The organism is Saccharothrix coeruleofusca (assembly GCF_017876325.1).
Classification (GTDB): domain Bacteria; phylum Actinomycetota; class Actinomycetes; order Mycobacteriales; family Pseudonocardiaceae; genus Actinosynnema; species Actinosynnema coeruleofuscum.
In genome coordinates this window covers 677,612-733,375 of record NZ_JAGINV010000001.1, presented here as the reverse complement: position 1 = coordinate 733,375, position 55,764 = coordinate 677,612, and the positions used below count along the sequence as shown (strand labels likewise).

General features: G+C 73.2%; 55 protein-coding genes (2 of these 55 only partly in view). 27 read left to right on the top strand and 28 right to left on the bottom strand.

Annotated elements, in window-relative coordinates; all coding sequences use genetic code 11:
• The 3 genes from ppgK to JOF41_RS03610 form a co-directional block, all read left to right on the top strand.
• Positions 1-159, top strand: the 3' end of a protein-coding gene (ppgK, locus tag JOF41_RS03620) for a polyphosphate--glucose phosphotransferase (protein WP_276515658.1). Its footprint begins 603 nt before the window's first position; the window shows 159 of its 762 coding nt (coding positions 604-762); the start codon falls outside the window, past its left edge; the stop codon is at positions 157-159.
• A gap of 197 nt (positions 160-356) precedes the next feature.
• The gene (locus JOF41_RS03615; protein WP_189221813.1) at positions 357-1,658 is read left to right on the top strand and encodes an RNA polymerase sigma factor; all 1,302 of its coding nucleotides are present in this window, start codon (positions 357-359) and stop codon (positions 1,656-1,658) included.
• A gap of 429 nt (positions 1,659-2,087) precedes the next feature.
• Positions 2,088-2,267 (top strand): DUF7455 domain-containing protein, encoded by a 180-nt coding sequence (locus tag JOF41_RS03610; protein ID WP_015800348.1) that lies wholly within the window; start codon positions 2,088-2,090, stop codon positions 2,265-2,267.
• An 88-nt stretch (positions 2,268-2,355) separates the two neighbouring features.
• Here JOF41_RS03610 and JOF41_RS03605 read toward each other — a convergent pair whose 3' ends face one another.
• The 5 genes from JOF41_RS03605 to JOF41_RS03585 form a co-directional block, all read right to left on the bottom strand.
• Positions 2,356-3,528, bottom strand: a complete 1,173-nt coding sequence (locus tag JOF41_RS03605; RefSeq protein ID WP_209616103.1) for an ROK family transcriptional regulator — start codon at positions 3,526-3,528, stop codon at positions 2,356-2,358.
• A 1-nt stretch (position 3,529) separates the two neighbouring features.
• Positions 3,530-4,954: a sugar ABC transporter permease gene (locus JOF41_RS03600; RefSeq protein ID WP_189221815.1), complete on the bottom strand. Its 1,425-nt coding sequence runs from the start codon at positions 4,952-4,954 to the stop codon at positions 3,530-3,532.
• Between the two features lie 35 nt (positions 4,955-4,989).
• A complete protein-coding gene (locus tag JOF41_RS03595) occupies positions 4,990-5,763 on the bottom strand; it encodes an ATP-binding cassette domain-containing protein (protein ID WP_189221816.1) in 774 nt (257 codons plus the stop codon).
• A 70-nt stretch (positions 5,764-5,833) separates the two neighbouring features.
• Positions 5,834-6,973 carry a sugar ABC transporter substrate-binding protein gene (locus JOF41_RS03590; RefSeq protein ID WP_189221817.1) on the bottom strand — a complete coding sequence of 380 codons (1,140 nt, stop codon included), beginning with the start codon at positions 6,971-6,973 and terminating at the stop codon, positions 5,834-5,836.
• A gap of 182 nt (positions 6,974-7,155) precedes the next feature.
• Positions 7,156-8,877 carry a DEAD/DEAH box helicase gene (locus JOF41_RS03585; RefSeq protein WP_189221818.1) on the bottom strand — a complete coding sequence of 574 codons (1,722 nt, stop codon included), beginning with the start codon at positions 8,875-8,877 and terminating at the stop codon, positions 7,156-7,158.
• A 169-nt stretch (positions 8,878-9,046) separates the two neighbouring features.
• On the opposite strand from JOF41_RS03585, the gene JOF41_RS03580 reads away from it, so the two are divergent.
• Positions 9,047-10,084 carry a YihY/virulence factor BrkB family protein gene (locus tag JOF41_RS03580; protein WP_244989495.1) on the top strand — a complete coding sequence of 346 codons (1,038 nt, stop codon included), beginning with the start codon at positions 9,047-9,049 and terminating at the stop codon, positions 10,082-10,084.
• Between the two features lie 55 nt (positions 10,085-10,139).
• Here the strand turns inward: JOF41_RS03580 and JOF41_RS03575 are convergent, their stop codons facing one another.
• The gene (locus JOF41_RS03575) at positions 10,140-10,385 is read right to left on the bottom strand and encodes a DUF3039 domain-containing protein (RefSeq protein ID WP_189221820.1); all 246 of its coding nucleotides are present in this window, start codon (positions 10,383-10,385) and stop codon (positions 10,140-10,142) included.
• A gap of 31 nt (positions 10,386-10,416) precedes the next feature.
• Between JOF41_RS03575 and JOF41_RS03570 the strand changes: the two genes are divergently transcribed.
• Positions 10,417-11,334, top strand: a complete 918-nt coding sequence (locus tag JOF41_RS03570) for a pseudouridine-5'-phosphate glycosidase (protein ID WP_189221821.1) — start codon at positions 10,417-10,419, stop codon at positions 11,332-11,334.
• Complete coding sequence (locus tag JOF41_RS03565; protein WP_209616097.1) at positions 11,331-12,203, top strand: carbohydrate kinase family protein; 873 nt, start codon at positions 11,331-11,333, stop codon at positions 12,201-12,203. The genes JOF41_RS03570 and JOF41_RS03565 overlap by 4 nt, the downstream gene beginning before the upstream one ends.
• 142 nt (positions 12,204-12,345) lie before the next feature.
• Here the strand turns inward: JOF41_RS03565 and JOF41_RS03560 are convergent, their stop codons facing one another.
• On the bottom strand, positions 12,346-12,675 hold the full coding sequence (locus tag JOF41_RS03560; RefSeq protein ID WP_189221823.1) for a DUF3099 domain-containing protein: 330 nt from the start codon (positions 12,673-12,675) through the stop codon (positions 12,346-12,348).
• Between the two features lie 83 nt (positions 12,676-12,758).
• Here JOF41_RS03560 and JOF41_RS03555 point away from each other — a divergent pair, with 83 nt between their 5' ends.
• The 4 genes from JOF41_RS03555 to JOF41_RS03540 all read left to right on the top strand — a co-directional run bounded on the left by JOF41_RS03555 (position 12,759) and on the right by JOF41_RS03540 (position 17,560).
• The gene (locus JOF41_RS03555; protein WP_209616093.1) at positions 12,759-14,303 is read left to right on the top strand and encodes a PucR family transcriptional regulator; all 1,545 of its coding nucleotides are present in this window, start codon (positions 12,759-12,761) and stop codon (positions 14,301-14,303) included.
• A 79-nt stretch (positions 14,304-14,382) separates the two neighbouring features.
• Positions 14,383-15,921, top strand: a complete 1,539-nt coding sequence (locus JOF41_RS03550; RefSeq protein WP_209616092.1) for a DUF7782 domain-containing protein — start codon at positions 14,383-14,385, stop codon at positions 15,919-15,921.
• Entirely contained in the window at positions 15,918-16,343 is a 426-nt protein-coding gene (gene dtd, locus JOF41_RS03545) for a D-aminoacyl-tRNA deacylase (protein ID WP_189221825.1), read from the top strand. Before JOF41_RS03550 ends, dtd begins: the two co-directional genes overlap by 4 nt.
• A gap of 224 nt (positions 16,344-16,567) precedes the next feature.
• Positions 16,568-17,560: a sigma-70 family RNA polymerase sigma factor gene (locus tag JOF41_RS03540; RefSeq protein WP_372448467.1), complete on the top strand. Its 993-nt coding sequence runs from the start codon at positions 16,568-16,570 to the stop codon at positions 17,558-17,560.
• Between the two features lie 185 nt (positions 17,561-17,745).
• On the opposite strand, the gene JOF41_RS03535 is transcribed toward JOF41_RS03540, so the two are convergent.
• Positions 17,746-18,669, bottom strand: coding sequence for a phosphotransferase family protein (locus JOF41_RS03535; protein ID WP_209616090.1), 924 nt, complete (start codon positions 18,667-18,669; stop codon positions 17,746-17,748).
• A gap of 89 nt (positions 18,670-18,758) precedes the next feature.
• Here JOF41_RS03535 and JOF41_RS03530 point away from each other — a divergent pair, with 89 nt between their 5' ends.
• Positions 18,759-20,423 carry a fumarate hydratase gene (locus tag JOF41_RS03530; RefSeq protein ID WP_276530096.1) on the top strand — a complete coding sequence of 555 codons (1,665 nt, stop codon included), beginning with the start codon at positions 18,759-18,761 and terminating at the stop codon, positions 20,421-20,423.
• Between the two features lie 94 nt (positions 20,424-20,517).
• On the opposite strand, the gene JOF41_RS03525 is transcribed toward JOF41_RS03530, so the two are convergent.
• From JOF41_RS03525 to JOF41_RS03505, 5 genes are all read right to left on the bottom strand, one after another.
• A complete protein-coding gene (locus JOF41_RS03525) occupies positions 20,518-21,081 on the bottom strand; it encodes a hypothetical protein (protein ID WP_209616088.1) in 564 nt (187 codons plus the stop codon).
• 69 nt (positions 21,082-21,150) lie between these two features.
• A complete protein-coding gene (locus JOF41_RS03520; RefSeq protein WP_209616086.1) occupies positions 21,151-21,630 on the bottom strand; it encodes a hypothetical protein in 480 nt (159 codons plus the stop codon).
• Between the two features lie 53 nt (positions 21,631-21,683).
• Positions 21,684-22,811 carry a hypothetical protein gene (locus JOF41_RS03515; protein WP_229795090.1) on the bottom strand — a complete coding sequence of 376 codons (1,128 nt, stop codon included), beginning with the start codon at positions 22,809-22,811 and terminating at the stop codon, positions 21,684-21,686.
• On the bottom strand, positions 22,808-24,064 hold the full coding sequence (locus tag JOF41_RS03510) for a glucarate dehydratase family protein (RefSeq protein ID WP_209616084.1): 1,257 nt from the start codon (positions 24,062-24,064) through the stop codon (positions 22,808-22,810). Before JOF41_RS03510 ends, JOF41_RS03515 begins: the two co-directional genes overlap by 4 nt.
• Positions 24,061-24,999 (bottom strand): 5-dehydro-4-deoxyglucarate dehydratase, encoded by a 939-nt coding sequence (locus JOF41_RS03505; protein WP_209616082.1) that lies wholly within the window; start codon positions 24,997-24,999, stop codon positions 24,061-24,063. Before JOF41_RS03505 ends, JOF41_RS03510 begins: the two co-directional genes overlap by 4 nt.
• A 390-nt stretch (positions 25,000-25,389) precedes the next feature.
• On the opposite strand from JOF41_RS03505, the gene JOF41_RS38100 reads away from it, so the two are divergent.
• From JOF41_RS38100 to JOF41_RS03490, 3 genes are read left to right on the top strand one after another with little or no spacing between them, the layout of a single operon-like run.
• On the top strand, positions 25,390-26,172 hold the full coding sequence (locus tag JOF41_RS38100) for an IclR family transcriptional regulator (protein WP_189221832.1): 783 nt from the start codon (positions 25,390-25,392) through the stop codon (positions 26,170-26,172).
• Positions 26,173-26,209: 37 nt separating this feature from the next.
• On the top strand, positions 26,210-27,034 hold the full coding sequence (locus JOF41_RS03495; RefSeq protein WP_189221833.1) for an NAD-dependent epimerase/dehydratase family protein: 825 nt from the start codon (positions 26,210-26,212) through the stop codon (positions 27,032-27,034).
• Positions 27,031-28,521 carry an aldehyde dehydrogenase (NADP(+)) gene (locus tag JOF41_RS03490; RefSeq protein ID WP_307867215.1) on the top strand — a complete coding sequence of 497 codons (1,491 nt, stop codon included), beginning with the start codon at positions 27,031-27,033 and terminating at the stop codon, positions 28,519-28,521. The genes JOF41_RS03495 and JOF41_RS03490 overlap by 4 nt, the downstream gene beginning before the upstream one ends.
• 264 nt (positions 28,522-28,785) lie before the next feature.
• Here the strand turns inward: JOF41_RS03490 and JOF41_RS03485 are convergent, their stop codons facing one another.
• Together JOF41_RS03485 and JOF41_RS03480 are read right to left on the bottom strand one after the other, a co-directional pair.
• On the bottom strand, positions 28,786-28,992 hold the full coding sequence (locus tag JOF41_RS03485; protein WP_189221835.1) for a DUF397 domain-containing protein: 207 nt from the start codon (positions 28,990-28,992) through the stop codon (positions 28,786-28,788).
• The gene (locus JOF41_RS03480; protein WP_189221836.1) at positions 28,989-29,843 is read right to left on the bottom strand and encodes a helix-turn-helix domain-containing protein; all 855 of its coding nucleotides are present in this window, start codon (positions 29,841-29,843) and stop codon (positions 28,989-28,991) included. Before JOF41_RS03480 ends, JOF41_RS03485 begins: the two co-directional genes overlap by 4 nt.
• Before the next feature lie 160 nt (positions 29,844-30,003).
• Here JOF41_RS03480 and JOF41_RS03475 point away from each other — a divergent pair, with 160 nt between their 5' ends.
• Entirely contained in the window at positions 30,004-30,399 is a 396-nt protein-coding gene (locus JOF41_RS03475) for a heavy metal-responsive transcriptional regulator (protein WP_189221837.1), read from the top strand.
• A gap of 91 nt (positions 30,400-30,490) precedes the next feature.
• Here the strand turns inward: JOF41_RS03475 and JOF41_RS03470 are convergent, their stop codons facing one another.
• A complete protein-coding gene (locus tag JOF41_RS03470) occupies positions 30,491-30,919 on the bottom strand; it encodes a GNAT family N-acetyltransferase (protein WP_209616080.1) in 429 nt (142 codons plus the stop codon).
• 100 nt (positions 30,920-31,019) lie between these two features.
• Here JOF41_RS03470 and JOF41_RS03465 point away from each other — a divergent pair, with 100 nt between their 5' ends.
• From JOF41_RS03465 to JOF41_RS03450, 4 genes are all read left to right on the top strand, one after another.
• Positions 31,020-31,988 (top strand): ATP-binding cassette domain-containing protein, encoded by a 969-nt coding sequence (locus tag JOF41_RS03465; RefSeq protein ID WP_189221838.1) that lies wholly within the window; start codon positions 31,020-31,022, stop codon positions 31,986-31,988.
• Positions 31,985-32,788, top strand: a complete 804-nt coding sequence (locus tag JOF41_RS03460; protein WP_189221839.1) for an ABC transporter permease — start codon at positions 31,985-31,987, stop codon at positions 32,786-32,788. Before JOF41_RS03465 ends, JOF41_RS03460 begins: the two co-directional genes overlap by 4 nt.
• 128 nt (positions 32,789-32,916) lie before the next feature.
• Positions 32,917-33,465, top strand: coding sequence for a hypothetical protein (locus JOF41_RS03455; RefSeq protein WP_189221840.1), 549 nt, complete (start codon positions 32,917-32,919; stop codon positions 33,463-33,465).
• Positions 33,465-33,914, top strand: a complete 450-nt coding sequence (locus JOF41_RS03450) for a hypothetical protein (protein WP_189221841.1) — start codon at positions 33,465-33,467, stop codon at positions 33,912-33,914. Before JOF41_RS03455 ends, JOF41_RS03450 begins: the two co-directional genes overlap by 1 nt.
• A gap of 88 nt (positions 33,915-34,002) precedes the next feature.
• Here JOF41_RS03450 and JOF41_RS03445 read toward each other — a convergent pair whose 3' ends face one another.
• The 4 genes from JOF41_RS03445 to JOF41_RS03430 all read right to left on the bottom strand — a co-directional run bounded on the left by JOF41_RS03445 (position 34,003) and on the right by JOF41_RS03430 (position 39,353).
• The gene (locus tag JOF41_RS03445) at positions 34,003-34,329 is read right to left on the bottom strand and encodes a hypothetical protein (RefSeq protein WP_189221842.1); all 327 of its coding nucleotides are present in this window, start codon (positions 34,327-34,329) and stop codon (positions 34,003-34,005) included.
• A 292-nt stretch (positions 34,330-34,621) separates the two neighbouring features.
• Positions 34,622-35,410 carry a GntR family transcriptional regulator gene (locus tag JOF41_RS03440; protein WP_229795094.1) on the bottom strand — a complete coding sequence of 263 codons (789 nt, stop codon included), beginning with the start codon at positions 35,408-35,410 and terminating at the stop codon, positions 34,622-34,624.
• 59 nt (positions 35,411-35,469) lie between these two features.
• Positions 35,470-38,139, bottom strand: coding sequence for a bifunctional acetate--CoA ligase family protein/GNAT family N-acetyltransferase (locus tag JOF41_RS03435; RefSeq protein ID WP_189221843.1), 2,670 nt, complete (start codon positions 38,137-38,139; stop codon positions 35,470-35,472).
• A 2-nt stretch (positions 38,140-38,141) separates the two neighbouring features.
• Positions 38,142-39,353, bottom strand: a complete 1,212-nt coding sequence (locus tag JOF41_RS03430; RefSeq protein WP_209616078.1) for an acetoin utilization protein AcuC — start codon at positions 39,351-39,353, stop codon at positions 38,142-38,144.
• A 137-nt stretch (positions 39,354-39,490) separates the two neighbouring features.
• Here JOF41_RS03430 and JOF41_RS03425 point away from each other — a divergent pair, with 137 nt between their 5' ends.
• Complete coding sequence (locus JOF41_RS03425) at positions 39,491-40,126, top strand: hypothetical protein (protein WP_189221844.1); 636 nt, start codon at positions 39,491-39,493, stop codon at positions 40,124-40,126.
• Between the two features lie 29 nt (positions 40,127-40,155).
• Here JOF41_RS03425 and JOF41_RS03420 read toward each other — a convergent pair whose 3' ends face one another.
• A complete protein-coding gene (locus JOF41_RS03420; RefSeq protein ID WP_189221845.1) occupies positions 40,156-41,007 on the bottom strand; it encodes a sulfurtransferase in 852 nt (283 codons plus the stop codon).
• 99 nt (positions 41,008-41,106) lie between these two features.
• Between JOF41_RS03420 and JOF41_RS03415 the strand changes: the two genes are divergently transcribed.
• From JOF41_RS03415 to JOF41_RS03400, 4 genes are read left to right on the top strand one after another with little or no spacing between them, the layout of a single operon-like run.
• Positions 41,107-41,799 (top strand): iron-dependent transcriptional repressor DtxR, encoded by a 693-nt coding sequence (locus JOF41_RS03415; RefSeq protein WP_189221846.1) that lies wholly within the window; start codon positions 41,107-41,109, stop codon positions 41,797-41,799.
• The gene (gene galK / locus JOF41_RS03410) at positions 41,796-42,974 is read left to right on the top strand and encodes a galactokinase (protein ID WP_209616075.1); all 1,179 of its coding nucleotides are present in this window, start codon (positions 41,796-41,798) and stop codon (positions 42,972-42,974) included. The genes JOF41_RS03415 and galK overlap by 4 nt, the downstream gene beginning before the upstream one ends.
• A 28-nt stretch (positions 42,975-43,002) precedes the next feature.
• A complete protein-coding gene (gene galE / locus JOF41_RS03405) occupies positions 43,003-43,965 on the top strand; it encodes a UDP-glucose 4-epimerase GalE (RefSeq protein WP_189221848.1) in 963 nt (320 codons plus the stop codon).
• Positions 43,966-43,969: 4 nt separating this feature from the next.
• Positions 43,970-46,015, top strand: coding sequence for a S9 family peptidase (locus JOF41_RS03400; RefSeq protein WP_209616072.1), 2,046 nt, complete (start codon positions 43,970-43,972; stop codon positions 46,013-46,015).
• 94 nt (positions 46,016-46,109) lie between these two features.
• Here JOF41_RS03400 and JOF41_RS03395 read toward each other — a convergent pair whose 3' ends face one another.
• From JOF41_RS03395 to JOF41_RS03385, 3 genes are all read right to left on the bottom strand, one after another.
• Positions 46,110-47,093 (bottom strand): DUF4192 domain-containing protein, encoded by a 984-nt coding sequence (locus JOF41_RS03395; protein ID WP_209616070.1) that lies wholly within the window; start codon positions 47,091-47,093, stop codon positions 46,110-46,112.
• Between the two features lie 176 nt (positions 47,094-47,269).
• The gene (locus tag JOF41_RS03390) at positions 47,270-48,046 is read right to left on the bottom strand and encodes a M23 family metallopeptidase (protein WP_209616067.1); all 777 of its coding nucleotides are present in this window, start codon (positions 48,044-48,046) and stop codon (positions 47,270-47,272) included.
• Positions 48,047-48,137: 91 nt separating this feature from the next.
• Entirely contained in the window at positions 48,138-49,994 is a 1,857-nt protein-coding gene (locus JOF41_RS03385) for a Xaa-Pro dipeptidyl-peptidase (protein ID WP_209616065.1), read from the bottom strand.
• A 151-nt stretch (positions 49,995-50,145) separates the two neighbouring features.
• On the opposite strand from JOF41_RS03385, the gene add reads away from it, so the two are divergent.
• On the top strand, positions 50,146-51,153 hold the full coding sequence (gene add / locus JOF41_RS03380; RefSeq protein WP_209616063.1) for an adenosine deaminase: 1,008 nt from the start codon (positions 50,146-50,148) through the stop codon (positions 51,151-51,153).
• A gap of 42 nt (positions 51,154-51,195) precedes the next feature.
• A complete protein-coding gene (locus JOF41_RS03375; protein ID WP_209616062.1) occupies positions 51,196-52,425 on the top strand; it encodes a 6-phospho-beta-glucosidase in 1,230 nt (409 codons plus the stop codon).
• A 51-nt stretch (positions 52,426-52,476) separates the two neighbouring features.
• Here the strand turns inward: JOF41_RS03375 and JOF41_RS03370 are convergent, their stop codons facing one another.
• From JOF41_RS03370 to JOF41_RS03360, 3 genes are read right to left on the bottom strand one after another with little or no spacing between them, the layout of a single operon-like run.
• Positions 52,477-53,112, bottom strand: a complete 636-nt coding sequence (locus JOF41_RS03370; RefSeq protein WP_209616060.1) for an endonuclease V — start codon at positions 53,110-53,112, stop codon at positions 52,477-52,479.
• Positions 53,109-54,044, bottom strand: coding sequence for a DUF3500 domain-containing protein (locus tag JOF41_RS03365; protein WP_209616058.1), 936 nt, complete (start codon positions 54,042-54,044; stop codon positions 53,109-53,111). Before JOF41_RS03365 ends, JOF41_RS03370 begins: the two co-directional genes overlap by 4 nt.
• 50 nt (positions 54,045-54,094) lie before the next feature.
• Positions 54,095-54,751, bottom strand: a complete 657-nt coding sequence (locus tag JOF41_RS03360) for a maleylpyruvate isomerase family mycothiol-dependent enzyme (protein ID WP_209616057.1) — start codon at positions 54,749-54,751, stop codon at positions 54,095-54,097.
• A gap of 85 nt (positions 54,752-54,836) precedes the next feature.
• Between JOF41_RS03360 and JOF41_RS03355 the strand changes: the two genes are divergently transcribed.
• Positions 54,837-55,370, top strand: coding sequence for a CGNR zinc finger domain-containing protein (locus JOF41_RS03355; RefSeq protein ID WP_209616055.1), 534 nt, complete (start codon positions 54,837-54,839; stop codon positions 55,368-55,370).
• 168 nt (positions 55,371-55,538) lie between these two features.
• Here JOF41_RS03355 and JOF41_RS03350 read toward each other — a convergent pair whose 3' ends face one another.
• Positions 55,539-55,764: the 3' portion of a CBS domain-containing protein gene (locus JOF41_RS03350; RefSeq protein WP_189221859.1), read on the bottom strand. 203 nt of this gene lie beyond the right edge of the window; the window shows 226 of its 429 coding nt (coding positions 204-429); its start codon lies off the right edge, out of view — the gene reads right to left on this strand; the stop codon is at positions 55,539-55,541.

The window sequence follows — 55,764 nt, the reverse complement described above, 5'->3', positions numbered from 1 at the left end:
TGGCCGGACCTGGTGATCGCGGGCGGCGGTGTCAGCAAGAAGGCGGAGAAGTGGCTGCCGCTGCTGGAGGTGCGCACCGAGGTGGTCGCCGCGGCGCTGAAGAACGACGCGGGCATCGTGGGCGCGGCCGTGGCCGCCGCGCAGGGCCTCCGGCACTGACTTCCCGGCCCTCCCAGCTGCGGAAAAGTCCGCGGTTGCGCCCCGGATGTCAACGGGGCGCAACCGCACCCGGTTCTCGTCGTTACAATGGAACGGTGCCCCGCTGACGCCAAGGCCGGCGGGCTCTCCCCCGTACTCCGGCGACCGAGGATCGCGCGCTTCGGTTTGCCTTGATCGACAGTCGCGAAAGGGCGTACGTGGCAGCCGCGAAGACGACTCAGGCAGCTAAGGCTGACGCCGAGGAGACGCCCAAGGCCACCTCGGCGAGGAAGGCTCCGGCCAAGAAGCCGGCAGCGAAGACCGCCGCGGCGGGCAAGACCGCTCGGGCACCCCGCAAGCAGGGCGCCAAGGCCGCCGCCCCCGCCAAGGCGAAGAAGGCCACCGAGGGCGACGAGCCCGAGGACCTGGAAGGCGCCCCCGGTGACGAGGACCTGGTCGACGACGTCGAACTGATCGACGAGCCGGTCGAGGAGGAGCCGGAGGAAGCCGAGGACGCCAAGCCCGGCGAAGGTGACTTCGTCTGGGACGAGGAGGAGTCCGAGGCCCTGCGGCAGGCCCGCAAGGACGCCGAGCTCACCGCCTCGGCGGACTCGGTGCGCGCCTACCTCAAGCAGATCGGCAAGGTCGCCCTGCTCAACGCGGAGGAGGAGGTCGAACTCGCCAAGCGGATCGAGGCGGGCCTCTACGCCGCCGAGCGGGTGCGCCGCGCCGAGGACGAGAACGAGAAGCTCACCCCGCAGCTGCGCCGCGACCTGCGCTGGATCGTGCGCGACGGCGAGCGGGCCAAGAACCACCTGCTGGAGGCCAACCTCCGCCTGGTGGTGTCGCTGGCCAAGCGCTACACCGGCCGCGGCATGGCGTTCCTGGACCTGATCCAGGAGGGCAACCTCGGTCTGATCCGCGCGGTCGAGAAGTTCGACTACACCAAGGGCTACAAGTTCTCGACCTACGCGACGTGGTGGATCCGCCAGGCGATCACCCGCGCGATGGCCGACCAGGCCCGCACCATCCGCATCCCGGTGCACATGGTGGAGGTCATCAACAAGCTCGGCCGCATCCAGCGCGAGCTGCTCCAGGACCTGGGCCGCGAGCCCACCCCGGAGGAGCTGGCCAAGGAGATGGACATCACCCCGGAGAAGGTGCTGGAGATCCAGCAGTACGCCAGGGAGCCCATCTCGCTGGACCAGACCATCGGCGACGAGGGCGACAGCCAGCTCGGCGACTTCATCGAGGACTCCGAGGCCGTGGTGGCCGTGGACGCGGTGTCGTTCACGCTGCTGCAGGACCAGCTCCAGTCGGTCCTGGCCACGCTGTCCGAGCGCGAGGCGGGCGTGGTGCGGCTGCGGTTCGGCCTCACCGACGGCCAGCCGCGCACGCTGGACGAGATCGGCCAGGTCTACGGGGTGACGCGCGAGCGCATCCGGCAGATCGAGTCGAAGACGATGTCGAAGCTGCGCCACCCGTCGCGGTCCCAGGTCCTGCGGGACTACCTGGACTAGTCGCGAACGCGCGAAGAGCGCCGGCGCCCACTCGGGTGCCGGCGCTCTTCGCGCGTCCGCATGGTGGAATTCGGCGGGCTGTTCGCTCTGGGCTGACGCCTGTGTCGGCGATCACACTAGCGGCCCCGCAACTTCCACCGGACGGAGCAGCGAGAGTGCCTCAGCCGCTGTTCTCGCTGGTCTGAAACCGTTGCCACGACAGCGGAAAGTGATTGCGCGCGTGGCGAACCGGTGGAGTCGGCAGGTTCGAACGGCCGGAGCGGGGGGTAAATGCTGAGTGACGCGGGTCGCCACGGCCCAGGGAACACTGACTTACGCCCGTGCGTCTGCAAGAGTGGAGCCAGCGAACACGACGTGCCAGCCAGGTGTGGGGTGGTCGCAGCTTGAGTAGGGCACCGATCCCCGGTGCCGGGACGGAGGGAGATTTCCATGACCACGACGCTCACCCGCCCCGCGTTGACCGCTGCCGACCGCTGCGACCGCTGCGGGGCTGCTGCCCAGGTTCGCGCCGTACTGCCCTCCGGGGGCGAGCTGCTGTTCTGCGGGCACCACGCCCGCGAGCACAGCACGAAGCTGCGCGAGCTCGCTGCCGAACTGCAGCAGGGCTGATCATCGCGGGCCGTGCCGCCCGCAAGCACCCTAGCCGTCCGGGACGGGAACCCTCACGGGTTCCCGTCCCCCTGCTTTTCGGCGGCGGTCAGACCAGGCCGAGCACGGGCTCGAAGGCCAGTTCGGCGGCGCCGATGAGCTTGGCGTCGCGCCCCAGCGGCGAGCTGACGATGCGGGTGCCGCCCACCGCCCTGGAGACCAGGCTGCGCTGCTGCACGGTGGCCCGCACCCGGTCCACCACCACCTGCGGCAGGGCGGTGAACAGGTCGCCCAGCACGACCAGCTCGGGGCCCAGCATGTTGACCACGGTGACCAGGCCCAGCGCCAGCCACTCGGTGAACTCGCCCAGCCGGTGGGTCACCGACGACGGGTCCGCGGCCAGCGAGCGCAGCTCGGCCACCACCGCCCCGCGCGGGGCGTCCTCGGGCAGGGCCAGCGCCCGGCACAGGGCGGCCTCCCCGATCTCGGTCTCCCAGCACCCCTGGCAGCCGCAGTAGCAGTGCCGCCCGCCGGGCCGCACCACCATGTGCCCCAGTTCGCCCACGTAACCGCCCGCGCCGCGCAGCGGCGTCCCGCTGGAGATGACCCCGCCGCCGATGCCCACGTCGGCGGAGATGTAGACCACGTCGGAGGAGCCTCGGGCGGCCCCGCGCAGGTGCTCTGCCAGCGCGCCGAGCTCCGCGTCGTTGCCGACGTGCACGGGCGCCTGGAGCACGGCGGTCAGCCGGGCGCCCAGCGCCACGTCGGTCCAGTGCAGGTTGGGCGCCTCGTGCACCATGCCGTCGGCGCGGCGGACCACGCCGGGCACCGACACCCCGACGCCGACCGCCGTCACGTCCAGCTCGTCGGCCAGCAGCTTCGCCGAGTCGGCGATGTGGGTGATCACCTCACCGGGCTCGCGGGTGCGGCGGTGCAGGTTCCAGCTGTGCCTGCCCAGGATGTCCCCGCCCAGGCCGACCATCGCCATGGCCACCTGCTCGACGCGGACGTCGATGGCCATGACGACGGCGGCCTGCGGCTGCGGGAGCACCAGCAGGGAGGGCCTGCCCGCGCCGGTGCGCTGCGCGGGCAGGCGCTCGGCCACCACACCGGACTCGGCCAGGCCGTCCACCAGCGCCTTGATCGTGCTGCGGTTGAGCCCCAGCTCAGCCGCCAGCGACGCCCTGGTGGACGGCCCGTCCACGTGCAGCCTGCGCAGCAGCGCGGTGCGGTTGTGCCTGCGGACCTCGTCCGGTCGGGCTCCCGCTGTTGGTGTCGCCACGTCAGCGCGTGGACGCCGCCGCTCGGCGACGGGAGAGCGCGTCGATGCTGGCGGCCAGCAGCAGCACCAGGCCGGTCACGATGTAGACGACCGCGGCGGGCTGCTTGAGCAGGCCCATGCCGTTGGTGATGGTGGCCAGCACCGCGCCGCCGATGACCGCGTCGCGCAGGCGGCCCTTGCCGCCGAACAGCGACGTGCCGCCGATGACCGCCGCGCCGACCGCCATCAGCAGCGTGTTGCCGCCACCGGCGTTCGGGTCGACCGAGCCGACCTTGGACGAGTACACGATCGCACCGATGGCCGCCGCCGTGGAGGCGATCACGAACACGCTCATCCGGATCTGCGGGACGTTGATGCCCGCGCGACGGGCGGCTTCCTTGTTGCCGCCCACGGCGTAGACGTGCCTGCCGTAGCGGGTGCGGTCGAGCACGAAGGTGCCCACCACCAGCAGGAACAGCACGAGCGGCACGACGTACGGGACGCCGGTGATGACGACCACGTTGCTCACCGAGCGGTTGAGGGTCAGCGCGTAGGTGGCGGCGGCGCCGAGCACGAGGACGGCGCCGACCCTGGTCAGCACCATGGGCGTGGGCTGGGCGACCAGGCCCTTGCGCAGCCGGGAGAAGTGCCTGGTCAGCACGACCGCCGCGTAGCCACCCGCGGCGATGACGAACAGGAGCCAGCTGCCCGCGGTGCTCAGGTTGCCGTTGGCGACCTTGAACAGCACGTCGTCGTTGAGGCCCAGGGTGCCGCCCTGGCCGATCAGCTGGAGGATCACGCCGCCCCAGGCCAGGAACAGCGCCAGGGTCACCACGAACGACGGGATGCCGACCTTGGCGACCAGGAAGCCGGTGATGCAGCCGATGGCGGCGCCGACGCAGATCGCCAGCAGCATCTCCACCCACGGGTTCGCGGGCACGCCGACCGCGGCGATGACCAGCGCGACCGCGGCCAGCGCGGCACCCGCCCAGATCCGCATCAGCGCGGCAAGCACCACGGCCAGCACCAGCAGGCCGCAGAAGACGTAGAAGACGGTGTCGCCCATGCCGCCGAGCAGGTTGCCGCCCTTGACCAGGTGCAGCGCCATGACCGACGCGGCGACGCCGGACGCGGTGCCCGCGGACAGGTCGATCTCGCCGAGCAGCAGCACGAACACCAGGCCCATCGCGATGATGGTGGTGCCCGCGCCCTGGGCCAGCAGGTTGGCGATGTTGCCCAGGGTCAGGAAGGAGTCCGACAGGGAGCTGAAGACGATCAGCAGCACCACGAGGCCGAGCAGGGCGGGCAGGGAACCCAGTTCGCCGCCGCGCAGCCGGGCCACGTAGTCGCGCAACGCCTCGCCGGTGGACTTGGAGGTGGTGTCGATGCCGAAGTCGGAGATGGCCGCGCCCTCGGGGGAGGCCTTCTCGCTGGTGGTGTTGGTCATGCGGGAGTCCTCGGTTCTGGCTCGCTGGCGCGGCGTCAGATGGTGGCGGATTCGGGTCGGGCGATGCCCAGCTCGCCGGAGCGGCCCGCGGTGATCAGCTCGACCACCTGGCCGTGGGTGACGTCCTTGGTGGGCACCTCGGCGGCCATGCGGCCCAGGTACAGGCAGGCGATGCGGTCGGCGACCTCGAACACGTCGTTCATGTTGTGGCTGATCAGCACCACGCCCAGGCCCTGCTCGGCGAGCCTGCGGACCAGGTCGAGCACCTGGCGGGTCTGCGCCACGCCCAGCGCGGCGGTCGGCTCGTCCAGCAGCACGACCTTGCTGTTCCACAGCACGGCCTTGGCGATGGCCACGGTCTGCCGCTGACCGCCGGACAACGAGGACACCTGGGTGCGCACCGACTTGACCGTGCGCACCGACAGCGAGGTCAGCGTCTTGCGCGCGGCCTGCTCCATGTCGGTCTCGTCCAGCATCCCCGCCTTGCCGCGCTCGCGGCCCAGGAACATGTTCTGGACGATGTCGAGGTTGTCGCACAGCGCGAGGTCCTGGTAGACGACCTCGATGCCCAGGGCGGCCGCGTCGCGGGGGCCGTTGATGGTGACCGGCTTGCCGTCGAAGACGACCTCGCCGGAGTCGATCGGGTGGATGCCCGCGATGCTCTTGACCAGCGTCGACTTGCCCGCGCCGTTGTCGCCGACCAGGGCCGTCACCTCGCCCGCGCGGACGGTGAAGTCGATGTCGTGCAGCACGTGCACAGGTCCGAAGCTCTTGTTGACGCCGCGCAGTTCGAGAATCGGCTCGCTCACTGCATTCCCTCCGTGGGTGGCACGCCGAAGGCGGGGTGCGGCCAGCGCACCCCGCCGCGGCGAGCGGTGACTACTTGATGCCGAGTTCGCCGCAGGTGGCGGCCAGGTCGGCGACGCAGACCTCGGACGCCTTGACGAAGCCCTCGTCCACGACCACCTTGACGTTGTCCTTGGTGATCAGCTGCGCGGTCAGCAGCACGGACTTGACCTCGCGGTTGCCCTTCGGGTCCTTCTCCACGCCGTTGGCCAGCGCGTCGGCGGCGGCGGTGTCGCCCTTGACCAGCGCGGCGGCCAGCTTGGCGGCGGCGTTGGCCTCCTCGTCGATGGGCTTGAACACGGTCATGTACTGGTCGCCGCGCAGGATGGCCTGCAGGCCCTCCGGGGTGGCGTCCTGACCGGTCACCGGCACCTTGCCGTTGAGGTTGTACTTCTTCAGGACGGTGATCACCGCGCCCGCGAGGCCGTCGTTGGCGGCGACGACGCCGTCGACCTTCTGGCCGTTGCCGGTGAAGATCTGCTCGAAGGTCTGGCCGCCCTTCTGGTTGTCCCACTCCTCGATGGGCTGGGACTGCACCAGCTTCAGGTCGCCCGAGTCGTACTTGGGCTTGAGGACGTTCTGCTGGCCGTTGTAGAACAGGGTGGCGTTGTTGTCCGTCGGCGCGCCCTCGATCTCGATGACCTCGGCGGGCTTCTTGCCCGCGGCCAACTTGCCCAGGCCGTCGACCAGGCCCTGGCCCTGCAGCTCGCCGACCTTGGTGTTGTCGAACGAGACGTAGTAGTCCGAGGTGCCGCCCAGGTTCAGGCGGTCGTAGTCGATGACCTTGATGCCCTGGGCCTGGGCCTTCTTGGCCACCGTGGCGCCGACCTCGCTGTTGGGCGTGGCGATGATCAGGACCTTGACGCCCGCGTTGATCATGCCGTCGGCCAGCGTGGAGAACTTCTGCACGTCGCCCTGGGCGTTCTGGATGTCGGGGTCCAGGCCCTCGGCCTTGAGCGCCTTCTCCAGCAGGGGCTTGTCGAAGCCCTCCCAGCGGGCCGAGGACTTGGTCTCGGGCAGGATGACGCCGACCTTCTCCCCGCCGTTCGAGCCGCTGTTCGTGTTGGTGTCCGAGGTGCTGCTGCCACCCGAGGACGTGTTGGCGCCACACGCCGTCATGGCCACGGCCAAGCCGGTGCTCACGGCGATGAGAGCAAGGCTCTTGCTGCGCATCCGCCATCCCTTTCACTGCGCTGTGTCTGCTGGTGGGCAGAGAATGTTGTGGCGCACAACGTATGCCCGCACATGCGGTGACCGGAAGCACACTTGACCGATAAAGGCAGCACGATGCGCTAACGACGAGGTAACTCCGCATTAATACATCTACGCCGATCGGCGTAGTCGAGCACGCTGCGTCACCAAGAGCGCAGGGTGGCGATCCGCTCTTCGAGCTGCTCGATGCTCGCCATCGCCGTCGGCGGACCGCCGCAGTACTCCCGCAGCTGGTTGTGGATCTTGCCGTGCGGCTTCTTGGTGCGGTGGTGGTGCATGGCCACCAGGGTGTTGAGCTCCTTGCGCAGCGCGGCCAGCCGCTCCTGCACGCTCGCGGGCCGCGCGGGCGGCGGCGGGGCGGCGGGCGCGGGCGCTGCGGCCTGCCGCTTGCTGGCCTCCACCAGCTGCTTCTCCTGGCGCTGCCGCAGCAGCTCGCGCACCTGGTCGGGCTCCAGCAGACCGGGCAGGCCCAGGTACTCCTGCTCCTCCTCGCTGCCCGCGAACGCCGCGGTGCCGAACGACGACCCGTCGTAGATCACCTGGTCCAGCTCGGCCGAGGCGCCCAGCGCGGTGAACGCCCGCTCCTCCTCGCCCGGCTCGTCCTGGACCTGGTTGGCCTGCGCCAGCAGCTCGTCGTCCCAGCCGTCCTTCTCCCGGTGCGGCTTGCCGATGACGTGGTCGCGCTGCTGCTCCAGCTCGCTGGCCAGCCCCAGCAGCACCGGCACGCTGGGCAGGAACACGCTGGCCGTCTCGCCCTTGGCCCGCGCCCGCACGAACCGGCCGATGGCCTGGGCGAAGAACAGCGGCGTGGAGGCGCTGGTGGCGTACACGCCCACCGCCAGCCGCGGCACGTCCACGCCCTCGGACACCATGCGCACGGCGATCAGCCAGCGCTCGTTCGAGGCGGAGAACTCCGCGATGCGGCCGGATGCCTTCGGGTCGTCGGAGAGCACCAGCGTGGCGTCGTGGCCGGTGGTGCGCTTGAGGATCTCCGCGTACGCCTTGGCGGTGGTCTGGTCGGTGGCGATCACCAGGCCGCCCGCGTCCGGGATGCCGTTCGCGCGCAGCTGGCTCAACCGCAGGTCGGCCGCCTTGAGCACGGACGGGATCCACTCGCCGGTCGGGTCCAGCGCGGTGCGCCACGCCCGCGCGGTCTGCTCCTGGGTCAGCGGCTCCCCCAGCCGCGCGGTGAACTCCTCCCCCGCGCTGGTCCGCCAGCTCGCCTCACCCGAGTACGCCAGGAAGATCACCGGCCGGACCACGCCGTCGCGCAGCGCGTCGGCGTAGCCGTAGGCGTGGTCCGCGCGGCTGCGCGGCGCCCCGTCCGGGCCGGGCTCGTAGGTGATGAACGGGATCGGCGAGTCGTCGCTGCGGAACGGCGTACCGGTCAGGCACAGCCTGCGCACCGCGGGCGTGAACGCCTCCCGGATCGCGTCGCCCCACGACTTGGCGTCGCCGCCGTGGTGCACCTCGTCCAGCAGCACCAGCGTCTTGCGGTTCTCCGTGCGCACGCGGTGCAGCGTCGGGTGCGCGGCCACCTGGGCGTAGGTCACCGCCACGCCGTGGTAGTCCCGCGAGGTCACCGCGTTGGTGTTGCGGAAGTTCGAGTCGATCGCGATGCCCGCCTCGGCGGCGGCCTTGGCCCACTGGTGCTTGAGGTGCTCGGTCGGGGTCACCACGGTGACCGCCTCGACCGTGCGGTCGGCCAGCAGCTCGGCGGCCACCCGCAGCCCGAAGGTCGTCTTGCCCGCGCCGGGCGTGGCGACCGCGAGGAAGTCCTTGGGGCCGGAAGCCAGGTACTTGGTCAACGCGCGCCGCTGCCACGCGCGCAGCGGCCTGGAGGGTGCGCCTTGCGGGAGCGACAACCTGCGATCCTCTCTGCGTTCGCCGTTCGGGCAGCTCGCGGGCGTCGGACATGCGAATGCCCTCGTTGCGGGCGACCGTCGAGGGCTCGCACAGCCTACCCGCTCCGGATGGGCCACTCCGCCGCCGATGCCGCGAAATCGCTCACGATGCACCATGCTGGGTGGTGCGATGGGGTCGGCAACCGATCGGACGGCACGCGGCGCACCCCGCAAGGGGCCGTGGCGGTTGTTGGCGCGCACGCTGTCCAAGGCCTGGGAGGGCAACATCTTCTCCGAGGCCGCCGAGGCCGCGTTCTGGCAGACCCTGTCGTTCCCGCCGCTGCTGCTGGGCCTGCTGGGCAGCATGGGCTACATCGGCGACTGGCTGGGCCCCGAGGTGGTCAGCGCGGTCAAGGACCAGATCATCTCCGCCTGCCGCACGATCTTCAGCCAGGACGTGGTCAACGGGGTGATCGCGCCGACCGTGGACCAGATCCTGACCACCGGCAAGGGCGAGATCGTCTCGGTCGGCTTCCTGATCTCGCTGTGGGCGGGCTCGTCGGCCATGTCGTCGTTCGTCGACGCGATCACCGTGGCGCACGGGCAGTACGGCGTGCGCAACGAGGTGTGGCAGCGGATCTTCGCGCTGCTGCTCTACATGGCCAGCCTGGTGCTGCTGATCGTCGGCCTGCCGGTGCTGGCGCTGGGGCCCGAGCTGCTGCCCGAGGTCTTCCCGGACAGCTGGCAGCCGACCATCGAGTCGTGGCTGAGCGGGTTCTACTACCCCGGCATCGGCGTGCTGCTGGTGCTCGCCCTGGCCACGCTGTACAAGCTGTCGCTGCCGCGCAAGCTGCCGTGGCACCGGCTGGTGCCCGGCGCGGTGCTGGCGATGGCGGTGTTCCTGCTGTCGTCGATCGGGCTGCGGCTCTACATCCGGTGGATCACCACCACCGGCTACACCTACGGCGCGCTGGCCACGCCCATCGCGTTCCTGCTGTTCACCTTCTTCATCGGGCTGGCCATCACCATCGGCGCGTACTTCAACAGCGCCATCCAGGACATGTGGCCCGCGCGGATGACCCGGCGGCAGCGCCGCCGGTGGCGGCGGCTGGAGCTGGAGCGGGCGGCCGAGCGCATCCGCTCCGAGCAGCGCAACGGGCAGGCCGCGCCCACGAACCCGGCGCCGCGGGAGGCCGACCCGCAGCAGCAGCCCTCGGCGGGCGGATAGCGCCCGCACGCGCATCCCGGCGCCCACGGGGAGCGCCGGGACCGGGGTGGGAGGTCTACTCGCCGCCGGCGGGCAGGTTGTCGTAGATCTTCTTGCACTCCGGGCACACCGGCGAGCCGGGCTTGGGGGACCGCGTCACCGGGAAGACCTCGCCGCACAGCGCCACCACGTGCGTGCCCATGACCGCGCTCTCGGCGATCTTGGCCTTGCGCACGTAGTGGAACATCTTCGGGGTGTCGTCCCCGGTGTGGTCCGTGCCTTCCGGCCGGGTCTCTACGTCAGGGAGGGTCTGCGTGCTCACGCGCCCAGCTTACCTGGGATGATGGCCCCTCGTGAGTACGCCGAGCACCACTGAAGAGGTACGCGACGCCCTGGCCGGGAACCGGCCGGTGGTCGCGCTGGAGAGCACCATCCTGTCCCACGGCCTGCCGCCGGGGCGCAACCGCGAGGTCGCGCGGCGGGTGGAGGACGCGGTGCGCGAGGCGGGCGCCGTACCCGCGACGATCGCCGTGCTCGGCGGCGTGCCCAAGGTCGGCCTGACCGAGGCCGAGCTGGACTACGTCTGCGACCCGGCCAACCAGCTGGAGAAGCTGTCCCGGCGCGACCTGGGCGCGGCGTTCGCGCTGGGCCGCGACGGGGCGACCACCGTGGCGGGCACCGCGGCGCTGGCGCACGCGGCCGGGATCGGGGTGTTCGCCACCGGCGGGCTGGGCGGCGTGCACCGCGGCGCGCGGGAGACCTGGGACGTCTCCGCCGACCTCGACGTGCTGGCCCAGACGCCGATCCTGGTGGTCTGCTCGGGCGTGAAGTCGATCCTGGACATGGGCGCCACGCTGGAGCTGCTGGAGACCCGCTCGGTGCCGGTGCTGGGCTACCGCACCGACCGCTTCCCCGCGTTCTACCGGCGCGAGTCGGAGTTCGAGGTGCCGTGGCGGGTGGAGGACCCGCGCCAGGCCGCCGCCGTGGTCGCCGCGCACCGGAACGTGCCCGGCGGCGCGGGCGTGCTGCTGGCCAACCCGATCCCCAGCGAGTTCGAGATGGCCGCCGACCTGCACGACCGGCTGCTGGCCGAGGGGCTGGAGCTGCTGCGCACCCGCGGTGTGCACGGCAAGGAGGTCACGCCGGTGCTGCTGGAGCACTTCCACACCGCCAGCGGCGGGGTGAGCCTGGACGCCAACGAGGCGCTGGTGCTGTCCAACGCCGCGCTGGCCGCGCGGGTCGCCGTCGAACTGGCCGGGGCTCGCGCGTGACGCAGGTCGTGGTGGTCGGGGACGCCGGGCTGGACGTGGTGGCCCGGCACTCCGGCCCCATCGTGCACGGCGGCGACTCGCGCGCGTCGGTGACCATCGAGCCGGGCGGCGCGGGCGCCAACACCGCCGTGTGGCTGGCCGCCTGCGGCGTCGAGCCGGTGCTGGTGACGCGGGTCGGCGCGGACTCGGCGGGGCGGCAGGTGCACGCGGAGCTGACCGCCGTGGGCGTGCGGTGCGCGTTCGCCGTGGACACCGATGCGGCGACGTGCTGCGTGGTGGTGCTGGTGGACGAGACCGGGCAGCGGACCATGCTGCCCGACCGCGGCGCCAACGCCCGCTTCGCGCCCGGCGACCTGAACCCGGAGCTGCTGGCCGGGGCGCGGCACCTGCACCTGTCCGGCTACGTGCTGCTGGACGCCTCGTCGCGCCCCGCCGGGCTGGCGGTGCTGCGCCAGGCCCGCGTGGCCGGGCTGACCACGTCGGTGGACCCGCAGGCGGCGGCGCTGCTCTACGACGGGTTCCTCGACGACGTCGCGGGCGTGGACCTGCTGCTGCCCAACACCGAGGAGCTGGTGGCGCTGACCGGCTCGGCCTCGGCGGCGTCGGCCGAGTCGCTGCTGGACGTGGTCGGCGCGGTCGCGCTGACCTCGGGGGCGGACGGGGCCAGCTGGGTGGACCGGGACGGGGTCGTCTCGGTCCCCGCCGAGCCCGCCGAGTGCGTGGACTCGACGGGCGCGGGCGACGCCTTCGACGCCGGGCTGCTGGCCGCGTGGCTGGCGGGCGCCTCCCGCCGGGAATCGCTGCTCGGCGGCGTCCGCGCCGCGGCACGCGCCATCTCCTCCGTGGGCGCCCAGCCCTCAGGCTCCTGACCCGCCCCCGCGAGTCGAACCTCCGGACACCACGAATTCACCGTTCGCGCACCCCGACCCGCGCCATCGCGCGGGTCGGGTAGTAGTTACCGGCCCTCGCGGCGGCCTCGGGTAGTACTTGCCGACGCGCTGGGCGGGGGGTTCAGCCCTCGATCACCTGGTGGCCGCGCGCCTCCAGCGCGCGGTGCCGCCGCTCGTGCCTGCTGACCTTCTCCGCCTTGCGCGGCGGCCGGTCGTTGGCGATCAGCACCGCCATCCACGGCAGCGGCACCGACAGCAGCAGGAACCCCAGCGCCAGCCACCACGTCTGGTAGAAGACCATGGCCAGGACCAGGCAAGGGATGCGGGCACCCATCATGATCGCGTACTTGCGCTTGCGCGCGGCGTGTTGTTCCTCGAAAGACGGCGCCGCTTCCGTGATCAGCACCGCGTGGTCCGGGTTGCCCACGACACCACCTCCTGTTAACCCCATGGTCCCACCGCCGGGGGCGCTGGGACAGCCGACCGGGTTGTGAATTGCGACCCGTGTCCGGCGGCGGACCGTACGATCCGACCGTGGTGCCCCTGGACCGCCTGGTGGACGTGCTCGCGAGCCTGGGCACGCACCTGTGCTGCGCGCCGCGCGGGCGGGACGTGCCACTGCGCGGCGTGGCCCTGCACGACCCGGTGGAGCGGACCGGGGCCGCGCCCGACGAGGTGCTGCTGGGGCTGGGCGTCGGGTCGGCCGCCGCGGCGGCGCGGCTGGTCGCGGCCACCGGGGCCGCCGCCGTGGTGCTGCACGGCAGGCCGCCGCTGGACGAGCGGGTGAGCGCGGCGGCGAAGCGGTCGGGCGCGGCGGTGCTGCTGGTGGACCCGGAGGTGCCGTGGGGGCAGCTGGCCGGGGTGGTGCAGGCGCTGGTGCTGGGCGGTCAGCGGGAGGGCTCGGGCGACCTGTTCGCGGTGGCCGACGCCATCGCCGCGGTGGTGGGCGGGCCGGTGACCATCGAGGACCAGCGCTCCCGCGTGCTGGCCTACTCCTACCGGCAGCAGGACGTCGACCCGGTGCGGGTGCAGACCATCCTGGGCCGCCGCGTGCCCGACGAGGCCCGCGCGGCGCTGGAGGCGCACGGCGTGTTCGCCCACCTGGCGCGCACCGACGACCCGATCTTCGTGCCGCAGCTGACCGAGCAGCTGGGCGGCAGGCTGGTGGCGGCGGTGCGGGCGGGCCGGGAGCTGCTGGGGTCGGTGTGGGTGGAGGTGGAGCAGGAGGTCGGGCAGGCCCGCCGGGCGGCGCTGGTGGACGGGGCGCGGACCGCCGCGCTGCACCTGCTGCGCGCGCGGGCCAGCGCGGACCTGGAGCGGCGGGCCGAGGCGGACCTGGTGATCGGCGTGCTGGACTCCGGGCTGCCCGCGGACCTGGCCCGGCTCGGGCTGCCCGCCGCGGACCTGCGGGTGATCGCGGTGCAGGCGCACGCGGGCGAGAGCGAGCACGGCGCTGCGCTGCTGGCGTTCGAGCGCGCGACCGCGGGCTTCGGCTGGTCCCGGCCGGGGCGCAGCGCGTTGTTCGGCAACGTGCTCTACACCGTGCTGCCCTGCGGGGAGGACGCGGCGGCGGCGCTGGAGTGGGTCCGCGCGCTGGAGCGCGAGCTGCCCGCGGAGGCCACCGTGGTGGCGGGTGTCGGCGGGGTGGCCGACGCCGCGCAGCTGCCCGCTTCGCGCGCGGAGGCCGACGAGTGCCTGGCGCTGGCGGTGGCCGAGCCCGCGACGGGCGAGGTGACGGCGGCCGAGCCGGTGGTCTACGACCGGGCCTGGTCGCGCGTGCTGCTGCGCAGGCTGGCCGCGGTGGCCGAGACGGGCAGGCTGCCCACCCGCGGCCCGGTGGCCGACCTGGTGCGGCACGACGCCGAGCACGGCACCCACTACGCGGCGACGCTGGAGGCGTGGCTGGCGGCGCAGGGCGACTCCCGCGAAGCGGCCAAAACCCTTTCCGTCCACCCGAACACCCTGCGGTACCGGTTGCAGCGGATGACCGAGGTGACCGCGTTGCCGGTGGAAGACCCGGAACAGCGGTTGGCCATGGCGATCGCATTGGCCGTCCACCGTCGACGCGCACGCCGGTGAAGTGGCGGAGAAATGCCCGAACGCGCTATTCGGAGTGCCCGAATGCGCAATTCGCGGTGCGCGGGCGCGCGACTCGCGGATGAGGGCTGGCCGCGCGGCGCGGTCGGCGGGTTGGGAGCATGTGCGGGTGCTGCCTGATCTCTCCACAGACCTGACCGCGCGGCTGCGCGAGGCTTTCCGGACCGCCGGCTACGACGCCGACGGCGTGGTCGACGCGCTGGGGCCGCAGGCCCACGCCGCGCTGGGCCGCGGCGAGCCGGAGGCCGCCCGGCGGGCCACCCGCGACGCGGGCGCGCTGGGCACCCTGGTGCGGCTGTTCCTGCTCGGCGACGCCGAGCCGGAGGCCGAGGTGCGCCGCGCGCTGGCCCCGCTGGACCTCGACGAGGCCGTCAAGGCCGAGGTGCTGCGCCCCGACGGGGACGCGCTGCGGGCGGGCCTGGACATCCGCCCCTACGGCGATGACGAGGGCTCCTGGTGGGTGGTCGCCGACCTGGACTCCGACCAGCGCGGCGGACCGGTCCCGGCCGACCACGTGCTGGGCGTCGGGCACGCCTCGATCAGCCTGGCCCGCGCCACCTCCCGCCGCCCGGTGGACACCCTGCTGGACCTGGGCACCGGGTGCGGCGTGCAGGCGCTGCACGCCAGCAGGCACGCCAGGTCGATCACCGCCACCGACCTGTCCGAACGCGCGCTCGCCCTGGCCGCGGGCACGTTCCGGCTCAACGAGGTCGACGTGCGGCTGGGCCGCGGCGAGTGGTTCGCGCCGGTGCGCGGGCGCAGGTTCGACCAGGTCGTGTGCAACCCGCCCTTCGTGGTCGGCCCGCCGAGGGTGGACTACGTCTACCGCGACTCGGGCCTGGGCGGCGACGACGCCAGCGCGCTGGTGGTGCGCCAACTGCCGTCGTTCCTCAACGAGGGCGGCGTCGGGCAGCTGCTGGCCTCCTGGCTGCACCGCAGGGGCGAGGACTGGGCCGACCGGGTGGCCTCGTGGCTGCCGCGCGGCGGCGTGGACGCCTGGTTCGTGCAGCGGGACGTGGCCGATCCGACGCTGTACGTCGGGACCTGGTTGCGCGACGCGGGGGTGGACCCGCGCTCGGCGGAGGGCCGGGCCAAGGCGGCCGCGTGGTTGGACTGGTTCGCGGACAACGACGTGGAGGGCATCGGCTTCGGGTTCGTGACGCTGCGCCGGACCGACGCCCAGCACCCCGAGGTGGTGTGCGAGGACCTGCGCCACGCCTACGACGACCCGCTGGGCCCGGAGACCGCCGCCTGGCTGGACCGGGTGGACTGGCTGCGCCGCAACGGCTCCGCGGAGAGCCTGCTGGCGACCCGGTTCACCGTGCCGGACACCGTGGTGCTGGAGGAGGTCTCCGAGCCCTCCGACGAGGGCTGGCAGGCGGTGGTGCGCAGGCTGCACCGCACCGACGGCCCCGGCTGGCAGCACGAGGTGGACGCCACCGCCGCCGCGCTGCTGGCGGGCTTCCGCGGCGCGCTGCCGCTGGAGGACCTGGTGACGCTGCTGGCGTACGCGCACGACCTGCCGGTGGACGCCCTGGTGGAGGCGGCCCTGCCGGTGGTGCGGGACCTGGTCCGGCACGGCATGGTGGTGCCCGCGTGAGGGCGGTCGTCGCGCGGGTGACCGAGGCCCGCGTGGTCGTCGCCGACGAGGTGGTCGGCGCGATCGACGAGCCCGGTCTGCTGGTGCTGCTGGGGGTGCACGCGGACGACACGCCCGACAAGGCGCCGCTGATGGCCCGCAAGCTCCACGAATTGCGCGTCCTGCGCGACGAGCAGTCGTGCGCCACCACCGGCGCACCCCTTCTCGTTGTGAGTCAGTTCACACTTTATGGCGAGACGAGGAAAGGCAGGCGGCCGTCCTGGACGGCCGCCGCCCGTCCCGAGCACGCCGAGCCGTTGGTCGACGCGGTGGTGCGAGAACTGCGCGAGAAGGGCGCTCGGGTGGAAACGGGGCAGTTCGGCGCGATGATGTCCGTCCACAGCGTGAACGACGGTCCGTTCACCGTGTTGGTGGAACTGTAGATCCTTCTCAGCCAATCCTCAGGATTGCGCGCGCAACCGCTGTGACGGCAGTGACGTCTTCAAGTTCGGGAAGCGGGAACCATTTAGACCGGCGGAACGTTTCCCCCAGTGTCCAGCCAAGCAGCGATCGGTTGGCTCCGACCGCCGAAAGGCTCGCCGCGCGACGCAGCGCGGGTGTGTGACGCGACCGCACGCCAGCCCGCGAAAAAGGGGGAGGGAGCTCCATGACCGTCCCGAAGGTCCTCGACCGCGAGGTCGGGAACGACATGACCGTCACGAGCGCCGAGTTGGACCTCGACGCCCAGGGACCGGCCGCTGACCTGGTTCGGGTCTACCTGAACGGGATCGGCAAGACAGCGCTGCTGACCGCGGCGGAGGAAGTAGAGCTCGCGAAGCGGATCGAGGCGGGGGTCTTCGCGCAGCACATGCTGGAGACCGCGGCCGACCTGCCCGCGGAGCGCCGCGCCGAGCTGCGCGCGCTGATCCGCGACGGGCACGTGGCCAAGAACCACCTGCTGGAGGCGAACCTGCGCCTGGTCGTTTCGCTGGCCAAGCGGTACACCGGACGTGGAATGCCGCTGCTGGACCTGATCCAGGAGGGAAACCTGGGTCTGATCCGCGCGGTCGAGAAGTTCGACTACACCAAGGGTTTCAAGTTCTCCACGTACGCGACGTGGTGGATCAGGCAGGCGATCACCCGCGGAATGGCGGACCAGGGTCGCACCATCCGCCTTCCCGTGCACCTGGTGGAACAGGTCAACAAGCTCGCCAGGATCAAGCGCGACCTGCACCAGCAGCTGGGCCGCGAGGCCACCCACGAGGAGCTGGCCAAGGAGTCCGGCCTGTCCGTGGACAAGGTCGTCGACCTGCTCGACCACGCGCGCGACCCGGTGAGCCTGGACATGCCGGTGGGCGCCGAGGAGGACGCCCCGCTGGGTGACTTCATCGAGGACTCCGACGCCACCGACGCGGAGAGCGCGGTCATCTCCGGCCTGCTGCAGGACGACCTGCGCCGGGTGCTGGCCACGCTGGAGCCGCGCGAGCAGGCGGTGATCCGGCTGCGCTACGGCCTGGAGGACGGCCAGCCGCGCACGCTGGACCAGATCGGCAAGCAGTTCGGCCTGTCCCGCGAGCGGGTGCGGCAGATCGAGCGCGAGGTCATGTCCAAGCTGCGCCAGGGCGAGCGCGCCGCCAAGCTGCGGGCCTACGCGAGCTGACCCGCGTCACCCGTTGACCGGCTTGACTTGTGAGGCCGGTCACGGCACGGTCGTGCGGTACACGAGCCACGCGACACCTCCGGTGGAGGTGGTCGCACGCTGAGGAAGGTCGGGGCGGTCGGGGGCCGGCCCGGCCTTCCGCGCGTTCGCGGAGCGTGTTCGCAGCGGGGGTCGCGGCAGAGGGCTCACAGCAGGTCCAGGTAGACCGCCAACTGCTCGCGGAAGAACCGCTCGTGCACGTCCCACTCCGTGCCCCGGTAGCCCCGCGGCACGCCCTCCACGATGAGGATCAGGCACAGGTACACGCGGTAGAGCGTGATCCTGGTGCGCATGGCGCCGGTGATCTCGCCGAGCCCGTAGCCCGCCAGGAAGTCCTCGTCGAGGTCGGCGAACACGCAGACCGTCGCCAGCTCCGCCAGCGGGTCGCCGAACAGGGCGCGCTCCGGGTCGATGACGCCCTCGATCCGCCCGTCGAGCAGGAAGACGTTGCCCTCCCACAGGTCGAAGTGCACCAGCGCGGGCGTGGTCACCTCGTCCAGCGCGGGCGCCCCGGCCGCGATGGCCGGGCGGACCTCCGGCAGGGCGACGCCGAACCTCTCCGCGTCGGCGAGCACCGCCTCCACCATGGCCGGGAACGCCTCGCGCCACGTGGGCGCGTTCGGGCCCTGGGGGTAGCCGAACACCTCGCCGGTGATGCCGTGCATCTCGCGCGTGATGGCGCCGAGGTCGCGCCGCAGCGCCCGGTGCTCGTCGTCGGTGAGCCGCTCCCGCGCCGCTGACCACGGTTCGCCGCGCAGCGCGGTCATCACCAGCAGGCCGTCCTCGGCCAGCAGGACCTCCGGCACGGGCAGCCCGCGCGCGGCCATCAGCCGCAGCGCCAGCACCTCGGTGCGCATCAGGTCGCGCTCGTAGGTGAGCAGCGGCACGTCCGGCGGCGGGGCCGCCTTGAGCACCGCCTGCCGCCCGTCGGCGGCGGTGAGGCGGTAGGCGGTGCTGAACATGCCGTCGGTCAGCTCGACGTGCTCCGCCAGCGGCGCGCCCAGCGCGCGACGGGTGACGGCGTCGAGCTCGGCGGTGGTGAGCCGGCGCTTGGTGAGGCTGTCGACCACGACGCGAATCACACCACGACCGGGCGGACGCACCGCGCGAATCGGTATAAGTTCGGCGGAACCCGAACGCGCGCAAGGGAGCCCGCGACGTGCCCGCAGTGCCCACCACTTTCCAGCACACCGACGTCCTGCCGCTGGCCGAGGACGAACACACCGAGTACCGCCTGGTCACCGCCGAGGGCGTGTCGGTCGTCGAGGCGGCCGGGCGCACCTTCCTGCAGGTCGAGCCCCAGACGCTGACCCTGCTGGCCAAGGAGGCGATCCGCGACATCCAGCACCTGCTGCGGCCCTCGCACCTGGCGCAGCTGCGCGCGATCGTGGACGACCCGGAGGCCAGCGGCAACGACCGGTTCGTGGCGATGGACCTGCTGCGCAACGCGTGCATCTCGGCGGGCGGCGTGCTGCCCATGTGCCAGGACACCGGCACCGCCATCGTGATGGGCAAGCGCACCGAGTCGGTGCTGACCGGCGGCACCGACGAGGAAGCCCTCTCGCGCGGCATCTTCGAGGCCTACCAGGAGCTGAACCTGCGGTACTCGCAGATGGCCCCGGTGACGTTCTGGGACGAGAAGAACACCGGCACCAACCTGCCCGCGCAGATCGACCTGTTCGCCGCGCCCGGCACCGCGCCCAAGTACGAGTTCCTGTTCATGGCCAAGGGCGGCGGCTCGGCCAACAAGACGTTCCTGTACCAGGAGACCAAGGCGCTGCTGAACCCGTCGCGGCTGGCGAAGTTCCTGGACGAGAAGCTGCGCTCGCTGGGCACCGCGGCCTGCCCGCCGTACCACCTGGCGGTGGTCGTCGGCGGGCTGTCGGCGGAGCAGAACCTCAAGGTCGCCAAGCTGGCGTCGGCGCGCTACCTGGACGGGCTGCCCACCGAGGGCTCGGCGCTGGGCCACGCGTTCCGCGACGTGGACCTCGAGCGGCAGGTGCTGGAGCTGACCCGCGAATTCGGCATCGGCGCCCAGTTCGGCGGCAAGTACTTCTGCCACGACGTGCGCGTGATCCGGCTGCCCCGGCACGGCGCGTCCTGCCCGGTGGGCATCGCGGTGTCCTGCTCGGCGGACCGGCAGGCGAAGGCGAAGATCACGCCGGAAGGCGTCTTCCTGGAGCAGTTGGAGCGCGACCCGGCCCGCTTCCTGCCCGAGGTGCAGGGCGAGGACCTCTCCGACGAGGTGGTCCGCGTCGACCTGACCCGGCCGATGGCCGAGATCCGGGCGACCCTGTCGGCGCTGCCGGTCAAGACGCGCGTGTCGCTGACCGGACCGCTGGTCGTGGCGCGCGACATCGCCCACGCCAAGATCAAGGAGCGGCTGGACGCGGGCGAGCCGATGCCGCAGTACCTGCGCGACCACCCCGTCTACTACGCCGGTCCGGCCAAGACCCCGGACGGGTACGCGTCGGGGTCGTTCGGGCCCACCACGGCGGGCCGGATGGACTCCTACGTCGAGCAGTTCCAGGCCGCGGGCGGGTCGCTGGTGATGCTGGCCAAGGGCAACCGCTCGCGCCAGGTGACCAACGCCTGCAAGCAGCACGGCGGCTTCTACCTCGGGTCGATCGGCGGCCCGGCGGCGCGGCTGGCGCAGGACTGCATCCGCAAGGTCGAGGTGCTGGAGTACCCCGAGCTGGGCATGGAAGCGGTGTGGAAGATCGAGGTGGAGGACTTCCCGGCGTTCGTCGTGGTGGACGACAAGGGAAACGACTTCTTCGCCGAGACCTCCGCCCCGACGCTGCAGATCTCGTTCCGCAAGTAGCGCGCGAGCCGGGCGTTCGGGCCGGAGGTGCCCGAACGCCCGGTTCGCGGTGTCGGAACGCCCGGTTCGCGGTGTCGGAACGCCCGGTTCGCGGTCAGGCGGTCTGCTCGCGGGCTTCCAGGATCACGCGGCGGTCGCCGAGGGGGGCGTCGAGGGTGACGGTGAGCGGGATGTCGCGCAGCTCCTGGCTGCACATGCCGCCGCCCTCGGGCGGGTAGTAGGTGCTGACCAGGGTGATCAGCACCGAATCGCCGGACTGGGCGGTCACCTCGGCGGAGGCGTTCTTGCAGCCGCCGGTCAGGCCGATCACCTGCAGCGTCCGGCCGTCGCCGGAGACCAGGACCCGCTGCTTGTAGGTGTCGGGCAGGGTGCTGCCGTCGACCCGGTCGGCGGGCACCTCGGAGGCGTCGGGCACGGGCGCGGCGCTGGTCTGCGGGGGCTGCGCCGAGCCGGTCCGCCCCGGCTGCGAACCCGGCTGCGAACCGGGGGACGAGGGCGGGACGGCACCCGGCGCGGACGGCTCGGGAGACGCGGATGACAACGTTGTCGGACTCGTCGTGGACGAGCCCGAAGACGGCGGGGAAGACGGCTCGGAGGTGCTGCCGCACCCGGCGAGCACGAGCGCGGCGAGGGCCACGGCGACTCTGACGTTCCTCATACCGCTAGGACGGTACTCCGCCCCGGAGCGGTTGCAGGGTGCCCGGCGGGCCGGGCACCCCGGCGCTCGCTACCGCTGCTCCTGCCGGGTGCTCAGCACCACCGACCGCTCCCCCAGCGGGGCGTCCAGCTTCGCGGTCAGCGGCGGGTACCGGATGTCCATGGTGCAGACCTGCTGGTCCTTCGGCAGGGTCTCCACCAGCACGACCTTCACCACCTGCGCGGACTGCTCGGCCACCTCGACACCGGCCCGGCCGCACCCGGCCTCCTGCCCGATCACGCCGAGCACGCTGCCGTCCGCCTCGGTCCACACCGCGCGGGGGCTGCCCTCGGGCAGGGCGGTGGCGTCCACCCGCGCCTCGGGCACGGCCGTGCCGCCGGGCGGGACGGGGCTCTCGAACTCCTCCGAGGGCGGCGCGCTGGAGGGCGACGACGGCGCGGTGGTCAGCGTCGGCCCCGCCCCGGCGTCGCCACCGGGCTGGGACGTGGCGCAGCCGACCAGCGCCACCAGCAGGGCCGCTGCTCCGACCGCGGTTCCTAGGCTTCTCATGCCCCGAGGACGGAACGGCCGCGCGAGCGGGTTGCTCCGCCCTTCGTTGACAGTTACCCGTCGAGCCGCGCGACGGCCTGCCGCAAGGCGTCCAACCGGGCGGGTGAGGCCAGACCCGCGTGGTAGAGGTGGAACTCGGCCACGCCCGCCTCGCGGTAGCTCCGCCACTCCCCCGCCAGCGCGGCGCCGTCCACCGGCTTGGGCGGCAGCCCCAGCACGTAGGCGGCCAGCCGGGTCGACGGCGCGGCCACGCGCAGCGCCGCGATGGCGGGCAGCGACGCCTCCGGTCCCGGCCAGCAGGTCGTGGTCAGCACGTCGACTTCGGCGCCCAGCCCGTCGGCCACGGTGGCGAACGGCCCGGTGCCCCACGGGTCGGCCGTGGCGTGCACGGTCACCCGCACGCCCGGCGCGGTGGCGCGGACCAGCCCGACCAGCTCGGCGCGCAGGTCGCGCGCGATGCCGGTGCGCACCTCGCGCACGTGGGCGGCCAACTCCCCCAGCGCTTCCTCGACCGAGGCGGCCCCGTCGTCCACGCCCACCCGCACGGCGGCGCGCACCGCGCCGGGATCGTCGTACCGCGCGGAGCAGGCGGCGCAGAAGCACAGCGACAGCAACTTCTGCTGCGCGGGTGTCCAGTCCGCGCCGTCGGTCTTCTCGTGGTGCCCGCCGTGCGCGAACCCCAGCGGGCCGCACGCCTCCAGCACCACGCCGTCCGGCCCGCCCAGCTCCAGCACCTCGGACACCAGCGTCCGGGCGTACTCGACGACATCGGCGTTGGCGGGGCACAGCGCGTACGGGTACCGGTCGCCGAAAGCGTTGCGCACCACCAGGTCCGGGTGCAGGTCGCCCAACCTGCTGCTGTGCGTCAGCACGATCCACGCGTGCACGGGCAGCCCGGCGGACCGCAGCGCCCCCGCGGCTTCCCCGTAGGAGTCGCCACCGTCCACCCAGGACGGTTCGGCGGGGACCAGCCGCCCCCACCGCCCCGACCGCACCGGCAGGTAGAACGCCGCGTGCCGGGCGTCGACCAACCGGTGGGCGGGGTGGAACGGGGTGGCCGCGCGCGTGGTGTGGTAGGACGCGGCCAGCGCCACGGCGTCCACGCCCAGCGACGCGATCCGCGCCGCCGCGTCCGGGTCGCCCACCAGGTCCCAGGGGTAGGCGTGGGCAACGCTGGTCACCACCGCGGTCGCTTCCTCTCGTAGGTCGGGTCGACGGTGCGCATGTAGCCGGTGTCGTCGCGCTGGACGATGCCGCACCCGCGGTAGTTCTCCGCCAGCCGCGCCAGCGCGTCGCGGTCCAGCTCCACGCCCAGGCCCGGCCGGTCGGGCACCGGGATCGCCCCGTCCACGAAGGTGAACGGCCGGGTGATCACGTCGTCGGCGCGGTTCCACGGGTAGTGCGTGTCGCAGGCGTAGTCGAGGTCGGGCGTGGCGGCCGCGAGGTGGGTCATGGCGGCGAGGCTGATGCCCAGGTGGGAGTTGGAGTGCATGGACAGCCCGATGCCGAAGGTCCGGCAGATGGCGGCCAGCTCGCGGGAGCGCGCCAGCCCGCCCCAGTAGTGGTGGTCGGACAGGATCACCTGGACCGCGCCCGCCGCCACCGCGGGCGGGATGTGCTCGAACGCGATCACGCACATGTTGGTGGCCAGCGGCATCGGCGCCTCGGCGGCGACCCGCGCCATGCCCTCGATCTCCGGCGCGGGGTCCTCCAGGTACTCCAGCACGCCCTCCAGCTCGGCGGCCACCCGCAGCGAGGTCTCCGGTGTCCACGCGGCGTTGGGGTCCAGCCGCAGCGGGTGGTCGGGAAAGGCCTCGCGCAGCGCGCGGACGGCCTCGACCTCCCGCTCCGGAGGGAAGACGCCGCCCTTGAGCTTGATGGAGCCGAACCCGTGCCGGTCGATCATCGCGCGGGCCTGCTCGACGACCCCACCGGGGTCCAGCGCCTCGCCCCACTCGTCCGGCTCGCCGCCGGGGTGCCGGTCCCACTTGTAGAACAGGTAGGCGCTGTAGGGCACCGCGTCGCGGACCGCCCCGCCGAGCAGGTCGGCCACCGGACGGCCCAGCGCCTTGCCCCGGATGTCCCACGCGGCCACCTCGAAGGCGGAGAAGACGCGGTCCACCGTGGACTCGACGGTCAGCCGCCCGGTCAGCCCGTGCCGGTCCGAGCCCGCTTCGCCGCCCAGCGCCCGCGCCACCCGCGCGCGCATCCCGTTCAGGTCGTGGGCGTCCAGCCCGATCAGCTCGGGCGCGGCGGTCCTGACCCGGTTGAGGTGCCCGATGTCGCCGTAGGTCTCGCCCAGCCCGGAGATCCCCTCGTCGGTGCGCACCTCGACGATGGTCCGCAGCGCCCACGGCTCGTGCACGCCCACGGAGTTCAGCAGCGGCAGGTCCGGGAAGGCGACGGGGGTGACGGTGATGCCGCTGATCCTCATCCGGCCAGCTCCGCCCCGGCCGCGACCGGCCGCGCCCCGGCCAGCGCCCGGCCCGCGGCCACGATCCGGGCCAGCTCGGCCAGGTGCTCGGGGGTCGGGTCCAGCAGTGGCGGGCGCACCCCGCCCACGTCCAGGCCGCCCGCCCGCACCGCCGCCTTCACCAGGGCCACCGCGTACCCCGGCACCCGGTCGCGCAGCTCGACCAGCGGCCGGTAGAACTCCACCAGGTAGCGCCGCACCAGCTCGGCGTCCCCGGCCCGCACGGCGTGGTAGAAGCCCAGCGAGACCTCCGGCGCGAAGCAGAACACCGCCGAGGAGTACAGGTCGATGCCGATCCCCCGGTAGGCGGGCACGGTCAGCTCCGCGGTGGGCAGGCCGTTGAAGAACTGGAACGGCTTGTCCACCGACTCGCGCACGGCCAGCACGATGCGCTGCATCAGGTCGATGTCGCCAAGGCCGTCCTTGAAGCCGCACACGGAGGGCAGCCGCGCCACCTCCACCGCCGCGTCGGGGGTGAACACGGCGTTGTTGCGCTGGTAGACGATCAGCGGCAGGTCGGTCGCCCCGGCCACCTCGGTGACGTAGCGGACCAGACCGCCGGGCGGGCCGGCGACCAGGTACGGCGGGAGCAGCAGCAGGCCGTCCGCGCCCGCCCGGCGCGCGGCCTCGGCGAACCGGCGCGCGCTGGGCAGCGGGCCGCCCGCGCCCGCGAACACCGGCACCCGACCCGCGGTCGCCTCGACCGCCACGGCCACCGCGCGCTCGAACTCGCCCGGTTCCAGCGCGTGGAACTCACCGGTGCCACAGGCCGCGAAGACCCCGCCCGCACCCGCCCGCACCCCCCGCCGCACGTGCTCGGCCAGCACCCGCTCGGCGATCCCGCCCTCGGCGTCGAACGGCGTCACCGGGAAGAACAGCACCCCGTCGAGTTGCATACCAGACCTTCACCCCTCGATCGCCCCGGTGGTGGTCCCACGCGGGAAGGACTCCTGCGGGGGCAGCGCCTGCCCCGGCCGCGGTGGGGACGACCGGACGGGCGCGGGCCCGTGGGACGGCGCGCGGCGCCGTCCCACGGGGTGGGGGTGGGCGGCACCGCCGCCACTAGCCGCCACCCCCACGTTCGCGGCGATGCGCCTCGCCCTCACCGGGCCGTTCCCGACGGGTCGGGAACCCCTGCGGTGCGGCGGGAGCTGCGCATGGCCTCACTCCTGGCTGTTCACATCCGTGAACAGCAGTCGTACTTGTGAACCCGTTGGGCGGACTGTAAGAATCGCCACAGCGACGTGTCAAGACCGTGGTGCCACAACGTTTCCGTGGAGGTCCAGGTGGCTGGAGCCGCGTCACCCGCACGGCCGAACGCGGTGAAGTCGGCCGACCGGACGGTGGAGCTGCTGGAGGTGCTCTCGGCCTCGGACCGCCCGCTCACCCTCACCGAGCTGCACCGGGAGCTCAGCTACCCCAAGTCGAGCCTGTACATGCTGCTGCAGACGCTGGTGGCCAGGGGCTGGGTGGAGCTGGACGCCACCAGGGGCACCTACGGCATCGGCGTGCGCGCGCTGCTGGTGGGCACCTCCTACCTCGACCACGACCCGGTGGTGCGGGTGGCCATCCGGGTCATGGAGCAGGTCCGGCGGGAGGTCAACGAGACCGTCCACCTGGCCCGGCTGGACGGCGCGGACGTGGTCTACCTGGCCAGCCGCGAGTCCGAGCACCACCTGCGGGTGGTCTCCCGCGTGGGCAGGCGGCTGCCCGCGCACTCCACGTCGCTGGGCAAGGCGCTGCTGGCCGCGCGCGACCCGCAGGAGGTGGACGCGCTCCTGCCCGCGCGGCTGCACCCGCTGACCCCGAACACGGTCACCGACCGCGCCGCGCTGCACGCGCAGCTGGCGGGCTTCCGCGCGGCGGGCTACGCCCACGAGCGCGAGGAGAACACGCCCGGCCTGGGCTGCTTCGCCGTCGCACTGCCCTACCGCAGCCCCGTGCTCGACGCGATGAGCTGCTCGGTGCCGCTGGGCAGGCTCGACCCCGAGCACGAGAAGCAGGTCGTGGACGCGCTGCTGCACGCGGCCCGCACGATCACCGAGCTGCTGCGCCAGTTCGGCCGCTGACCCGCTGACGACCCGTCGACCCACGGAGAGGCCACTAGTGACCGCACGCATCCTGATCACCGGCGCGGCGGGAGGCGTCGGCACGCTCATGCGCCCGCGCCTGGCCGCGCCCGACCGCGTCCTGCGCCTGCTCGACATCGCCGAGATGCCGCCCGCCGCGCCGGGCGAGCGGGTCGAGCTGGTCACCGCGTCGGTGACCGACCAGGCCGCGATGGAGGCGGCCTGCGAGGGCGTCGACGCGGTGATCCACCTGGGCGGGCACAGCCTGGAACGGCCGTGGGCGCAGATCCTCGACGTCAACATCGACGGCACCCACACCGTCCTGGAGGCCGCGCGCCGCCGCGGCGTCGGGCGGGTGGTGCTGGCCAGCTCCAACCACGCGGTGGGCTTCCACCCGCGCTCGCGCGGCGAGGCGGGCGACTACCTGTTCCCCCGGCCGGACAGCTACTACGGGGTGAGCAAGGTGGCGATGGAGGCGCTGGGCAGCATGTACTCCAGCCGCTACGGCCTGGACGTCATCGCGGTGCGCATCGGCTCGTGCTTCGAGAAGCCGCGCGACACCCGGATGCTGTCGACCTGGCTGTCCCCCGACGACGGCGCCCGGCTGTTCGAGGCGTGCCTGTCCGCGCCCTCCCCCGGCTTCCGGGTGGTGTGGGGCGTGTCGGACAACACCCGCCGCTGGTTCTCCCTCGACGAGGCCCGCGCGCTGGGCTACGCCCCCGAGGACGACTCGGAGGTCTTCGCCGCCGAGCTGATCGCCGAGCAGGGCGAGCCGGACCCGGAGTCGTTGGCGCACAAGCACGTGGGCGGCCTGTGGTGCGGCCCGGAGTTCGACACGGCGGTTCAGGAGGCGGGCCGGTGAGCGTGCAGGGCTACGACCCCCGGACCGGGCGGGCGCACGGCGAGCCGGTCCAGGAGAGCACCGACGCCGAGGTGGCCGCCGCCGCCGAGGCGGGCGCGGCGGCCTTCCCGGCCTGGTCTGCGCTGTCCGCCGGGCAGCGCGCGGCGGCGCTGGACGCGCTGGCGGACGCGCTGGACGCGGCCTCGCCGGAACTGGTCGGGATCGCCGACGCGGAGACCGCGCTCGGCGTGCCCCGGCTGACCACCGAGCTCAAGCGCACCACCAACCAGCTGCGGCTGTTCGGCGGGGTGCTGCGGGAGGGCAGCTACGTCGAGGCGGTGCTGGACTCGGCCGACCCGGACACCATCCCGCCCCGCCCCGAGCTGCGGCGGATGCTGCGTCCACTCGGGACGGTCGCGGTGTTCTCCGCGTCCAACTTCCCGTTCGCCTTCTCGACCGCGGGCGGGGACACCGCCTCGGCGCTGGCGGCGGGCTGCCCGGTGGTGCTCAAGGCGCACCCGTCGCACCCCGGCACGTCGCGGGCCACCGCCGAGGTGCTCGCCTCCGCGCTGCCGGAGGGCGTCTTCGGCGTCGTCCACGGCACCGGGGCGGGCGTGGCGCTGGTGCGGCACCCGGCGATCCGCGCGGTCGGCTTCACCGGTTCCACCGGCGGCGGGCGGGCGCTGTTCGACCTGGCGCAGTCCCGGCCCGACCCGATCCCCTTCTACGGCGAGCTGGGCAGCGTGAACCCGGCCGTGGTGCTGCCCGGCGCGGCGGCGCGACGGCCCGAGGAGCTCGCGCGGGGCTTCGCGGACTCGCTCACCCTGGGCGTGGGCCAGTTCTGCACCAACCCCGGACTGCTGTTCACGCCGCCGTCGCTGGTGCCCGCGCTGGCGCGGGCGGTGGCCGCCGCCAGTGGTGGGCCGATGCTCAACGAGCGGATGCGCGACTCCTACCGCTCGGGCACCGATGAGCTGGCCTCGTCCGAGCTGGTGCGGCAGGTGGCCCGCGGCACCGCGCCCGACGGGGGGTGGAGTGTCGAGCCCCGGCTGTTCGAGGTCGGGCTGGAGACCTTTGCCGAGAACCTGGAGCGGCTGAGCGAGGAGCACTTCGGCCCGACCGGGGTGGTGGTCACCTACGACGACGTCGACCGGCTGCTGGCGGTGCTGCCGAAGCTGCCGGGCACGCTCACCGGCACCGTGCACGCCGACGACGCCGAGCACGAGCTGGCGGGCCGGGCCGCCGCGGCGCTGCGCCAGGTGGCGGGCAGGATGGTCTTCAACGGCTGGCCCACCGGCGTGGCCGTGGCGTGGGGGATGCACCACGGCGGGCCGTGGCCTGCCACGACCAACCCGCTGCACACCTCCGTCGGCGCGACCTCGATCCGCCGCTGGCTGGCCCCGGTGACCTACCAGTCGTGGCCGGAGGCCCTGCTGCCCGCCGAGCTGCGCGCGGACAACCCGCTGGGCATCCCGCGCCGCGTGGACGGCGTGCTCGGCACGCACTGACCGATCAGCGCAGGCGGGCGGCCCCGTCGGGAGCGAAGCGGTAGCCCCTCCTGGCTACCGCTTCATCGCTTCGCGCACACCTGTCCGCACGTGGAAGCGGGCGAGCACTGCGAGGGGGTCCTCCTCCTCCGCGATGGGCGGGGCCGGAGGGGTGCAATCGTTTTCAGAACCGGGCGGCTGGTGGCGCGGTGGGCGGGTCGGCGTCGTCGCCCACGGCGGCACGGTGACCGCGACGCCGGGGCGACGGCGGGTCGGTGGTGCCGGTTACCGGACCGGGTGCCCGGCGGCCGCGCGCGGGGCGGTCGCGAGTCCGGTGAGGAAAGCTCGGAAAGGACGGTCCGCAAAGGTCAGTTCGGGGCCGGGGCACTTGCTGTCGCGCACCCGTGTCGTTGTTCGGTCAACGGCCAACTCGACGCAGTTGTTGCCCGCGCCGGAATAGGAGCTTCTGCGCCACGTCTCGTTGTTGGTCATGTTTCCTTCAGTGCGGTAGCCAGTGTGCGGATGAGGGAGGCCGACTCCTTGGGCGACAAGGCGACCTCGGTGATGATCTCGTCGAAGTGCAGCAGGTAATTTTGCACGTCCGCAGGATTGTCCACCCACTTACCCCCGCCTGCGTACTCCAAGTACACGGCCGAGGGATCGTCCTCTTCGAAACGCAACGCCGTGGCACCACCGCCGGACATCGTTCCGTAGGCCCCTGCTCCAAACGGGATCACCCGAATGGTGATGTTGGGTTGCTTGGCCGCCTCCAACAAGTGCAGCAGCTGGGCCCGCATCACCTCCCGTCCGCCGACCACCCGGTGCAGCGCCGCCTCGTCGATCACCGCGTGCAGCGTCAGCTGGGGCAGCCTCCGCTGCCTGCCCGCGAGCGCGGCGATGGCCTGCTCCACCGAGACCGACGGGTCCAGGAAGCGCCGCCCGGCCAGCCGGATCGCCGCGGCGTAGGCGGGCGTCTGGAGCAGGCCGGGGATCACGATCATCTCGATGGTGCGCACCTCGGTCGCGTCCGCCTCCTGCCGCGCGTAGGTGCGCGCCTCGGGGGTGAACGCGGCGGCGTGCACCAGGCGGGTGCCGTCCTGCTTGGCGTCCTCCCAGAGCGCTTCGGCTTCGCGCCGCTCGCTCTCACTGGCCCCGTACAGCCCCAGCAGCGCCCCCAGCTCGGTCCAACTGGGACTGATGTAGCCGTTCTCCATCCGGGACAGCGTCGACTGCGTCTTGCGGGTCAGCGCGTGGTAGTCGGCCTCGGTCTTGCCCGCGCGCTTGCGCAGGGCGTGCAGGAACTGCCCGAGCTTGCGCTTGCGGCGGGTTTGGACGGCTGCCATCGGGTTCGCTCCTCACCTCGCACACGGAACTGCTGACCACAGTAGTGAGCAGGAGCGCTTCCTTCGATCGAGCACGTGCGGGTGCGTATCCGCTTCCCTGAGACGCCCTGCCGAACAGCGGCTTGACCTTGGAGTCCGCTCCAAGGTCTACCGTCGGGTCATGCGCGTTGCGGAACTGGCCGACGCGGTCGGCGTGCGCCCGGACACCGTCCGGTACTACGAGCGGGCGGGGCTGCTGCCGCCGCCACCGCGGTCGGCCTCCGGCTACCGCCGCTACCCGGCCGAGGCCGTGGACCGGCTGCGGTTCGTGCGCGGCTGCCAGAAGCTGGGGCTGCGGCTGAAGGAGATCGCCGACCTGCTGGCGGTGCGCGACACCGGCGTGTGCCCGTGCGAGCCCGCCGAGACCATGCTGCACCGGCACATCGCCGAGCTGGACGCCGAGCTGGCGCGGCTGTCCGCGCTGCGCGCGGAGCTGGTCGAGCTGGTCGGCGGCCTGCCGTCCGGGCGCTGCCCGGAGCTGGACCAGGGGGACTGGTGCCCACCGGAGGGGAGGTGACGACCATGGACGACGAGTGCGGCTGCTCGGCCGACTGCTGCTCAGCGGGCTGCTGCTGAGCCCGACCCGAACCGGCGAGGCGCCCGCCGGTTCACAGCTCCCGGCTCAGCCAGGTGGACCGCTCCACCTCGAACCCGTGCCGCCGGTAGAACCGGCGTGCCGCGTCGTTGTGCTCCTCGGTTTCCAGGAAGACCTTCAGCGCGCCTGCTTCACGACATTTCCCGAGCAGTGCTCGCATTACCGCACCGCCCACTCCCCGACCGCGATTGCGCACGTAGAACTCGTCCACCAGCGCGTCGCGCCCACCCGATTCCAGTGAGTAGCTCCAGGTGACCACCGCGTAACCGGTGTCGAACAACCACACCTGCCCGTAGTTGTCGTCGACGAGAAGCGGTTCCAGCGCCCGGATCACGCGCTGCTCGTCGTAGTGGTGGTGGTCCGCTCGGTAGAACTCACCCACGAGGGTGAGGAGCGCGGACAGGTCGGTGGGGGTGGCCCGGCGGATCTGCACACCGCGCACAGCACCACATTCTTTGCCCAATGCGCAACTTCTCGCGTCCTCAGTGGGCGGTCGGGTAATTGGCGCGAAATTGTCGGTCCCCTCGTTCATGATGGCGCGCATGGCGGAGGCGATCCTGGCCGAGGGGCTGGTCAAGCGCTACGGGTCGGTGGTGGCGCTGAACGGGCTCGACCTGGCGGTGCCGGAGGGCACCGTGATGGGGCTGCTGGGCCCGAACGGCGCGGGCAAGACGACGGCGGTGCGGGTGCTCACCACCCTGCTGCGCGCGGACCGGGGCACGGCGCGGGTCGCCGGGCTCGACGTGGTGGCCGACGCGCGCGAGCTGCGCGGCAGGATCGGCCTGTCCGGCCAGTACGCGGCGGTGGACGAGAACCTGACCGGCTTCGAGAACCTGGACATGGTGGGGCGGCTGTACCACCTGGGCCGGGCGCGCAGCCGGGAGCGGGCGCGGGAGCTGCTGGAGCGGTTCGACCTGGTCGAGGCGGCCGACCGGCCGGTGAAGGGGTACTCCGGCGGGATGCGGCGGCGGCTGGACCTGGCCGGGGCGCTGGTGGCCAGGCCGTCGGTGCTGTTCCTGGACGAGCCGACCACCGGCCTGGACCCGCGCAGCAGGCTCGGCATGTGGGACGTGATCGCCGAGCTGGTCGCGGGCGGCACCACGCTGCTGCTGACCACCCAGTACCTGGAGGAGGCCGACCGGCTGGCCGACCGGATCGCGGTCATCGACCACGGCCGGGTCATCGCGCTGGGCACCGCCGACGAGCTCAAGGACCAGGTCGGCGGCGAGCGGCTGGAGCTGTCGGTCGGCTCGGCGCAGGAGGCGGCGTCGGCCCGCGCGGCGCTGGCCCCGCTGGCGATCGGCGAGATCGTGCTCGACGAGCGCGGCCACCGGCTGACCGTGCCCGTCTCGGGCGGAGCCCACGTGCTGGTCGACGGCATCCGCAGGCTGGACGCGGAAGCGGTCAAGGTGCTCGACATCGGCCTGCGCAGGCCGACGCTGGATGACGTTTTCCTCGCGCTGACCGGGCACGGCGCCGAGGAGCGGGCCGAGGAGGAGCGGGGGGCATGAGCACGTTCACGCAGGCGCTCGGCGACGGCGCGGTGGTCGCCAAGCGCAACCTGATCAAGATCAAGCGGGTGCCGGACCTGCTGGTGTTCTCCACGCTCTCGCCGATCATGTTCGTGCTGCTGTTCGCCTACGTGTTCGGCGGCTCGATCGAGATCCCCGGCATGGACTACCGCGAGTTCCTGATGGCGGGCATCTTCGCCCAGACGGTCATCTTCGGGGCCACCATCACCGGCAGCGGCCTGGCCGAGGACATGCAGAAGGGCGTGATCGACCGGTTCCGCTCGCTGCCGATGGCCCGCTCCGCCGTGCTGATCGGCCGCACCACCAGCGACCTGGTCAACAACGCGCTGGTCATCGTGGTGATGTCGGTGACCGGTCTGCTGGTCGGCTGGCGCATCCACTCGTCGTTCGGGGAGGCGCTGGCCGGGTTCGCGCTGCTGCTGCTGTTCGCCTACGCGGTGTCCTGGGGCATGGCGATCGTGGGCCTGCTGGTGCGCAGCCCGGAGGTGTTCAACAACGCCAGCTTCATCGTGATCTTCCCGCTGACCTTCATCGCGAACACCTTCGTGCAGGAGGGCAACCTGCCGGGACCGCTGAAGACCTTCGCCCAGTGGAACCCCATCTCCGCGGTGACGGCGGCGGCGCGCGAGCTGTTCGGCAACACCAACCCCGCCTTCCCCGCGCCCGACGTGTGGCCGCTGCGGCACCCGGTGCTGACCACGTTGCTCTGGACGGTGGTCCTGCTGCTGGTCTTCGTGCCGCTGGCGACCCGCCAGTACCGCAAGGCGGTCAGCCGCTGAAACTCCTTGCCACAGCGGGAAAATCGGCGCTCGTCGCGGTGGCGGGGCGGTCCGCGCGCGAGGTCGTCCAGGTTTGTGCCCGGCACGTGACGGCAACCCGGTGGACATCCAGACCCTAGGAGGCGGAGATGTCCACCGGCACCACCATCGGCGTTGTCGTCGCCGTGCTGGTCGCACTGGCCGTGGCCGCGGTGCTGCTGAAGACCTACCTGCAGCGCAGGCACCTGCGCCGGAAGTTCGGCCCCGAGTACCAGCGCGCGGTCGAGCGCAACGGCAACCGCATGGCCGCCGAGCGGGAGCTGGCCGAGCGGGAACGCGCCCACGCCAAGCTGGACCTGCGCGCCCTCGACGAGGGCACGCGCGAGAACTACGTCCAGAACTGGGCCAAGGTCCAGGAGATGTTCGTCGACGCGCCCGCCGAGGCGGTCGGCCAGGCCGATCGCCTGGTGACCGCGCTGATGGCCGAGCGCGGCTACCCCACCGAGGGCTACGAGCAGCGCATGTCGCTGCTGTCGGTCGAGCACGCGCGGACGCTGGCGGACTACCGCGCCGCGCACGCCATCTCGCAGCGCCAGGACAGGGGCGAGGCCACGACCGAGGACCTGCGCAACGCGATGGTGCACTACCGCGCGCTGTTCGAGGAGCTGCTGGGCAGGCGCCGGGAAGGGGCGCGGTGATGACCGACCACCAGCGGCCGGACGAGCGGGTGCTCGTCACCGAGAACCCCGCGCGCCCGCGCGGGAATGAGCCCGACCACGACCGGGCCGACCACGTCCAGTCCGACTACGACCAGCGCGACTACGCCGTCGAGGCCGAGTACGCCGAGCCGGGGGAAGTCGAGGAGGTCCGGCAACCGGACGTCCAGCTGTTCACCGAGGACGAGGTCGACCGGTTCCGCGAGCAGTGGCGGGCGCTGCAGGTCGACTTCGTCGACAGCCCGCGCGAAGCCGTGCACCGCGCCGACGAACTCGTCGCGCAGGTGATCCAGAGCCTGGCCACCACCTTCGCCGAGCACAAGCGCTCGCTGGAGGGCCAGTGGCAGGAGGGCGAGCGGGTGGACACCGAGGAGCTGCGCCTGGCGCTGCGGCGCTACCGCTCCTTCTTCGAACGCCTCACCTCGGTCTGAGCCCACCCCACCCAGCACCCCGTTGTGCGTCCGGCGACCCGGGTGCACAACGGGTGACGACCCCCTGGGGCGGGAGCTGCCGGGCCGATCAGCCCGGCAGCTCCCGGATCTCCATCTCCAGCACGTCGATCTCGTCGCTGATGGCCTCGTCCAGCATCCGGTCCAGCAGCCCGCCGCAGTCGCAGTGCGCCACCCCGAACCGCGGCACCAGCTCCCACCACACCGCCGGGTTGTTCCAGAACGAGCCGGACCCCTGGTCGACGTTGGTCAGGCAGCGCAGCCGCAGGTCGTCCTCGGGCAGCGCGCGCACGAAGTCCACGAACCGCGCGAGCGCGTTGTGGTTGAGGACGGGCACCGCGCCGTACCCGCGCAGGCAGTCCTCGAGTTCCTGCAGGAACTCCTCTTTGAAGGTCACGGCGAACCACCCCGCTTCCCCCGCGCCCTTGCGGGTGAGGAGGACTCACGTCCAGCACCAACGGTACCTTCGCAAGGGCAGGTACGCGTGCCTGCCAACGGCCGCTATCCGGTTGCGATCTGCTGACGTTCAGCGGTACGCGACGCCGTTGGCGCACCGGAGGACGGCACGGGCTGAGCCACCCGGAGCAGCGACCCTCCCCTGCGCCGATCCCTGCGCCGATCCCTGCGCCGATCCCCTGCGCCGATCCCCTGCGCCGATCCCCCGCGGTCCTCTGAGGACCGCGGGAGCGCTACCGGTCGGGCCGCAGGCGGGCGGTGAAGCTGAACCGGTCCCCCCGGTACAGCGACCGCACCCGCTCTACCGGCACGCCTTGGGCGTCGCGGGACACCCGGTGCAGCAGCAGCATCGGCAGCGCCGGGTTGGTGCCGATCAGCAGCGCCTCGCGCGGCGTCGCCAGCACCGTCTCCACCCGCTCCTCGGCCTCGCCGAACACCACGCCCAGCTTGCCGGTCAGGCACTCGTACAACGACTTGGTGGGGTCGAGGACCTCCAGCAGCGTCGGGAACCGCTCGACCGACAGGTAGGTCGACTCCAGGCCGACCCGCTCGTCGTCGGCCAGCAGCACCCGCTCCAGGTGCACCACCTGGTCGCCGTGGCCGATGGCCAGGTCGCGGGCCAGCACCTCGTCGGCGGGCAGGTGCTCCACGGTGATCACGCTGCGCGCGGGCGCCACGCCCTGCCTGCGCATCCCCTCCGTGTAGCTGACCAGCGACAGCGGCTGCACCAGCTTCGGCGGGGCCACGTAGGTCCCGCTGCCCTGGCGGCGCTGCAGCTTGCCCTCCATGACCAGCTCGCCGACCGCTTGGCGCAGCGTCACCCGCGAGACCGAGAACCGCTCGGCCAGCTCCCGCTCCGACGGCAGCGCGGCGCCCTCGCCCAGCGAGTCGACCAGCCACAGCAGCTCGGTCTTGACCGCGTAGTAGCGCGGAACCCGGCCGTGCTCGGGGATGCCCGCCCGGACCGGTCCGTCCGCGCGGTACTGGGCGCGGTACTGGGGCAGGGGGTGCGATGCGGTCACGGAATCGAGCCTACGTGCCCGAACGCGCCCGCCAGACCGCCAGCGGAGTGGGGTGCGGATCACGCCACCCCACCGGGCGAGCGCAGCCTGCGCGGACCGCTGTCGTGCCGCGACGGCGGCGGCCCCAGGGTGATCCGCGCGTTGCTGACGTAGGCCCCGGCGGCGCTGGCCAGCACCGGCTCCAGCGCCAGTTCCCGCACCTCCGGCACGTCCTCGGCCAACGCCGCCAGCCGCAGCACCAGCTCCTGCAGCGCGGGCAGGTCGGCGGACTCCCCGCCGCGGTAGCCCGCCAGCAGCGGGGCCGCCTTCGGGGCGCGCACCAGCGCCGCCGCGTCCGCGTCGGTCAGCGGCACCGCCCGGTACGCCCGGTCCCCCAGCAGGTCGCTGACCACACCGGACAACCCGAACGACACCAGCGTGCCGAACGACGGGTCGTCCTGGAGCCCCAGCACGCAGGAGATGCCCTTGGGGGCCATGCGCTGCACGTACACGTCGGACTGCCCGGAGATCTCGGCCAGCATCTCGTAGGCCGTGCGCACCGCCTGCGCGCTCGCCAGGTCCAGCCGCACGCCCACCAGGTCCGTGCGGTGCCGCAGCCGCTCGGCGGTGGACTTGAGCACCACCGGGTAGCCCAGCGCGGCCGCCGCCACCACCGCCTCGTCCGCGTCGCCCACCACCCGGAAGGGCACCACCTCCACGCCGTAGCACGCCAGCAGCCGCACCGCGGTGTCGTCGTCGACCTGCCGCTCGCCGCCCTCGTCCAGCCGCAGCGAGGCGACCAGCCGGTGCGCCGCCTCCGGGTCGATGCCCGCGGGCCGGGTGAACCGGCCCTGCGGCGCGGACCGCCAGCGGGCGTAGCGGGTGACGCGGGCCAGCGAGGCCACCGCCCGCTCCGGGCTCGGGTAGGACGGCACCGAACCCCGGCCGGGCGCGCCACCGGGACCGGGCACCGCCAGCTCGTCCGGCACGCCCTCCACCGCCAGGAACGTCGAGGCGATCGGCTTGCCGCTGCCGGTCTGCTCCACCACCTCGCGCAGCGCGCGGGCGAACTCCGCGCCGGGCACCGCCAGCGGCGGCACGAACACCACCACCAGCGCGTCGGTCCCCTCGTCCTCCAAGGCCCGGCGCACCGCCCCCGCGAACGCCTCCGGCGTGGCCTGCGCGCCCACGTCCACCGGCTCGCCCGCCAGCTCCAGCCCCTGCGCCAGCGCGGTGTCCGCGGCCAGCAGGCCGATCGCGGTGGAGTTGCCCACCACGCCGACCCTCGGCCCGGACGGCAGCGGCTGGTGCGCCAGCAGCAGCGCGGTGTCGAACAGCTGCGCCAGCGACTCCACCCGGATCACGCCCGCCTGCTCGAACAGCGCCTGCACGCTGGGCTCGTCCACCGGCACCGAGGTCGCGGCCAGCGCCGGGGTGACCGCGTGCCTGCCCGACTTCACCGCCACGATCGGCTTGCTGCGGCCCAGCCTGCGGGCCAGCCTGGCGAACTTGCGCGGGTTGCCGAACGACTCCAGGTACAGCAGCACCACGTCGGTGGCCGGGTCGGTCTCCCAGTACTGCAGCAGGTCGTTGCCGGAGACGTCGGCCCGGTTGCCCGCGCTGACGAACGTGGACAGGCCGAGGCCGCGCTGCGCCGCGGTGGCCAGGATCGCGGTGCCCAGCGCGCCGGACTGGCAGAAGAAGCCGGTGCGGCCCAGCGCGGGCAGGTGCGGCGCCAGCGTCGCGTTCAGCCGCACCGCGGGATCGGTGTTGAGCACGCCCAGCGCGTTCGGCCCGACCACCCGCATGCCGTGCGCGCGGGCCTCGGCGACCAGCCTGCGCTCGGCGCTGAGCCCGCCGGGACCGGTCTCGCCGAACCCGGCCGAGACCACCACCAGCGCCTTGACCCCCTTGGCCAGGCAGGCGTCCATCACCTCGTCCACGCCCGCCGCGGGCACCGCGACCACGGCCAGGTCCACGTCGTCGGGGATGTCCAGCACCGACGGGTAGGCCCGCACCCCGCGCACCGACCGGTGCTCGGCGTTGACCGGGTAGACCGGTCCGTGGAAGTCCGCGGCCAGCAGGTTGGCCAGCACCGCGTGGCCGATCTTGGTGCGGTCGGTGGACGCGCCGATCACCGCCACCGAGCGGGGGTGCAGCAGGTTGTGCACGCTGCGCGCCTCGGCGGCCTGCTCGCGGGCGCGGGCGACCACCACCGACTCCTCGGTGGGGTCGATGTCGAACTCCAGGTGCAGCACGCCCTCGTCGAAGGCCCGGCGCACCGAGTAGCCCGCGTCCCGGAAGACCCGCACCATCTGGCCGTTCTCCGCCAGCACCTCCGCGGTGAACCGGCTCAGCCCGCGCTCGCGCGCCGCCGCGGCCAGGTGCTCCAGCAGGATCGAGCCCAGGCCGCGCCCCTGGTGGTCGTCCCGCACCACGAACGCCACCTCGGCCGAGCCGCCGTCGCCGAGCCGGTCGTAGCGGCCGACCGCGACGATGTCGTCGCCCAGCAGCGCCGCGAAGGCCACCCGGTCGGCGTGGTCGACGGTGCTGAACCGCTGGAGGTCGCGCTGGGGCATCCGCGGGTACGGGCCGAAGTAGCGGAAGTAGCGGGTGCGCTCGGACAGCCTGCCGTGGAAGGCCAGCAGGCGGTCGGCGTCGTCCGGGGTGATCGGGCGCAGGTGCACCGTGCCGCCGTCGCTGAGCACGACGTCGGCCTCCCAGTGCCGGGGGTAGTCGAAGGGGTCCACGGCTAGTCCCTCGGGTCCTCGGGGTCCAGGCCGTGCAGCGGGAACAGCGCGCGCCGGGTTTCCAGGACCGCGGTGTCCACGGGTTGCGAGGTGACCCCGCCCCACGGCTCGTGGGCCACGTCCGCGCCGTCGGTCATGGACGCGGGCAGCGGCCGGTGCGGCGCCAGCGCGCTGGTGCGCGCCACCCACCCCGCGGGCAGCGGCGTCTCCGGGTCCAGGTCGCGGTCCAGCACGGTGGCCAGCAGGTGCGTCCACGAGCGCGGGACCACGCGCAGCAGCTCGTACCCGCCGCCGCCCAGGGCCAGCCAGCGCCCGCCCGCCGTGGTCGCGGCCAGCTCGCGCAGCGCCCGGTAGATCGCGCGGTGCCCGTCCACGGTCAGCGACAGGTCCGCCAGCGGGTCCTCCCGGTGGGTGTCCACGCCGCACTGGGTGACCAGCAGCTGCGGCCGGAACGCCTTGAGCACCGAGGGCACCACGGCGTGGAAGGCGCGCAGCCAGCCCCGGTCGGAGGTGCCCGGCGGCAGCGCCAGGTTCACCGCCGTGCCCTCCGCGCCCGGCCCGCCCAGCTCGGCGGGCCTGCCGGTGCCCGGCCACAGGCTCAGCGGGTGCTGGTGCAGCGACACCGTCAGCACCCGAGGGTCGTCGTAGAACGCCGCCTGCACGCCGTCGCCGTGGTGCACGTCGGTGTCGATGTAGGCGATCCGGTCGAAGCCGTTGTCCAGCAACCAGGAGATGGCCACGGCGCAGTCGTTGTAGACGCAGAACCCGGCGGCGTGGTCGCGCATCGCGTGGTGCAGCCCGCCCGCGATGTTCACCGCGCGGTCGACCGCGCCCGAGGCGATGGCCCGCGCCGCGGCCAGCGACCCGCCGACGACCAGCGCGGACGCCTCGTGCATCCGGTCGAACACCGGGTTGTCCGGGGTGCCGAGGCCGTGCCCGACGTCCCAGCCCGCGCTCGGCGCGGCCCGCACGGCGGACAGGTAGCCCGGCTCGTGCACCCGCTCGATCTCGGCGTCGTCGGCCCGCGCCGGCCGCACCAGCTCGACCCCGTCGAGCACCCCCAGCTCGGCGGCCAGCCGGACGGTCAGGTCCAGCCGGACCGGGTTAAGCGGGTGGTCCCCGCCCAGGTCGTAGCCGAGGAACGCCTCGTCCCAGACGACGGCGGCCTTGACCGCGGTGCTGACGGCGGGACTGGCGGCGGTGTTGGCGCCCATGCCCGCAACCTAACCCACGCGGTGGTAGGTCTCCGGGCGCAGCGCGCGTGAAGTGCGCTTAGAGTCTGCCGCGACAGCGGGTCGGGAAACGCCATTCGAAGATGGAACCCCGCTGGTCGGAACGGGGTCCAAGCGCCATGCAGCTGCGACGAGTCTCCACCCTGGCCGCCGTGACCGCGGTGCTGGCCCTCGGCCTGGGCGCCTGCGCCCAGCAGGTCGCGGGCAACCCGGTGGCGGCCAGGGAGTCCGCGGTCGACGAGCCCAGCCCCACCGGGAGCTCGGCCAAGGCGCCCACCAGGACCTCCGCGCGGCCCACCGGGGACTCCGCCGAGCAGCGGCCCACCACCAGCGCGAAGGGCTCCCCCACCGGCAGCGGGCAGCCCACCGGCGTCAAGATCACGCAGCGGAAGAAGACCACCGGCTTCGAGGACTGCGACATCCTCTCCCCCGAAGAGGTGGCCTCCACCATCGGCGCGCGGCAGGCGGGGCAGAAGGGCTGCGTGCAGATCACCGAGGACCCGTTCGTCGTCGTGCTGCTCATGGTGACCGTCGCCAACCACAACGACGCCGCCCGCCCGTTCGAGCTCGGCGGCAACACCGCCTACGAGATCGACGAGCAGGGCGACTGCACCGTCATGGTCATGCTCACCGACGACCCTAAGGCGATCACCCCGGCGCTGATCGCCACGGTGACCCCCGTCGAGGGGGCGGACACCTGCGACATCGCCCGCAAGCTGGTCACCAAGGCGTTCGAGAAGATCCCGAACGCCTGAGCTCGACCGGGCAGCTCGACCGGGCGGGCTCAGCCGGGCTGCGGTCCGGTGGCCACCGGTCGGTCGGGATCGACGCACCAGTGCGACCAGGAACCCGCGTACAGCGCGGCGGGCCGCTCCGGGGCGGTGACCCCGGCCACCTCCAGCGCCAGCACCACCGACGAGGCGGTGACGCCGGACCCGCAGTAGGCCCCGACCGGCCGGTCGGGGCGCACGCCCAGGCCCGCGAACCGCGCGGCCAGCCCCTCGGCGCCCAGCCACCGCCCGTCCGCGCCCACGTGCTCGGCCGAGGGCGCGTTCACCGCTCCGGGGATGTGGCCCGCGCGCGGATCGACCGGCTCGGTCTCGCCGCGGTAGCGCTGCGCCGCCCGCGCGTCCAGCAGCACACCGGTGCGCGCCAGCTCGGCCGCGCCCTCGGCGTCGAGCACCGGCATCCCGCCGGGGCGCACCTCCACGTCGCCCTCGACCGGCCGCGGCGGCTCCGCGGTGACCGGGCGGCCCTCCGCGGTCCACGCCGCGAACCCGCCGTCCAGCACCGCCACCTCCTCGTGGCCCGCCCAGCGCAGCAGCCACCAGACACGCGCCGCGACCGAGCCGTCACCGCTGTCGTAGGCCACCACCGGCCCGCCCCGGCGCACGCCCGCCGCGCGCAGGACGCGCCGCAGGCGCTCGGGGTCCGGCAGCGGGTGTCTGCCGCCCTCGCCGGGCGGGTCCGCGAGGTCCTGGTCCAGGTCCAGGTACACGGCGCCGGGGACGTGCGCGACCTCGTAATCTTGTCTGGCCGACGGGCCGCCCAGGCGCCAGCGGACGTCGAGCACGACCGGGGGCTCCGCGCCCGCGAGCGCGGAAGCGAGTGCTTCGGTGCTGATCAGTGGGTGCACCGCACCATCCTGCACCCAGGGCGGTCCACCGACCTGCTGATGGCCGGACGCGCCGTCGAACGGTGCGACTAGCATGAGGGCATACGAAGGGGAGCGGGTGTGAACGACCTCATCGACACCACGGAGATGTACCTCCGCACGATCTACGAGCTCGAAGAAGAGGGCGTGGTGCCCCTGCGCGCCCGCATCGCCGAGCGCCTCGGCCAGAGCGGCCCCACGGTCAGCCAGACCGTCGGCCGGATGGAGCGCGACGGCCTGGTCATCGTGGCCGACGACCGGCACCTGGAGCTGACCGAGCAGGGGCGCAGCCTGGCCGTCGCGGTGATGCGCAAGCACCGGCTCGCCGAGCGCCTCCTGGTCGACGTCATCGGCCTGGAGTGGGAGCACGTGCACAGCGAGGCGTGCCGCTGGGAGCACGTGATGAGCGAGGCCGTCGAGCGCAAGCTGGTCAAGCTGCTGGGCAACCCCACCACCTCCCCCTACGGCAACCCCATCCCCGGTCTGGACAAGCTCGGCGACGGCGAACCCGCCCCCGCCGCCGAAGCCGACCTGATCCGGGTGGACGAGGTGGCCCGGCGTGGCGGCGGTCGCGTCGAGGTGCGGCGCATCGCCGAGCACGTGCAGATGGACCCGGACCTGATGGCCGAGCTGAAGGCCGCGGGCGTGGTGCCCGGCGGGACGGTGGAGGTCGACTCGATGGCGGGCGCCAAGGTGATCCAGGTGCGCGGCAACGGCACCACCACCGAGCTGAGCCCGTCCGTCGCGCACGCCGTCCTGGTGCAGGCCCGGTGAGACCCGGCCACCGCGCCGCGGCCGCGTTCACCCAGCTCCACGGCACCGCCCCGGAGGGGGTCTGGTCCGCTCCCGGTCGGGTCAACCTGATCGGCGAGCACACCGACTACAACGACGGCTTCGTGCTGCCCTTCGCGCTGCCGCACCGCACCGCGGTGGCCGCCGCGGCGCGCGCGGACGGCCTGCTGCGGGTGGCCACCCTGGGCGCGGACGGCGAGCCCCAGCACGCCGAGCCGGTCGCCGTGGCCGACCTGGCGCCCGGCGCGGTCGAGGGCTGGGCCGCCTACCCCAGCGGCGTGGCCTGGGCGCTGCGCGAGGTGGGCGTCACCGGCGGGGCGGACCTGGTGATCGCGGGCGACGTGCCCGCGGGCGCGGGGCTGTCCTCCTCGCACGCGCTGGAGTGCGCGGTCGCGCTGGCCCTGCTGGGCCTGGCGGGCCGCTCCCCCGACGGCGGGCCCGGTTCGCCCACGCTGCCGGAGATCGCCCGGTGGGTGCAGCGCTCGGAGAACGACTTCGTCGGCGCGCCCACCGGTCTGCTGGACCAGACCGCGTCGCTGCGCTGCACGGAGGCGCACGTGCTGTTCCTGGACGTGCGTTCGGGCGAGGCCGAGCAGGTGCCCTTCGACGCCGCCGCGCGGGGGCTGGAGGTGCTGGTGATCGACACCCGCGCCAGCCACTCGCACACCGACGGCGGCTACGCCGCCCGGCGCGCGGGCTGCGAGGAGGCCGCGGACCTGCTGGGCGTGCCCGCGCTGCGGGACGTCTCCGCCGACGGGCTGGGCGCGGCGCTGGAGAAGCTGCCGGAGCGGCTGCGCCCGCTGGTGCGGCACGTGGTCACCGAGAACGACCGGGTGCTGCGCTCGGTGGAGCTGCTGCGCTCCGGTGAGCTGGCCGGGCTGGGACCGCTGCTGGACGCCTCGCACGCCAGCCTGCGCGACGACTACCGGGTCTCGGTGGACGAGCTGGACGTGGCGGTCGACGCGGCGGTGGCGGCGGGCGCGCTGGGCGCCCGGATGGTCGGCGGCGGCTTCGGCGGCTCGGCCATCGCGCTGGTGCCGGTGGAGCGCCACGACGAGGTCGTCCGGCGGGTGCTGCACGCCTACGCCGAACGCGGCTGGACCAAGCCGCGGACCTTCACGGCCGTGCCCTCGGCGGGCGCGGGCCGGGACGAATGAGACAACCGACACGAAAGCGGGGAACACGGTGAAGCTGCTCGTCACGGGCGGTGCGGGGTACGTCGGCAGCGTGTGCGCGGCTCGGCTGGTCGAGTCGGGCCACGAGGTGGTCGTGCTCGACGACCTGTCCACCGGGCACGCCGACGCGGTCCCCGAGGGCGCCCGGTTCGTCGAAGGCGACATCAACGACGTGATCGACGAGGTGCTGGCCGACGGCTTCGACGGCGTGCTGCACTTCGCGGCCAAGTCGCTGGTCGGCGAGTCCATGGTGGACCCGGCCAAGTACTGGCAGGGCAACGTGGTCACCTCGCTGCGGCTGCTGGAGGCCATGCGCAGGCACGCCGTGCCGCGGCTGGTGTTCTCCTCCACCGCCGCCACCTACGGCGAGCCGGAGGAGGTGCCGATCGCGGAGACCTCCCCGACCCGGCCCACCAACACCTACGGCGCCACCAAGCTGGCCATCGACCACGCGATCACCTCCTACGCCGCCGCGCACGGCCTGGCCGCGGTGAGCCTGCGGTACTTCAACGTCGCGGGCGCCTACGGCAGGTACGGCGAGCGGCACACCACCGAGACCCACCTGATCCCGCTGGTGCTCCAGGTCGCGCTGGGGCAGCGCGAGCAGATCCAGGTCTACGGCGAGGACTGGCCGACCGAGGACGGCACCTGCGTGCGCGACTACATCCACGTGGTCGACCTGTCCGACGCGCACGCGCTGGCCCTGGAGCACGCCACCAAGGGCGAGCACCGCGTCTACAACCTGGGCAACGGCACCGGCTTCTCCGTCAAGCAGGTCATCGACGCCTGCCGCGAGGTCACCGGCCACCCGATCCCCGCCGCGGTCGCGCCCCGTCGGGCGGGCGACCCGGCCGTGCTGGTCGCCTCCAGCGAGCGCGCGCGCACCGAGCTGGGCTGGGCGCCCGAGCGGGTGGACCTGGCGGGCATCGTGCGCGACGCCTGGGAGTTCACCCGGTCCCGTCAGGAGGCGTGAGCGGATGACCGGCACAGCGGCGGACTTCGCGGACCTGTCCGCCTTCGCGGCCCTGCCCAGGCTCTCCTCGCTGGCGCTGTCCCCGGACGGCACCCGGCTGGTGACCGTCGTGGCGGGGCTGTCCCCGGACGGCAAGACCTGGCAGGGCTCGCTGTGGGAGGTCGACCCCAGCGGGCGGCGCCCGGCGCGGCGGCTGACCCGCTCGGCCAAGGGCGACTCCCACCCGGTGTTCACCCCCGACGGGGCGCTGCTGTTCCTGTCCGCCCGCCCGGACCAGGAGGCCAAGCCCGCCAACGGCAAGCCCAAGGACAAGACCGCGCTGTGGCTGCTGCCGCCCGCGGGTGAGGCGCGCGAGCTGTACCGGCCCTCGGGCGGCGTGGGGCGGTTCGCCGTGGCGCGCGAGGCGGGCACCGTGCTGCTGGTGGCGGACGCGCACCCCACAGCCGAGTTCGGCGAGCCGGACGAGGCGCTGCGCAAGGCGCGCGAGGACGCGGGCGTGACCGGCATCCTGCACGAGTCCTACCCCATCCGGTACTGGGACGCCGACCTGGGACCGACCTACCCCCGGCAGCTGGTCACCACCGGGCCGGTGGACGCCGACAGCGACCGCCTCGACCCGGCCGCCGGGCTGGTGGACCTCACCCCCGGCGCGGACGGGCACGTGGGCTCCCAGTCCGCGATCAGCCCGGACGGCCGCTGGGTGGTGCACGTCGAGCGCGTCCCGGTCAGCGCCGCCTACGGCTCGCGGGTCCGGCTGCGGCTGCGCGGCGCGGACGGCGGCGTCGACCGGGTGCTGGCCGACCGCGAGGGCTACTCCTACAGCGAACCGGTGTTCCTGCCGGACTCGTCGGGGATCGTGGCGATCGAGTCGTTCGACTCGACCTCGGACAGCCCGTGGCGCTGCGAGCTGGTGCGCATCGACCTGGAGTCGGGCGAGGTCACCGAGCTGACCCCGGACTTCCCCGAGGAGCCGGAGCACCCGGTGGTGAGCCCCACCGGCGACGCGGTGTACTTCACCAGCAGCCTGCGCGGCCACCAGCCGGTGTGGCGGCTGGACCTGTCCTCGGGCGAGGTGGTCCGGCTGACCGCCTCCGGCGCCTACACCGACGTGCTGGTGAGCCCGGACGGCGCGACGCTGTACGCACTGCGCGCCGCGGTGGACCACCCGCCGCAGCCGGTGCGGCTGGACGCGGCGGCGGCCGAGCAGGAGCCGGTGCGGCTGCCCGCCCCCGGCGCGGTGGAGTCGCTGCCCGGCACGCTGACCGAGGTCGAGACCACCGCGGAGGACGGCCGCGCGGTCCGCGCGTGGCTGGTGCTGCCCGACGGCTGCTCCGCCGAGCGGCCCGCGCCGCTGCTGCTGTGGGTGCACGGCGGCCCGGTGATGAGCTGGAACAGCTGGAGCTGGCGCTGGAACCCGTGGCTGATGGCCGCGCGGGGGTACGCGGTGCTGCTGCCCGACCCGGCGCTGTCGCTGGGCTACGGCCGCGACTTCGTGCGCGCCGGGTGGGGGTCGTGGGGGGCCAAGCCGTACACCGACCTGATGGCGATCACCGACGTCACCGAGCGCCGCGACGACATCGACGAGAGCCGCACGGCGGCGATGGGCGGCTCGTTCGGCGGCTACATGGCCAACTGGATCGCCACCCGGACCGACCGGTTCAAGGCCATCGTGACGCACGCGTCGCTGTGGAACCTGGACGCCTTCACCGGCACCACGGACGACTCGTACTACTGGCTGCGCGAGATGGGCGACCCGCTGACCCAGCAGGACCGGGTGCTGGCGAACTCCCCGCACCTGCGGGTCGCCGACATCAAGACGCCGATGCTGGTCATCCACGGCGACAAGGACTACCGGGTGCCCGTCGGCGAGGGGCAGCGGCTGTACTTCGACCTGGTGCGGCACGGCGTGCCCGCGAAGTTCCTGTACTTCCCCACCGAGAACCACTGGATCCTCACCCCCGGCAACGCCAAGCTGTGGTACGAGACGATCTTCGCCTTCCTCGCGGAGCACGTGCTGGGCGAGCCCTGGCAGCGCCCCGACCTGCTGTGATGACACAACTCCCACCCCAACGCTCGACTCGCGGTGCCTGAAGGCTCGGTTCGTGGTGCCCGACCGCGCGACTCGCGCGGTCGGGTGGTACCGCTCAGCACAACTCGCGGATGCGCTCGGGGGGTACGCCGGATTCCAGCGCGGTGCGCAGCAGCGTCGCCAGGCGGTGGCCAGGGTGCGCCTGCTGGGCCCGCTCCAGCGCCGCGGCGGCCAGCGCGCCCTCGCCCCTGAGGTAGGCGGAGAACGCCAGGAGGGTGGCGGGTTCGGCTCGCTCGGGCGGTGGGCAGGCCCTGGTCAGCTCGGTCCACAGGCGTTCGGCCCCGATCGCGTGCTCACCCACCGCGTAGCTCAGGCTGGCGTCCCTGACCCAGGGGTCGGACAGGGCGTGGGCGAGCAGCACGACTTCTTCGTCCGCCAGCGGGGTCGTCCGATCCGCCGCCGCGGTGACCGCCTGGTGGACCAAGGCGCGGCCGTGTCGTGCCGCGTCTCGCGGCGGCACCGCTTGCGACTCGGCCACCAGGCGGTCCAGCGCCTCGGACCGGCGGGCCAGCACCTGCTCGGGCGCCGGGGCCAGCACTTGGACCATCGCGTCCCGGCTGGGGTAGGTGACGAAGCCCATGGCGGCGGAGGCCGCCGCCAGCGCGGTGCCCCTCGGGTCGGGGGTGGTGCCCGCGCTGCCCAGGTCCCAGTAGTCGAACCAGGGCGTGCCCTTCTCCGCGGCCTGCGTCCACACCGCGCAGGCCAGTCGGATGCCCACGGCGTCGAAGGCGGCGTCGAGGTGGGTGATCAGGTCCTCGCGCGGCAGCCGTTCCGGCGGGTCCGGTCGTGGTCCGCCGACGACGACCACCACCGCCGTGGCGCCGGCCTGCCTGGACAGCGCGGGCAGCAGCTGCTCGACCGCCCGGCGGGTGTGCTGGGGTGGTGGCAGGTCGGCGCGCAGGGTCATGGCCACCGCCGAGCCCTCCACCAGCACGACGACCACCGAGTCGCAGGGGTGGAAGCCGAGCAGGTGCGGGACCGCGGCGATCAGGTCGCCGGGATCGCGGAGCGGGGTGGTCAGCGGTGCGGGAGTCGTCATGGGGGCGACTCTGGACCGGCTCGACCGCGGAGTCACGGTCAAGATCCACAACTGTGGACAGGGGGACGGGCTGTGGATGGATCGGGTCGCTCGCACGGGTGAGGGCGACCGGGATTGTCGGGGGTGGGGGCTAAGGTGCCGCCCCCTCGCGGGGGCGGCGACCGCTCAGCCGCGCGTCAGCAGTCCGGCGCGACCTGGCCGTCCGAGCCCGTGTAGACGTAGGCGTCGGAGATGTAGCCGGGACCGATCTTGTCCCACAGCACGGTCGTGCCGTACTTGCCGGTGATGCTCTCGCCCTCGGCCTGGCAGCTGATCGTCACGGTCTCCCCGTCGGCCACCGCGCCCACGGCCGCGTACTGGGTGCCCGGACCGGAGCGGATGGTCACCCCGGTGCCGCTGTCGGTGCCCACCGTGCCGGTGAAGCCGGTGCCGGAGCAGGAGTTGCGGCTGGTGTAGCTGCGGGTGCCCCAGTAGTAGGCCGTCGTGCCGTTGAACTTCACCTTCTGGTCGGCGCCGTCGAGCAGCTGCTCGTAGTGCAGGTGCGCCCCGGTGGAGCCGCCCGTGTTGCCGACGTCGCCGATGCGCTGGCCCAGCGCGACGGCTTGGCCGACCGACACCCGCTGCGCCGACAGGTGGGCGTACCTGGTCTTCCAGCCCCCGCCGTGGTCGATCTCGATCCACCGGCCGTAGCTGGTGGAGCCCTCGTTGGCCACCCGCGACACGGTGCCCGCGGCGGAGGCCACGACGGGGTCGCCCTCGTCGTTCGCGCGGTTGAAGTCCACCGAGTTGGCGGGCCGGTGGTTGGTGCGGGTCTGCCCCTCCCACACCTGGTTGCACGGGAAGGGGACCTGGAAGTTGGGGGCCGCCACGGCCTCGCCCTGCGCGACGGCGAGTCCGAGCAGCGGCGTGATCAGGGCGGAGACGAGCAGTGCGGCGCTCTTGGGTCGGGACATGTGCCACCTCCTTGGCTGGGTGCGGTGATCCGACCACACCCAGCCAGCGAAGTGGAATAGTCACCAACTCCAGTACTTCGTGAATTACTACCTAACCGATCGATTCCCGTAGTGAAGCGGTGCCACCGACTACGGGCAGCTCCACCGCGGTCCCGGTGAGGTCGATGGACAGCCCGGCGCCCGGCTTCGGCCGCAGCGTGTAGTCGTAGTCGCTGGAGATCAGCACGAACTCCAGGCTGTGCCCGGCGGCCACGACGTAGTCCTGCGGCTCCAGCTCCACCTCGACCCGGTACCGCTCACCCGGCCGGATCGGCTTCGTGCGCGACGGGCTGGCCCGGTTCTGCGGGTCGGTCCAGCCGCGCGTGATCACGTGGCTGCTCCCGTCCGGCGCGCGGTCGACCAGCAGCGCGGTCACGTTCGCCGCGGGCCGGTCGAACGAGATCGCCAGGTCGACCCGCGCGGTGCCGGACAGGCGCAGCGGGGTCGTGGCCGCGCGGGTGGCGTAGGACAGGCGGTTGCCGGAGCTGGGCAGGTCGGCCAGGGCTTCGGCGGTCTTCGACGAGTCGTCGCGCAGCGACTCCACCACCGGGCGTCCCGGCAGCTGCGACGTGCGCAGCGCGCCCTTGGCCGAACCGCCCGCCCACGGGAACAGCTCGGCCTTGGCGGTGCCCGGCGCGGGCCAGTCGGCCTCGTCGACCCACGAGCCGTCCTCGCGCTGGACGGTCGACTTCGGCTCGCGCTCGATGCCGTTGTCCACGCCGTACAGGTAGTGGCTGAACCAGCGGTTGAGGGTGCGCCGCCACTCCTGCGAGCGCAGCGTGTCCGGGTCGGTGTGGCCCGCCCGGTGCAGCCAGATCTTGTGCTCGACCCCGTTGCGCCGCAGCGCCTCGTACCACTGCGCCACGTGCTTGACCTTGACGTTCCAGTCGCTCAGGCCGTGGACGGCCAGCACCGAGGCGCGCACCTTGTGCGCGTCGTCGACGTAGTTGCGCTCGTCCCAGAACGGGCTGTAGTCGCCGGTGACCCGGTCCTGCTTGGCCGCGACCTCGGCGATGACCGGCTTGCAGATCTCCCGGTCCTCGCGCGTGTAGACGTACTCGGCGAGCACGTCGAGGTCCTCGCCCTGGAACGTGCCGGGTGCGACGACCGCGCCGTCCGCGCGGTAGTAGTCGTACCAGCTGGAGATCGCCGCGATGGGCACGATGGTCTCCAGGCCCCGCACGCCGGTCGAGGCCACGGCGTTGGGCAGGGTGCCGTTGTAGGACACGCCCATCATGCCGACCTTGCCGGTGCTCCAGGACGCCTTGACCGGGCTGCCCGCCGCGTCGCGGGCGGGCGCGCGGCCGTTGAGCCAGTCGATCACGGACTTGGAGCCGATGGTCTCGTTGCGTCCGCCCGAGGTGGGGCAGCCGGTGGACTTGCCGGTGCCCAGCGACTCGGCGTAGACCACGGCGAAGCCGCGCTCGATGAAGTACGCCTCGTAGCGGCCCGACGTGATCGGCCCCGCGTTGGGCCCGGCGGCCGAGCCCACGGCGGCGGCGATGCGCTCGTCGGCCTGCGCCTTGAGCACGGAGCCGTCGCGCCGGTCGTGCCCGCCGCGCTTGTTCGGCACGTACAGCTCCACGTCGACGTTGTGGTTGGCCACGTCGTTGCCGCCGGAGAAGTACGGGCTGTTGAAGAACACGACCGGGACCTTCAGGCCGCGGTCGGTCGCCTTCTGCCGGACCACCTCGGTGTAGACCTCGTCGTCGCGGCCGTCGCGGTCGCTGTCGACCGGCGCGCGCACCCACAGGCTCTCGCGCACCACGTCGGTCGCGCTGAAGACGGGCTGCGCCTCGCCGTCGGTGAACAGCGGGCCATCGGCCGCGGCCGAGGCCACGGCCGGGACGGCCCCCAACGGCAGTGTCACCAGAGCCGCCAGCGTCGCGGCTCTCCGAGCACCCTTCACAGGAACCCCCAAGATGCGTGGGACAGGTCTGCTGACCCTCTCCGCCCGTCACGGGCCTGTCAAGGACGACCCAAGTCCACAGTGGACCGATGGGGAACCCGACGACCGGCGCTTGACCAGGGCGCACCGGGTGTGCAGACTTCCCGCCGCCATGCGTTCCTTCATCGCCGAGCTGCCCAAGGTCGAGCTGCACGTGCACCTCGTCGGGTCGGCCTCCCCCGCCACCGTCCTCGCCCTCGCCCGCAGGCACCCCGACGGGGGCGTGCCCACCGACGAGGCCGAGCTGCTGGAGTTCTACGAGTTCACCGGCTTCGACCACTTCATCGACGTCTACGCCAAGGTCAGCGACCTGGTGACCACCGGTGACGACGTGGCCGCGCTGGTGCTGGGCCTGGCCGAGGACCTCGCCCGCAACGCCGTGCGGTACGCCGAGGTGACGGTGACCGCGACCAGCCACCTGCGGGCGGGTATCGCGCCGGACGAGCTGGACGAGGCGCTGGAGCGCAGCCGCGCCCGCGCCCGCGTCGAACACGGCGTGGAGCTGGCCTGGGTGTTCGACGTGCCCGGCGTGTGGGACCGCGACGCCGGGATGACCAGCGCCATCTACGCCACCCGGCACCGGCCCGCGGGCACGGTCGGGTTCGGCCTGGGCGGGCTGGAGTCCGACGCGCCGCGCGCGGCGTTCCGGCGGGCGTTCGCGCTGGCCCGCGAGGCGGGGCTGCACTGCGTGCCGCACGCCGGGGAGACCACCGGGCCGGAGGAGATCTGGGCCGCGCTGACCGAACTGGGCGCGGAGCGCGTCGGGCACGGCACCAGCGCGGTGCGCGACCCGGCGCTGCTGCGCCACCTGGCCGAGCGGGGCATCGCGCTGGAGGTGTGCCCGACCTCGAACGTGCGCACCGGGGCGGTCCGGTCCCTCGCCGAGCACCCGCTGCCCCGGCTGCTGGAGGCCGGGGTGCCGGTGACCCTGGCCACCGACGACCCCGGCATGTTCCACACCGACCTCAACCGCGAGTACCTGCTGTGCCACGAGCGGTTCGGCCTCGGCCGCGCGGAGCTGGCCGACCTGGCCCGTGCCGGGGTGCGCGCCAGTTTCGCCCCCGACGAGCTCAAGGCCAAGATCCTCGCCGAGATCGACGCGGTGGCCGAAGGGACCTGACTCAGCGCGACCGGACGGGGTGGCCGGTGCAGGATGGGGCGCATGAGGCTGGTGATCCTGGGCGGGGGCGGGTTCCGCGTCCCGCTGGTGCACAAAGCGCTGGTCGGCGACGGGCGCGTGGACGAGCTGGTGCTGCACGACGTCGACGGGCACCGGCTCGCCGCCATCCGCGCGGTGCTGCGCGGCGGCCCGCGCGTCACCGCCACCACGGACCTGGAGGAGGCGCTGCGCGGCGCGGACTTCGTATTCTCCGCGATCCGCGTCGGCGGGCTGGCCGGGCGCGCGGTGGACGAGGAGGTCGCGCACGCGCACGGCGTGCTGGGCCAGGAGACCGTGGGCGCGGGCGGCATCGCCTACGGGCTGCGGACCGTCCCGGTCGCGCGGCGCATCGCCCGGCGGGTCGCCGAGATCGCGCCGCAGGCGTGGGTCATCAACTTCACCAACCCGGCGGGCCTGGTCACCGAGGCCATGGCCGAGCACCTGGGCGAGCGGGTCATCGGCATCTGCGACTCGCCGGTGGGCCTGTGCCGCCGGGTCGCGCACGCGCTCGGCGCGTCGGGGGCGGAGTTCGACTACGCGGGCCTGAACCACCTGGGCTGGCTGCAGGCGGTGCGCGTCGACGGGGTGGACCTGCTGCCGCGCCTGCTGGCCGACCCGGAGAAGCTGGGGTTCGAGGAGGGCAGGCTGTTCGGCGCCGAGTGGTTGCGGGCGTTGGGGATGATCCCCAACGAGTACCTGCACTACTACTACGCCACCAGGGAGGCGATGGGCGGCGACCGCGGCGCTTTCCTGCTGCGCCAGCAGGAGGCGTTCTACAACGGCTCGGTCGACTGGGAGACCACCCGCCTGGAGCGGGAGGCCACCTACATGGCGCACGACCGGGAGGGCGAGCGCGATTCGCTGGAGGGCGGCGGTTACGAGCACGTCGCCCTGGCGCTGATGCACGCCATCGCCGACGACGAGCGGGCGACGCTGATCCTCAACGTGCGCAACGGCGCCACGCTGCCCCACCTGGACGGCGACGCGGTGGTCGAGGTGCCGTGCGGGGTGGACGCGCGCGGCCCCCGGCCGCTGCCGGTGAGCCCGCTGCCCGACCACGCCGCCGGTCTGGTCACCTCGGTCAAGGCGGTCGACCGGCTGGTGCTGGAGGGCAGCCGGACCGCCGCGCTGAAGGCGTTCGCGCTGCACCCGCTGGTGGACTCGGTGTCGGTCGCGCGGAGCCTGCTCGAGGCCTACCTCTCCCGGCACCCCGAGCTGGCCTACTTGAGCTGACGCCTACTCGAGCTGACGCCTACTTGAGCTGACGCCTACTTGAGCTGACGCCTACTTGAGCTGACGCCGCCCCAGCGCGTCGGCGCGCCTGGTCGTCTCCGGCAGCCGGAAGTCCGCGCACAGCCGCAGCACCTCGGCGCACGCCCGGTCGAGGTCGACGAGGTGGCCGACGGAGACGAACACCGGCTTGACGCCCGCGCGGGTGCGCAGCGCCCGGCCGACCACCTCGCCGCCGTCCACCAGGTCGGTGCTCGCGCCGCGCTCCGGGCCGGGCGGGTCGAACCGGCCCATCGGCGTCTTGGCCACCCCGACGCTGGGCAGGCCGGTCACCACGCCGAGGTGGCAGGCCAGGCCGAAGCGGCGCGGGTGCGCCAGGCCCTGGCCGTCGCACACCAGCAGGTCCGGCGTGACGTCCAGCCGCTCCAGCGCCCGCAGCAGCGGCGGCAGCTCGCGGAACGCGAACAGCCCCGGCAGGTAGGGGAACTCGGCCCGGCCGAGCACCACCGCGGTGTCCACCGTCTCCAGCGTCGTCGCGTCCAGCACCACCACGGCCGCGGCCAGCCGGTCGTCGGCCGCGTAGCCCACGTCCAGCCCGGCGGCGTAGCGCACGTCCAGGTCGGGGTCGGCGACCGGGCGGACCAGCGGGCGCAGCCGCTCCTGCTCGGCGACGGCCTCCTCCGGCGTCACCCGTGCTCCACCGAGGCGCGGTGGGCGGCCAGCAGGTCCTCGCCGAAGTCGCCGGACCGCCTGCGCCACACGGTGTGCGCGTGGTTGGCGCCGTTGGCCGTGTTGTCGTACTCGATCAGCAGCTCGGGGCCCTGGACTCGGTAGTAGTGGCCCTCGCCGCGCTCGGTCGAGCCCTCCCAGGAGAAGTGCAGCCGGTCCTGGTCCAGCGCCGCGAACTCCTCGTCGGCCAGGTCGCCGCGCAGCCGGTCGCAGTAGTAGCGCACCAGCGCGAGAAGCGCCTCCCGCGCGCCGCGATCGAGCTGCGCTGATGTGACGCCTCGCGGCTCGACGTCCCGCACGCGCGGCGCGTTGCGGGTGTAGAGGTCCGGCGGGGGCGTGTCGGCGACGATCGCGTGGCGGCGGCCCGCCCGCCCCATCCGCTCCAGCAGCTCCCTGGCCAGCTCCTCCTCCAGCCGCAGCGGGTGGAGCACGGTCCGGCCGAGGTAGGCGGTGCGGGCCGGGTTCGCGCCCAGGAACAGCGGGGTGGCCGACACGCGCCCGTCGGCCACCACCACGCTCACCGACGGGTGGTGGCCCTCGAGCCGCCAGCCCCACGGCGCGTCGTCGCCGGGCTCGCCGAACAGCACCGCCCAGTAGTCGCCCTGGTGCCTGTCGCGCCTGCCGCCCTCCCTGTCGTCGAGCACGTCCTCCAGCGCCATCACCGCCGCGGCCTGCGCGTAGGCGTGCGGGCTGAGCACGCTGGACAGCAGCCGGTGCGCGGCCTTGCGCTGGTCGCGGCGCAACCCGCCGAGCAGCACGCCGGGGCGCTGCCCCGGCGTGTACGCCCAGCGCCTGCGCAGGTCGCCGTCCACCGCGCGCACCGCGGTCTCACGCTGCCCCTCGTCGAGCAGGGCGAGGAAACCGCGCGCGGCCTCGGTGATCTCGTGCGGCACCACTTGAACCTATACGCCCGCGGTCCGCGCCGTAGCAGGTCGGGACGAGTTCACGGCCACGGCTTCAGCTCCGGCTTCGGGCCGCTGATCGGTCCCGCGTACTCCCGACCCGCGAGCCACGCGGTGAGGTCGGTCAGCGCGCCGCTCAGCTCCACGTGCTCACCCTCGCCGAAGGTCCACTCGCGATCGTGGTCGGTCGCCGCGAGCGTGAGCCGCACCCCGTCGGGCACGCGCGCGGCGAGGAAGTCCAGGGCGTGCTCGCAGAACTCCGGTGACCACGCGAACGGACCGAGGTCGAGGTCCCTGGCGTGGATCTCGACCTCGCGCCACAGCGCGAGAGCGGTGTCGCGCAGGGTTCCCGAGCGGTAGGTGACCGGACTGTCCCAGTCGGACACACCGGCCCACGCGGCGGTCAGCCGTGCCACGGCGGCGGCGATCGCGGCGCGGTGCTCGTCGGCCGTGCGCCCCGCGTTGGCCTCGATGTCGGCGTTGCGACCGGGGCGACCCCCGTCGTAGACCTCGATCAGCTCGCCCTCGTGCTCGGCTTGGCGGGCCATCGCGTCGGTGGCGCCCGCGAGGTGGGCCAGCACGTGCCCCCTGGTCCAGCCGGGCAGCGCGGACGGCCGCGCGACCTGCGCGTCGGTCACCGGCTCGATCAGCGCGGCCAGCCTGCGGTGGGCGTCCAGCACCCGCTCCGCGATCGTCACAGCTCCCCCTAATGACTTTGCTCATTCAACCCGTTAGGCAGCAACTTAACGGGGAGATCGCAGGAAGTCCATTACAGTGGCGGAGGTGAACACGGCACTGGAGTTCGCCGCCACCGTCCACGGCGACGGGCGCGGCGGGCTCTCCGACGAGCTGGCCACACCGGGCGGACTCGCCCGCTGGACCGGTTCGACGGCGCCCGACGAGGACCTGCGGCGGCGTCTGGTGGAGCTGCGCTGGGCGGTGCGGGCGCTGTTCGCCCACGCCACGCGCGCCCAGCAGCGGCTGGACACGCCCCGGCTGCCGGACCTGGACACGGCGTTGCGCCTGGTCAACGAGGCCGCCGCGCGCGTGCCCTCGGCCGTCCAGCTGGACTGGCACGACGGCGAGCCGCGAGTGCGCAGGATCGACTCGGCCGACGAGGGCGACCGGCTGCTGGCGTCGCTAGCCACGGCCGCGATCGAGTTCCTGGCGAGCGGGGAGCGCTCCGGTCTGCGCGCGTGCCCCGCTCCCAGGTGCGTGCGGTACTTCGTCAAAGCGCACCCGCAGCAGCAGTGGTGCAAACCCTCGTGCGGCAACCGCGCCAGGGTCAGCAGGCACTACCACCGCACCCACCCCTAGCGCCTGCAAGTACTACCCGACGCGGCGGATGGGGCTGATAACCACTACCCGGCGTCACCTGCGCTGCCCCCCTCGTGCCCAACGCACGACAACCGCCCCCAGCGCTCGGGTCGTCGGGTGGTAGTTATGGGTCCCTGCGGAGGGGGCGGGTAGTACTTGCAGGCGCGGTCAGCCCTGGGCGATGTAGGCGGTGAGCTGGTCCTGGTCCTCCTCCAGCTGGCTGATCCGGCTCTTCACCACGTCGCCGATGCTGACGATGCCCACCAGCTCGCCGTCGGAGACCACCGGCACGTGCCGGATGCGCCGCTCGGTCATCAGCACCGTCAGGCTGTCCACCGAGTCCTGCGGCCCGCAGGTGAGCACCCCGGTGGTCATGATCTCCGCGACCCTGGCG

What these genes read in the sequence shown, in the direction of transcription:
- JOF41_RS03510 (WP_209616084.1), bottom strand. Translation starts at nt 24,064, where the DNA reads ATGAGGATCAGCGGCATCACCGTCACCCCCGTCGCCTTCCCGGACCTG.
- JOF41_RS03390 (WP_209616067.1), bottom strand. Translation starts at nt 48,046, where the DNA reads ATGTCCCGACCCAAGAGCGCCGCACTGCTCGTCTCCGCCCTGATCACG.
- JOF41_RS03520 (WP_209616086.1), bottom strand. Translation starts at nt 21,630, where the DNA reads ATGAGAAGCCTAGGAACCGCGGTCGGAGCAGCGGCCCTGCTGGTGGCG.
- JOF41_RS03430 (WP_209616078.1), bottom strand. Translation starts at nt 39,353, where the DNA reads ATGGGCGCCAACACCGCCGCCAGTCCCGCCGTCAGCACCGCGGTCAAG.
- JOF41_RS03505 (WP_209616082.1), bottom strand. Translation starts at nt 24,999, where the DNA reads ATGCAACTCGACGGGGTGCTGTTCTTCCCGGTGACGCCGTTCGACGCC.
- JOF41_RS03580 (WP_244989495.1), top strand. Translation starts at nt 9,047, where the DNA reads ATGGGGTCGGCAACCGATCGGACGGCACGCGGCGCACCCCGCAAGGGG.
- JOF41_RS03480 (WP_189221836.1), bottom strand. Translation starts at nt 29,843, where the DNA reads ATGGCAGCCGTCCAAACCCGCCGCAAGCGCAAGCTCGGGCAGTTCCTG.
- JOF41_RS03400 (WP_209616072.1), top strand. Translation starts at nt 43,970, where the DNA reads ATGACCGGCACAGCGGCGGACTTCGCGGACCTGTCCGCCTTCGCGGCC.
- JOF41_RS03455 (WP_189221840.1), top strand. Translation starts at nt 32,917, where the DNA reads ATGTCCACCGGCACCACCATCGGCGTTGTCGTCGCCGTGCTGGTCGCA.
- JOF41_RS03550 (WP_209616092.1), top strand. Translation starts at nt 14,383, where the DNA reads ATGAGGGCTGGCCGCGCGGCGCGGTCGGCGGGTTGGGAGCATGTGCGG.
- JOF41_RS03375 (WP_209616062.1), top strand. Translation starts at nt 51,196, where the DNA reads ATGAGGCTGGTGATCCTGGGCGGGGGCGGGTTCCGCGTCCCGCTGGTG.
- JOF41_RS03560 (WP_189221823.1), bottom strand. Translation starts at nt 12,675, where the DNA reads ATGGGGTTAACAGGAGGTGGTGTCGTGGGCAACCCGGACCACGCGGTG.
- JOF41_RS03475 (WP_189221837.1), top strand. Translation starts at nt 30,004, where the DNA reads ATGCGCGTTGCGGAACTGGCCGACGCGGTCGGCGTGCGCCCGGACACC.
- JOF41_RS03540 (WP_372448467.1), top strand. Translation starts at nt 16,568, where the DNA reads ATGACCGTCCCGAAGGTCCTCGACCGCGAGGTCGGGAACGACATGACC.
- JOF41_RS03610 (WP_015800348.1), top strand. Translation starts at nt 2,088, where the DNA reads ATGACCACGACGCTCACCCGCCCCGCGTTGACCGCTGCCGACCGCTGC.
- JOF41_RS03465 (WP_189221838.1), top strand. Translation starts at nt 31,020, where the DNA reads ATGGCGGAGGCGATCCTGGCCGAGGGGCTGGTCAAGCGCTACGGGTCG.
- JOF41_RS03460 (WP_189221839.1), top strand. Translation starts at nt 31,985, where the DNA reads ATGAGCACGTTCACGCAGGCGCTCGGCGACGGCGCGGTGGTCGCCAAG.
- add (WP_209616063.1), top strand. Translation starts at nt 50,146, where the DNA reads ATGCGTTCCTTCATCGCCGAGCTGCCCAAGGTCGAGCTGCACGTGCAC.
- JOF41_RS03590 (WP_189221817.1), bottom strand. Translation starts at nt 6,973, where the DNA reads ATGCGCAGCAAGAGCCTTGCTCTCATCGCCGTGAGCACCGGCTTGGCC.
- JOF41_RS03600 (WP_189221815.1), bottom strand. Translation starts at nt 4,954, where the DNA reads ATGACCAACACCACCAGCGAGAAGGCCTCCCCCGAGGGCGCGGCCATC.
- JOF41_RS03525 (WP_209616088.1), bottom strand. Translation starts at nt 21,081, where the DNA reads ATGAGGAACGTCAGAGTCGCCGTGGCCCTCGCCGCGCTCGTGCTCGCC.
- JOF41_RS03395 (WP_209616070.1), bottom strand. Translation starts at nt 47,093, where the DNA reads ATGACGACTCCCGCACCGCTGACCACCCCGCTCCGCGATCCCGGCGAC.
- JOF41_RS03425 (WP_189221844.1), top strand. Translation starts at nt 39,491, where the DNA reads ATGCAGCTGCGACGAGTCTCCACCCTGGCCGCCGTGACCGCGGTGCTG.
- JOF41_RS03450 (WP_189221841.1), top strand. Translation starts at nt 33,465, where the DNA reads ATGACCGACCACCAGCGGCCGGACGAGCGGGTGCTCGTCACCGAGAAC.
- JOF41_RS03485 (WP_189221835.1), bottom strand. Translation starts at nt 28,992, where the DNA reads ATGACCAACAACGAGACGTGGCGCAGAAGCTCCTATTCCGGCGCGGGC.